At 64.0% G+C, this 57671-nt stretch carries 46 protein-coding genes, 6 pseudogenes and 1 other annotated feature (1 of these 53 running past the window's edge); of the genes and pseudogenes, 25 read left to right on the top strand and 27 right to left on the bottom strand.

Annotation, left to right across the window (positions count from 1 at the left end; translation table 11 throughout):
- The 3 genes in view from tssF to tssA are tightly spaced (at most 2 nt apart) and all read left to right on the top strand, a layout consistent with a single transcriptional unit that may run on beyond the window.
- On the top strand, nt 1-1809 hold the 3' portion of the coding sequence (gene tssF / locus C265_RS23380) for a type VI secretion system baseplate subunit TssF (protein WP_010811249.1). 72 nt of this gene lie to the left of the window's left edge; 1809 of the gene's 1881 nt are visible here — the last part of the coding sequence; the start codon falls outside the window, past its left edge; the stop codon is at nt 1807-1809.
- Between the two features lie 2 nt (nt 1810-1811).
- Nucleotides 1812-2852 carry a type VI secretion system baseplate subunit TssG gene (gene tssG, locus C265_RS23375; protein WP_037025147.1) on the top strand — a complete coding sequence of 347 codons (1041 nt, stop codon included), beginning with the start codon at nt 1812-1814 and terminating at the stop codon, nt 2850-2852.
- Between the two features lie 2 nt (nt 2853-2854).
- Nucleotides 2855-3907 (top strand): type VI secretion system protein TssA, encoded by a 1053-nt coding sequence (tssA, locus tag C265_RS23370; protein ID WP_010811247.1) that lies wholly within the window; start codon nt 2855-2857, stop codon nt 3905-3907.
- 18 nt (nt 3908-3925) lie between these two features.
- Here tssA and C265_RS23365 read toward each other — a convergent pair whose 3' ends face one another.
- The 5 genes from C265_RS23365 to C265_RS23345 are packed head-to-tail and all read right to left on the bottom strand — an operon-like array spanning nt 3926 to nt 10033.
- On the bottom strand, nt 3926-4150 hold the full coding sequence (locus tag C265_RS23365) for a formate dehydrogenase subunit delta (protein ID WP_010811246.1): 225 nt from the start codon (nt 4148-4150) through the stop codon (nt 3926-3928).
- Nucleotides 4147-5013, bottom strand: a complete 867-nt coding sequence (gene fdhD / locus C265_RS23360) for a formate dehydrogenase accessory sulfurtransferase FdhD (protein ID WP_010811245.1) — start codon at nt 5011-5013, stop codon at nt 4147-4149. Before fdhD ends, C265_RS23365 begins: the two co-directional genes overlap by 4 nt.
- 15 nt (nt 5014-5028) lie before the next feature.
- Nucleotides 5029-7908 carry a formate dehydrogenase subunit alpha gene (gene fdhF, locus C265_RS23355; protein WP_010811244.1) on the bottom strand — a complete coding sequence of 960 codons (2880 nt, stop codon included), beginning with the start codon at nt 7906-7908 and terminating at the stop codon, nt 5029-5031.
- Between the two features lie 35 nt (nt 7909-7943).
- Complete coding sequence (locus C265_RS23350; protein ID WP_010811243.1) at nt 7944-9506, bottom strand: NADH-quinone oxidoreductase subunit NuoF; 1563 nt, start codon at nt 9504-9506, stop codon at nt 7944-7946.
- Entirely contained in the window at nt 9503-10033 is a 531-nt protein-coding gene (locus C265_RS23345; RefSeq protein WP_010811242.1) for a formate dehydrogenase subunit gamma, read from the bottom strand. Before C265_RS23345 ends, C265_RS23350 begins: the two co-directional genes overlap by 4 nt.
- Nucleotides 10034-10183: 150 nt before the next feature.
- Here C265_RS23345 and C265_RS23340 point away from each other — a divergent pair, with 150 nt between their 5' ends.
- On the top strand, nt 10184-11278 hold the full coding sequence (locus tag C265_RS23340) for a substrate-binding domain-containing protein (protein ID WP_010811241.1): 1095 nt from the start codon (nt 10184-10186) through the stop codon (nt 11276-11278).
- Here the strand turns inward: C265_RS23340 and fdxA are convergent.
- Nucleotides 11275-11604 carry a ferredoxin FdxA gene (gene fdxA / locus C265_RS23335; RefSeq protein ID WP_010811240.1) on the bottom strand — a complete coding sequence of 110 codons (330 nt, stop codon included), beginning with the start codon at nt 11602-11604 and terminating at the stop codon, nt 11275-11277. The genes C265_RS23340 and fdxA overlap by 4 nt on opposite strands.
- 134 nt (nt 11605-11738) lie before the next feature.
- On the bottom strand, nt 11739-12206 hold the full coding sequence (locus C265_RS23330; protein ID WP_010811239.1) for a hemerythrin domain-containing protein: 468 nt from the start codon (nt 12204-12206) through the stop codon (nt 11739-11741).
- 288 nt (nt 12207-12494) lie between these two features.
- Between C265_RS23330 and C265_RS23325 the strand changes: the two genes are divergently transcribed.
- The 4 genes from C265_RS23325 (at nt 12495) to C265_RS23310 (ending at nt 15917) form a co-directional block, all read left to right on the top strand.
- Nucleotides 12495-13190 (top strand): recombinase family protein, encoded by a 696-nt coding sequence (locus tag C265_RS23325; RefSeq protein WP_010811238.1) that lies wholly within the window; start codon nt 12495-12497, stop codon nt 13188-13190.
- Nucleotides 13191-13221: 31 nt separating this feature from the next.
- Nucleotides 13222-13833: a UdgX family uracil-DNA binding protein gene (locus C265_RS23320; protein ID WP_010811237.1), complete on the top strand. Its 612-nt coding sequence runs from the start codon at nt 13222-13224 to the stop codon at nt 13831-13833.
- Between the two features lie 214 nt (nt 13834-14047).
- Nucleotides 14048-14602 (top strand): cupin, encoded by a 555-nt coding sequence (locus C265_RS23315; RefSeq protein WP_011614618.1) that lies wholly within the window; start codon nt 14048-14050, stop codon nt 14600-14602.
- A 394-nt stretch (nt 14603-14996) separates the two neighbouring features.
- Nucleotides 14997-15917: a dioxygenase gene (locus tag C265_RS23310; RefSeq protein ID WP_010811235.1), complete on the top strand. Its 921-nt coding sequence runs from the start codon at nt 14997-14999 to the stop codon at nt 15915-15917.
- A 263-nt stretch (nt 15918-16180) separates the two neighbouring features.
- Here the strand turns inward: C265_RS23310 and C265_RS23305 are convergent, their stop codons facing one another.
- Nucleotides 16181-17122 (bottom strand): zinc-binding dehydrogenase, encoded by a 942-nt coding sequence (locus C265_RS23305; protein ID WP_010811234.1) that lies wholly within the window; start codon nt 17120-17122, stop codon nt 16181-16183.
- Nucleotides 17123-17347: 225 nt separating this feature from the next.
- Here C265_RS23305 and C265_RS23300 point away from each other — a divergent pair, with 225 nt between their 5' ends.
- Nucleotides 17348-18361, top strand: coding sequence for a LacI family DNA-binding transcriptional regulator (locus C265_RS23300; RefSeq protein WP_010811233.1), 1014 nt, complete (start codon nt 17348-17350; stop codon nt 18359-18361).
- Nucleotides 18362-18443: 82 nt separating this feature from the next.
- Nucleotides 18444-19385 carry a LysR family transcriptional regulator gene (locus tag C265_RS23295; RefSeq protein ID WP_037025144.1) on the top strand — a complete coding sequence of 314 codons (942 nt, stop codon included), beginning with the start codon at nt 18444-18446 and terminating at the stop codon, nt 19383-19385.
- Nucleotides 19386-19440: 55 nt separating this feature from the next.
- On the opposite strand, the gene C265_RS32595 is transcribed toward C265_RS23295, so the two are convergent.
- The 12 genes and pseudogenes from C265_RS32595 to C265_RS23235 form a co-directional block, all read right to left on the bottom strand.
- Nucleotides 19441-19881: a T6SS immunity protein Tli4 family protein gene (locus C265_RS32595; protein ID WP_010811231.1), complete on the bottom strand. Its 441-nt coding sequence runs from the start codon at nt 19879-19881 to the stop codon at nt 19441-19443.
- Nucleotides 19882-19948: 67 nt separating this feature from the next.
- Entirely contained in the window at nt 19949-21163 is a 1215-nt protein-coding gene (locus C265_RS23285; protein WP_010811230.1) for a T6SS immunity protein Tli4 family protein, read from the bottom strand.
- Nucleotides 21160-22986, bottom strand: a complete 1827-nt coding sequence (locus C265_RS23280) for a triacylglycerol lipase (protein WP_010811229.1) — start codon at nt 22984-22986, stop codon at nt 21160-21162. Before C265_RS23280 ends, C265_RS23285 begins: the two co-directional genes overlap by 4 nt.
- The gene (locus C265_RS23275; RefSeq protein WP_010811228.1) at nt 22976-25585 is read right to left on the bottom strand and encodes a type VI secretion system Vgr family protein; all 2610 of its coding nucleotides are present in this window, start codon (nt 25583-25585) and stop codon (nt 22976-22978) included. The genes C265_RS23280 and C265_RS23275 overlap by 11 nt, the downstream gene beginning before the upstream one ends.
- Before the next feature lie 245 nt (nt 25586-25830).
- The gene (locus tag C265_RS23270) at nt 25831-26922 is read right to left on the bottom strand and encodes a porin (protein ID WP_010811227.1); all 1092 of its coding nucleotides are present in this window, start codon (nt 26920-26922) and stop codon (nt 25831-25833) included.
- 55 nt (nt 26923-26977) lie between these two features.
- Entirely contained in the window at nt 26978-27370 is a 393-nt protein-coding gene (locus C265_RS23265) for a 5-carboxymethyl-2-hydroxymuconate Delta-isomerase (RefSeq protein ID WP_010811226.1), read from the bottom strand.
- Nucleotides 27371-27406: 36 nt separating this feature from the next.
- Complete coding sequence (locus C265_RS23260) at nt 27407-29083, bottom strand: amidohydrolase (protein WP_246840244.1); 1677 nt, start codon at nt 29081-29083, stop codon at nt 27407-27409.
- A 92-nt stretch (nt 29084-29175) separates the two neighbouring features.
- Nucleotides 29176-30156 carry a tripartite tricarboxylate transporter substrate binding protein gene (locus C265_RS23255; RefSeq protein ID WP_010811224.1) on the bottom strand — a complete coding sequence of 327 codons (981 nt, stop codon included), beginning with the start codon at nt 30154-30156 and terminating at the stop codon, nt 29176-29178.
- A 46-nt stretch (nt 30157-30202) separates the two neighbouring features.
- Nucleotides 30203-31297, bottom strand: a complete 1095-nt coding sequence (locus tag C265_RS23250; RefSeq protein ID WP_010811223.1) for a porin — start codon at nt 31295-31297, stop codon at nt 30203-30205.
- A gap of 475 nt (nt 31298-31772) precedes the next feature.
- Nucleotides 31773-32117, bottom strand: a pseudogene (locus C265_RS23245) (alginate export family protein); the annotation flags it as partial.
- A gap of 14 nt (nt 32118-32131) precedes the next feature.
- Nucleotides 32132-32758, bottom strand: a complete 627-nt coding sequence (gene ycaC / locus C265_RS23240; RefSeq protein ID WP_010811221.1) for an isochorismate family cysteine hydrolase YcaC — start codon at nt 32756-32758, stop codon at nt 32132-32134.
- 316 nt (nt 32759-33074) lie between these two features.
- Complete coding sequence (locus C265_RS23235; RefSeq protein ID WP_010811220.1) at nt 33075-34130, bottom strand: medium chain dehydrogenase/reductase family protein; 1056 nt, start codon at nt 34128-34130, stop codon at nt 33075-33077.
- A gap of 141 nt (nt 34131-34271) precedes the next feature.
- On the opposite strand from C265_RS23235, the pseudogene C265_RS33000 reads away from it, so the two are divergent.
- The 3 genes and pseudogenes from C265_RS33000 to C265_RS23225 form a co-directional block, all read left to right on the top strand.
- A pseudogene (locus tag C265_RS33000) lies at nt 34272-34445 on the top strand (integrase); the annotation flags it as partial.
- 381 nt (nt 34446-34826) lie between these two features.
- A complete protein-coding gene (locus tag C265_RS23230) occupies nt 34827-36125 on the top strand; it encodes a carboxylesterase/lipase family protein (protein WP_010811219.1) in 1299 nt (432 codons plus the stop codon).
- A gap of 41 nt (nt 36126-36166) precedes the next feature.
- A complete protein-coding gene (locus tag C265_RS23225; protein ID WP_010811218.1) occupies nt 36167-36748 on the top strand; it encodes an NAD(P)H-dependent oxidoreductase in 582 nt (193 codons plus the stop codon).
- A gap of 315 nt (nt 36749-37063) precedes the next feature.
- On the opposite strand, the gene C265_RS23220 is transcribed toward C265_RS23225, so the two are convergent.
- Nucleotides 37064-37849: an HpcH/HpaI aldolase/citrate lyase family protein gene (locus C265_RS23220; protein ID WP_037025141.1), complete on the bottom strand. Its 786-nt coding sequence runs from the start codon at nt 37847-37849 to the stop codon at nt 37064-37066.
- 651 nt (nt 37850-38500) lie between these two features.
- The gene (locus C265_RS23215; protein WP_052181670.1) at nt 38501-40009 is read right to left on the bottom strand and encodes an efflux transporter outer membrane subunit; all 1509 of its coding nucleotides are present in this window, start codon (nt 40007-40009) and stop codon (nt 38501-38503) included.
- 101 nt (nt 40010-40110) lie between these two features.
- Between C265_RS23215 and C265_RS23210 the strand changes: the two genes are divergently transcribed.
- The 3 genes from C265_RS23210 (at nt 40111) to C265_RS23200 (ending at nt 45153) form a co-directional block, all read left to right on the top strand.
- Nucleotides 40111-40728: a TetR/AcrR family transcriptional regulator gene (locus C265_RS23210; RefSeq protein WP_010811215.1), complete on the top strand. Its 618-nt coding sequence runs from the start codon at nt 40111-40113 to the stop codon at nt 40726-40728.
- A 103-nt stretch (nt 40729-40831) separates the two neighbouring features.
- The gene (locus C265_RS23205) at nt 40832-42019 is read left to right on the top strand and encodes an efflux RND transporter periplasmic adaptor subunit (protein WP_081645155.1); all 1188 of its coding nucleotides are present in this window, start codon (nt 40832-40834) and stop codon (nt 42017-42019) included.
- Nucleotides 42016-45153 carry an efflux RND transporter permease subunit gene (locus C265_RS23200; RefSeq protein ID WP_010811213.1) on the top strand — a complete coding sequence of 1046 codons (3138 nt, stop codon included), beginning with the start codon at nt 42016-42018 and terminating at the stop codon, nt 45151-45153. The genes C265_RS23205 and C265_RS23200 overlap by 4 nt, the downstream gene beginning before the upstream one ends.
- A gap of 179 nt (nt 45154-45332) precedes the next feature.
- On the opposite strand, the gene C265_RS23195 is transcribed toward C265_RS23200, so the two are convergent.
- Together C265_RS23195 and C265_RS31810 are read right to left on the bottom strand one after the other, a co-directional pair.
- Nucleotides 45333-45962 carry a TetR/AcrR family transcriptional regulator gene (locus C265_RS23195; protein ID WP_081645154.1) on the bottom strand — a complete coding sequence of 210 codons (630 nt, stop codon included), beginning with the start codon at nt 45960-45962 and terminating at the stop codon, nt 45333-45335.
- Between the two features lie 232 nt (nt 45963-46194).
- Nucleotides 46195-46632 carry a tautomerase family protein gene (locus tag C265_RS31810; RefSeq protein ID WP_010811211.1) on the bottom strand — a complete coding sequence of 146 codons (438 nt, stop codon included), beginning with the start codon at nt 46630-46632 and terminating at the stop codon, nt 46195-46197.
- Nucleotides 46633-47092: 460 nt separating this feature from the next.
- On the opposite strand from C265_RS31810, the gene C265_RS23190 reads away from it, so the two are divergent.
- From C265_RS23190 to C265_RS32680, 7 genes are all read left to right on the top strand, one after another.
- Nucleotides 47093-48502 carry an amidase gene (locus C265_RS23190; protein ID WP_010811210.1) on the top strand — a complete coding sequence of 470 codons (1410 nt, stop codon included), beginning with the start codon at nt 47093-47095 and terminating at the stop codon, nt 48500-48502.
- Nucleotides 48503-48762: 260 nt separating this feature from the next.
- The gene (locus C265_RS33240) at nt 48763-48888 is read left to right on the top strand and encodes a tautomerase family protein (protein ID WP_371258375.1); all 126 of its coding nucleotides are present in this window, start codon (nt 48763-48765) and stop codon (nt 48886-48888) included.
- A gap of 116 nt (nt 48889-49004) precedes the next feature.
- Entirely contained in the window at nt 49005-50432 is a 1428-nt protein-coding gene (locus C265_RS23185) for an amidase (protein ID WP_010811209.1), read from the top strand.
- A gap of 98 nt (nt 50433-50530) precedes the next feature.
- Nucleotides 50531-51505, top strand: a complete 975-nt coding sequence (locus tag C265_RS23180; RefSeq protein WP_010811208.1) for a quinone oxidoreductase — start codon at nt 50531-50533, stop codon at nt 51503-51505.
- Between the two features lie 409 nt (nt 51506-51914).
- On the top strand, nt 51915-52565 hold the full coding sequence (locus C265_RS23175; protein WP_052181669.1) for a glutathione S-transferase: 651 nt from the start codon (nt 51915-51917) through the stop codon (nt 52563-52565).
- Nucleotides 52566-52678: 113 nt separating this feature from the next.
- Nucleotides 52679-53227 carry a nucleoside recognition domain-containing protein gene (locus C265_RS32685; protein ID WP_210401230.1) on the top strand — a complete coding sequence of 183 codons (549 nt, stop codon included), beginning with the start codon at nt 52679-52681 and terminating at the stop codon, nt 53225-53227.
- Complete coding sequence (locus C265_RS32680) at nt 53224-53616, top strand: hypothetical protein (protein WP_210401229.1); 393 nt, start codon at nt 53224-53226, stop codon at nt 53614-53616. Before C265_RS32685 ends, C265_RS32680 begins: the two co-directional genes overlap by 4 nt.
- Before the next feature lie 369 nt (nt 53617-53985).
- On the opposite strand, the pseudogene C265_RS32085 reads toward C265_RS32680, so the two are convergent.
- Together C265_RS32085 and C265_RS31795 are read right to left on the bottom strand one after the other, a co-directional pair.
- Nucleotides 53986-54264: pseudogene (locus tag C265_RS32085) on the bottom strand (transposase); the annotation flags it as partial.
- A 265-nt stretch (nt 54265-54529) separates the two neighbouring features.
- Nucleotides 54530-55472, bottom strand: a pseudogene (locus C265_RS31795) (AraC family transcriptional regulator N-terminal domain-containing protein).
- 171 nt (nt 55473-55643) lie between these two features.
- Between C265_RS31795 and C265_RS23165 the strand changes: the two are divergent.
- Together C265_RS23165 and C265_RS23160 are read left to right on the top strand one after the other, a co-directional pair.
- Entirely contained in the window at nt 55644-56291 is a 648-nt protein-coding gene (locus C265_RS23165) for an SDR family NAD(P)-dependent oxidoreductase (RefSeq protein WP_010811205.1), read from the top strand.
- An 81-nt stretch (nt 56292-56372) separates the two neighbouring features.
- Nucleotides 56373-56603 (top strand): annotated as a pseudogene (locus C265_RS23160) (IS5/IS1182 family transposase); the annotation flags it as partial.
- 40 nt (nt 56604-56643) lie between these two features.
- Here the strand turns inward: C265_RS23160 and C265_RS23155 are convergent.
- Nucleotides 56644-57671 (bottom strand): annotated as a pseudogene (locus tag C265_RS23155) (IS3 family transposase); the annotation flags it as partial.
- Nucleotides 57475-57591, bottom strand: a sequence feature (AL1L pseudoknot). Its footprint overlaps the pseudogene before it by 117 nt.

Below are 57671 nucleotides of genomic sequence, written 5' to 3'. Positions count from 1 at the left end.
AAACAGCACCCGAAGGTCGCGAAACGGCTGGGCATGCAGGGCATCGAGGTGGCCGACCCCTACGTCGAGCGCCTGATCGAGGCGTTCTGCTTCCTGTCAGCGCGTACCGAGATCAAGCTGGACGCAGAGTTCCCACGCTTCACCCAGCGGCTGCTGGAGGTGATCTACCCCAACTATGTGGCGCCGACGCCATCGATTGCGGTCGCGCAGTTCCGACCCAGCCAGAGCGAGGGCGATTTTGCGCATGGCGTGGAGGTTCCGCGCGGCACGGAGGTCAACGCGGCGGCGGCGCCTGGAGAGAAGACGGCCTGCCAGTTCAGGACCACGCAGCCGTTGACACTGTGGCCGGTTGAGATCACCGAAGCGCGGCTCACTGGCATTCCGCCCGATGTCAGGGGGCCGGAGCGCTATGTGCCCGCCCATGTGACAGTACAGGGTGCACTGCGGTTGCGCCTGCGCTGTACGCGAGGCGCGACCTTCGACCAGCTGCCCGGCCTGGACCACCTGCCGGTCTATCTGCGCGGCGATGACCTGATCGCCTCACAACTGTTCGAACTGTTGCACAGCGCCGGTGTGGCGACGCTGATCGGACAACCCGGGGCCATGAGCGAGCGCCCCTGCGCAGTGGCGCAGGATGCTGTCAGTTACGTGGGAATGGGACCGGGCGAAGGCGCGCTGCCTTTGCAGTGGAACAGCTTCCACGGGCACAACCTGTTGCATGAGTACTTCGCTTGCCCACAGCGCTTCTATTTCTTCGGCCTCAACAAGCTCGCTCAGGGCCTGAGCCGGATCCGCGGCAAGGAAGCCGAGATCGTCGTGCTGCTGTCAAAGCCGCCCCGGGATCTGACCAGCAAGGTCGACCGCGAACAGTTCGCGCTGTTTTGCACACCGGTGGTCAATCTGTTTCCAAAGCGCACCGATCGCATCGAGGTCACGCCGGGCCGCGCCGAGTTTCACCTGGTCGCCGACCGGCAGCATCCGCTTGACTACGAAATCCACACCGTCAGGCAGCTCTGCGCACAAAGGTCCGAGCACAGCGCAGGCATCGACTTCCAGCCGCTCTTTACCACCCTGAATAGTGATGAAGGCAACCACGGCCGCTACTTTTCCCTGCGGCGCGAGCGTCGGCTGATCTCTGAGCAGGCTCGCAAGTACGGCACACGCACGGCATACGTCGGCACCGAGCTGTTCGTGTCGCTGGTGGACCAGAACGAAGCTCCCTACCCGGACGCCTTGCGCTACCTGTCAGTGGAATCGCTGGTTACAAATCGCGATCTGCCCAATCTGGTACCGCGCAATGGCCGGCACGACCTGACCCCGGCAGCTTCCATCCCCGTGGACGGGATCGGCCTGATCCGCGCGCCGTCGGCACCACGGCCGCCCTATGCGGACGGAGAAATGGCCTGGCGCCTGATACGGCTGCTGGGCTTCAACTACTTGTCGCTGACCGACCTGGAGCATCGCTCAGGCGGCCAGGGCCTGCGTGACATGCTGCGGCTTTTCGTGGCGAACGACGACCTCGCGCACCAGGGGCAAATCCAGAGCCTGATCGGCGCGAACGTGAAGCCAGTCATGCGCCGGCTGCCAGGCAACGGGCCCTTGATCTACGGCCGCGGCATCCAGTGCCAGCTCACGGTGGACGAAGGCGGCTTCTCCGGCATCAGCCCATATCTGTTCGGCGTGGTGCTGGAGCATTTCCTGGCGCGCCACGTCTCGGTCAATGTCTTCACGCAAACCGAACTGCACTCCATGCAACGCGGCCTGGTGCATCGTTGGCCCGTGCGCATGGGCGGCCGCAGCGCCGTGTAGCCATGTTCAAAGGCAACGACGACAATGTGCCGCCCTCGCCGGCGGCGACGGCCGCGCCCGGAAACTATGCCGGCCAGGCGCCGTGGAAGCTGAGCTTCCTGGGGCTCCTGCGGCATCTGTCCGCCCGGCACCCTGACTTGCCCCCGATCGGGCAGGCAAGCCTGCCACGCGACGAGCCTTTCCGGGCTGGCCAGCAGGCCGCGCTCACCTTCGCGCCCCGGGAGATCGCGCAGGTGCAGCCGCTGGCCGGCCGGCTCAAGGTGCAATTGTTTGGCTTGGGTATGCTGGGGCCGAACGGGGCGCTGCCGATTCACCTGACGGAAGTTGTACGCGAGCGTAGCGAAGCACACCGGGACAACACCACCGCCGACTTCCTGGATCTTTTCCACCATCGCGCCTTCACGCAGTTCTACCGCGCGTGGGCAAGCGCCCAAGCCACCGCGGGCCTCGATCGGCGCGACTGCGAGGTGTTCTCCCGCTATGTCGGCTGGCTGGCGGGCAATGAAGCCGACGAAATCGCGCACAGCACCCTGCCGCCGCACGCCCGGCTCGCTGCGAGTGCGCACCAGGTGCGCGAAGCGCGCGATCCCGACGGCATCGCGGCCACGCTTTCTCACTTCTTTGGTGTGCCCGTCAGGCTTGAAGAGTATGTATTGCACTGGATCGCCGTCGATCCGGCCGAGCGCAGCCGCCTGGGACACCCGGGCGCCCCAGGCGTCATGGGGCAAGGCGCCATGCTTGGCGAAATGGTGCCGGACCGCCAACACAAGTTCCGCCTGGTGATCGGCCCGCTCGGGTTGCAGCAATACTTGAACTTCACGCCGAACGGCAGGGATCTTCCGACGCTCATCGAATGGGTGCGCGCCTTCGTCGGCTTCGAGTTCGTCTGGGAAGCCGAGCTGCAGGTGATCCCGGACTCGGCGCCGCCTGCCATCCTGGGCTCGCAGGAACGCCTGGGCTGGTCCACATGGCTGGGCGAACCGGATCGAAGCCGCGCCATCACCGGCATGGTGTTCGAGCCCGAACACTATGCAACACACTGACCATGAATGCCAAAGCCAAAGCCAAGGCCGTACCGGTGCCAAGACCTGACTTTCCCTTCCCGGAACTGCTGGAACCTGTCGCACCCGACAGGCCATGCGGTGACGACCTGGAGTACGACCCTGAGTTCGTCGTGCTGCTGGCCAAGGCGGCGCCGAAGCCCGACGCGCAGTACGGCAACTTCGTCAGCGAGCCCGAGGCCATCAACTGGGCGGATCTGGAGCGCGACTGCCGGCGCCTGCTGCTGCGCACGCGCGACATCCGCATCCTGGCGCTGCTGCTGCGCTGCCGTACCCGGCTAGGCCGGGCAAGCGGCCTGCGCGACGGACTCGCGGCCATGGCGCGGCTGCTGGCAAAATGGCCCGATGCCATCCATCCGCAGTTATGCGTCGATGGCGAAACCGATCCCGCGATGCGCGCCAATGCGCTCGCCGCGCTGACCGACCCGGAGGGGCTGATGCGGGACGTGCGGGAGTTGACGATCACAGGCAACGCGGCGCTCCGGCTGCAGATCCGGGATGTCGAGCGCTCGCTCGGCGTGCCGCGGCCCGCGGACGCCCTGGCGCCGGAATCGGTGCGGCAGCAAATGCAGGATCTGCGCCAGCAGAACAGCCCCGCCCTCACGGCACTCGACGAGGCCGCAGGCCAGGCAGCGGCCATTGACGGTTGGGCAAAAGCCAACCTCCGGCAGGACAGCCCCGACTTGAGCCCTCTGCTCAAGCTGCTTGGCATGATGACGAGCACTGTCGCGACCGCCCCGGCACCGCCGGTCGCTGCATCCACGGCCGCGCCAGTCGCTTCTCCTTCATGCGGCGATGCTGCCGGCGGTCTTTCCCCTGCCGCAACCGCCGTGCACTCAGGCGCCTGCAAACCGCGGGATCGCGATGCCGCCCTGGCCACCATCCGCACCGCGCGTCAATGGTTCGAGTTCCACGAACCCAGCAGCCCGGTGGCACTGCTGCTCAGGCAAGCCGAGCGGCTGACCGGCAAGCGCTTCGATGAAGTGTTCCAGGCGATCCCTGCGGATCTGGTGGAGCGCTGGGCGCAGGACACATAGCGGCAACCGGCCTGCAAGCTACTCCAGCATCGCCCGATGCCGCCCCAGCGCCTCGCGCACGATGTCCAGCAGCCCGCTCCCTGCCTCGGCATCCACATGCCCCAGCAAGGCCTTGCGCATGCGCGGCTCCCAAAACCGCTTGATATGCCCTGCAATATCAGAGACGGCCTCTTCCCGATCCGGCATGGCCTCGAAGAAGCTGCCGATCTGGTTGGCCATGGTGATGAGGTTGTCGATCTTCATGCCAGGCTCGCTTCGTGCTGCAGACGTTGGGGATGGGCATAGACCACGTGCGCGCCGGCGCGCACGAAGCCGGCCAGGGTGATGCTGGCTTGTTCGGCAAGCCGCACGGCCAGCGCCGTCGGTGCGGACACTGCGGCGAGCACGCCGGCGCCGATGGCGGCGGTCTTCAGCACCATTTCATAGCTGGCGCGGCTGGTCACCAGCACCGCGCCGCTGGAGATGTCCTCGCCGCTGCTGGCGAGCGCGCCCGCCAGCTTGTCCAGCGCGTTGTGGCGGCCCACGTCTTCACGCACCAGTGATACATGGCCATCGGCACGCAGCCATGCGGCAGCGTGCGTCGCACCCGTGTGTTGCTGCAGTTCCTGCCGCAGTTGCAGTTGCACGAACGCGGCCTGGATCACGTCGGTATGGAAGCTGGCATCGCTGCGCACCGGTGCCGGCAGGCGCATCACCTGTTCCAGCGATTCGGTGCCGCACAGCCCGCAGCCGGTGCGCCCGGCCAGCGAGCGGCGGCGGTCCTTGAGCCGCATGAAGGCTTCCGATGCGATCTCCAGCTGCACGGCGATGCCGTGCTCGCGCGTGTCGATCTCGATGTCATAGACGTCGCTGGCACGGGTAACGATGCCTTCGCTCAGGCTGAAGCCGAGTGCGAAGTCCTCCAGGTCGGCCGGCGTCGCCAGCATCACCGCGTGCGAGATGCCGTTGTACACCAGCGCGACCGGCACTTCCTCGGCCACTTCATCGGGGCTCAGCATCAGCTCGCCGCGGCGCCAGCGGCTGACGGCGAAGGTGCTGTGAGTGGGCGGCTCGGCGTCTCCGGCCGCGGCCGGATGCACCTCCGGTGACTGCATGCAGCGCATCATGGTGCGGCCCTCCGCTCAGCGTACGGCCTGCGCCGGGTCGGCGCTGGCGGCTTCCAGCAGTTGCAGCTGCTGGGCGTTGAACTCCTGGTACTCCCGCTGCCACGCCGACGGCTGCGCCACCGGCAGCACCTGCACCGCGGTCACCTTGTACTCCGGGCAGTTGGTGGCCCAGTCGGAGTTGTCGGTGGTGATCACGTTGGCGCCGGATTCCGGGAAGTGGAAGGTGGTGTAGACCACGCCCGGCTGCATGCGCTCGCTGACGATCGCGCGCAGCACCGTGTCGCCGGCACGGCTCTGCACCCCGACCCAGTCGCCGTCCTTGATGCCGCGCTCCTCGGCATCGTGCGGATGGATCTCGAGCCGGTCCTCGGCATGCCAGTAGACGTTGTCGGTACGGCGCGTCTGCGCGCCGACGTTGTATTGCGACAGGATGCGGCCGGTGGTCAGGATCAGCGGGAAGGCGCGCGTGATCTTCTCGGTGGTGGGCACGTACTTGGTGATGATGAACTTGCCCTTGCCGCGCACGAAGGTGTCGATATGCATGGTCGGCGTGCCTTCCGGCGCGTCGGCGTTGCACGGCCACTGGATGCTGCCGAGCTGGTCCAAGCGCTTGTAGCTGACACCGGCGAAGGTCGGCGTCAGGCGCGCGATCTCGTCCATGATCTCCGACGGATGCCTGTAGTCCATCGGGTAGCCCAGCGCATTGGCCAGCAGGATGGTGGCTTCCCAGTCGGCATAGCGCGCCTTGGGCGGCATCACCTTGCGCACGCGCGAGATGCGGCGCTCGGCGTTGGTGAAGGTGCCGTCCTTTTCCAGGAAGGACGAGCCCGGCAGGAACACGTGCGCGTACTTGGCGGTCTCGTTCAGGAAGATGTCCTGCACCACGATGCATTCCATCGATGACAGCGCCTCGGACACGTGCTGCGTGTTCGGGTCGGACTGGACAATGTCCTCGCCCTGGCAGTAGAGGCCCTTGAAGCTGCCGGCCAGCGCGGCTTCAAACATATTGGGGATGCGCAGGCCCGGCTCGGGGCTGATCTCGACATTCCACGCGGCTTCGAACAGACCGCGCGTGGTCGAGTCCGACACGTGGCGATAGCCCGGCAGCTCATGCGGGAACGAACCGATGTCGCACGAGCCCTGCACATTGTTCTGCCCGCGCAGCGGGTTCACACCCACGCCTTCGCGGCCGATATTGCCGGTGGCCATGGCGAGGTTGGCAATGCCCATCACGGTGGTTGAGCCTTGCGCATGCTCGGTCACGCCCAGGCCGTAGTAGATCGCAGCGTTGCCGCCGGTGGCATACAGGCGTGCGGCACCGCGCAGCTGTTCCGCCGGAATGCCGGTCACGCTTTCCATCGCCTCCGGCGAGTTCTCCGGCAGCGAGACGAAATCGCGCCATTGCTGGAAGGCGCGGTCCTCGCAGCGCTCGGCGATGAAAGCTTCGTTGAGCAGGCCTTCGGTGACGATCACGTGGGCCAGCGAGGTCACCAGCGCCACGTTGGTGCCCGGGCGCAGTTGCAGGTGATAGTCGGCACGGATATGCGGGGAGTCGACCAGGTCGATGCGGCGCGGATCGACCACGATCAGCCTGGCGCCGGCGCGCAGGCGCTTCTTCATGCGCGACGCAAAGACCGGGTGGCCGTCGGTCGGGTTGGCACCGATCACCATGATCACGTCGGCCTTCTCCACCGACTTGAAGGTCTGCGTGCCGGCCGATTCGCCCAGGGTCTGCTTCAGGCCGTAGCCGGTCGGCGAATGGCACACGCGCGCGCAGGTGTCGACGTTGTTGTTGCCGAAGGCTGCGCGCACCAGCTTCTGCACCAGGTAGCCCTCTTCATTGGTGCAGCGCGACGACACGATGCCGCCGATGGAGTCCTTGCCGTGCTCGGCCTGGATACGCTTGAACTGCGACGCGGCATAGTCGATCGCCTCTTCCCACGACACCTCGCGCCACGGATCGGTGATCTTGGCGCGGATCATCGGCTTGAGGATGCGGTCCTTGTGCGTGGCGTAGCCCCAGGCAAAGCGGCCCTTGACGCAGGCGTGGCCTTCATTGGCCTTGCCGTCCTTGTACGGCACCATGCGCACCACTTCATTGCCCTTCATCTCGGCCTTGAACGAACAGCCCACGCCGCAATAGGCACAGGTGGTCACGGTGCTGTGCGAGGGCTGGCCGAACTTGATCACCGAGGTCTCGGTCAGCGTCGCGGTCGGGCACGCCTGCACGCAGGCGCCGCACGAGACGCAGTCCGATTCCATGAACGACTGGCTGGTTCCGGGCGAGACGCGGGAATCGAAGCCGCGGCCGCTGATGGTCAGGGCGAAGGTGCCCTGCGTTTCCTCGCAGGCGCGCACGCAGCGGTTGCAGACGATGCACTTGGAGGGGTCGTAGGTGAAGTAAGGATTGGATTCGTCCTTCTTCATCTGCGTGTGGGTCGCGATCGGCGCAGCTTCCGGGCCGCCGTCGTTGTAGCGCACTTCACGCAGGCCGACCACGCCGGCCATGTCCTGCAGCTCGCAGTTGCCGTTGGTCGGGCAGGTCAGGCAATCGAGCGGGTGGTCGGAGATATACAGCTCCATCACGCCGCGGCGCAGGTCGGCCAGCTTGTCGCTCTGGGTCTTGACCTTCATGCCGGCTTCGACCGGCGTGGTGCACGATGCCGGATAGCCGCGGCGCCCTTCGATCTCGACCAGGCACAGCCGGCACGAGCCGAAGGCTTCGAGGCTGTCGGTGGCGCACAGCTTGGGGACGGCGATCTGCGCTTCCATCGCGGCGCGCATCACCGAGGTGCCGGCGGGCACGGTGACGCTGACGCCATCGACCTCCAGGGTGACCAGTTCGGTGGATGGGCTGGCGGGCGTGCCGAAATCGATCTCGTTGCGGGCGTTCATGGCGGTTTGTCTCCCGTGTCTCTGCTGGACCTGGCTCAGGCGGCCTTGGCTGGGTTGGAGGCGAGGCCGAAGTCCTCGGGGAATTCATTCAGCGCGGACAGCACCGGGTACGGGGTCATGCCGCCCATCGCGCACAGCGAGCCGTTGAGCATGGTGTCGCACAGGTCGCGCACCAGGGCCACGTGCTTGACCGGCTGCTCGCCGGCGATGATGCGGTCCATCGCTTCGACGCCGCGGGTCGAGCCGATCCGGCACGGGGTGCACTTGCCGCACGATTCGATCGCGCAGAACTCCATCGCGTAGCGGGCCTGCTTTGCCATGTCGACGGTTTCATCGAACACCACGATGCCGCCGTGGCCGACCACGCCGCCGAACGCGGCATAGGCTTCATAGTCCAGCGGCACGTCGAAGCGCGACTCGGGCAGGTAGGCGCCCAGCGGCCCGCCCACCTGCACCGCGCGGATGGCGCGGCCGCTGCGCGTGCCGCCGCCGTAGTCGACCAGCAGCTCGCGCAGCGTCACGCCGAACGCCATTTCCACCAGTCCGCCCTGCTTGATGTTGCCGGCAAGCTGGAACGGCAGCGTGCCGCGCGAACGGCCCATGCCGTAGTCGCGGTAGTACTGCGCGCCGCGCGCCAGGATCACCGGCACGGTGGCCAGCGAGATCACGTTGTTGATCACCGTGGGCTTGCCGAACAGCCCCTGCAGCGCCGGCAGCGGCGGCTTGGCGCGCACCACGCCGCGCCGTCCTTCCAGGCTTTCCAGCAGCGCGGTTTCCTCGCCGCAGACATAGGCGCCGGCGCCCTTGCGCACTTCGAGGTGGAAGCGCTTGCCGCTGCCGCGGATGTCGTCGCCGAGCCAGCCGGCGGCGTTGGCGATGCCGATCGCGCTTTCCAGCACGGCAATCGCGTGCGGGTATTCGGAACGGCAGTAGATGTAGCCCTGCTCCGCACCCACCGCAAGCGCGGCAATGGTCATGCCTTCGATCAGCATGAACGGGTCGTCTTCCATCACCATGCGATCGGAGAACGTGCCCGAGTCGCCCTCGTCGGCATTGCAGACGATGTACTTGACTGCGGACTGCGCGCCCAGCACGGTCTTCCACTTGATGCCGGTCGGGAACGCCGCGCCGCCGCGGCCGCGCAGGCCGGAGTCGGTGACCTCCTGCACGATCTCGGCGGGCTGCATCGCCAGCGCGCGCTCCAGGCCGGCAAAGCCCTCATGCGCGCGGTAGTCGTCCAGCGACAGCGGATCGGTGATGCCGACGCGGGCGAAGGTCAGGCGCTCCTGCTGCTTCAGGAAGGGGATCTCTTCGGTGACGCCCTGCGACAGCGCGTGCTCGCCGCCTTGCAGCAAGCCGGCGTCGAACAGCCCCGGCACGTCTGCGGCGCTGACCGGGCCATAGGCCACGCGGCCGGCTCCGGTCTGCACCTCGACCAGCGGCTCCAGCCAGAACATGCCGCGCGAGCCATTGCGCACAATGCGCACGTGCTCGTTGCGCGCCGCGGCTTCACGCGCGATGGCGCGGGCGACGTCGTCGGCGCCCAGTGCCAGCGCGGTGGAATCGCGCGGCACGAAGATGGTGGTGATCGTGATCATGCCTGTGCCTCCGCGGCTTCCGTGGTCTTTTCCGCGGACGATTCGCGCAGCGAGCGCACCAGCGCGTCGAAGCGCCTGGCATCGACATAGCCGTGCAGCTGCTCGCCGACCATCACGGCGGGGCCGCAGGCGCACTGGCCCAGGCAATAAACCGGCTCCAGCGTCACCTGCCCGTCCGCGGTGGTTTCATGAAAGCCACAGCCAAGTGCGCGCCGCGCATGCTCGGCCAGCGCTTCGGCGCCGACCGACTGGCAGGCTTCGGCGCGGCAGACCTGCACCACGTGGCGCCCGGCCGGCTGCTGGCGGAAATGGTGGTAGAAGGTGATCACGCCGTGCACCTCGGCGCGCGACAGGTTCAGCGCGCGGGCAATGACGGGCACGGCGGCGTCGGGGATATAGCCCTGTGTGTCCTGGATCTCATGCAGGATCGGCAGCAAGGCGCCCGGCATGTCCTGGCGCGCGGCCACGATGGCGGCGATGCGCGTGGCGTCGGCGGATGCCGGTGCGTGGGGGGAAATATCTGGCATAGCGTCTCCTGTGAGGCGTTGCGCAGATCGGCAGCGCGGCCTCTTATATGCTATTTTTTTCCTATTTACGGGCTGTGACGTCGCCGTTTTTTCCCGTTTGAAGGACTATATGAGAGTGACAGCGGCCCTTCAATAAGCTATTTTCTACATATGATTCGCATCTCGATCCACCCGCACCTGCAGATCCGGGACGACGCCAGCCCCGGTGGCGAGGCCCTGGACGTGTCCCGCCTGGTGGCCCTGCTCGGCCATATCGAGGAATCCGGCAGCATCAGCCACTCGGCGCAGGCGGTATCGCTGTCCTACCGCTACGCCTGGGGCATCCTGCGCGATGCCGAGGCGCTGTTCGGCGGCCCGCTGATCGACAAGACCCGCGGGCGCGGCAGCGCGCTGACGCCGCTGGCGCAGCAGTTGGTGTGGGCCAGCAAGCGGATCGGCGCGCGGCTGTCGCCGACGCTGGACAGCCTGGCGTCCGAGCTGGAGATCGAGTTGAAGAAGCTGATGGACCAGCCCGAAGCCACGGCGCGGCTGCATGCCAGCCACGGCTTCGCGGTGGCGGCGCTGCGCGACTTCCTCGACGAGCAGCAGGTGCGGCACGACCTGAAGTACTGCGGCAGCGTCGAGGCCGTGGCGGCGCTGGCCGAAGGCGCCTGCGATATCGCCGGCTTCCATGTGCCGGTGGGCGAGTTCGAGCACGGCATGTGGCGGCATTTCACCACCTGGCTCAAGCCGGACACCCACTGCCTGGTGCACCTGGCGGTGCGCAGCCAGGGACTGTTCGTGCGGCCGGACAACCCGCTTGGCATCCACACGCTGGAAGACCTGACCCGGCGCGAGGTGCGCTTCGTCAACCGCCAGGTGGGCTCGGGCACGCGCCTGCTGCTGGACCTGATGCTGGCCGCGCGCGGCATCGACACGGCCCGCATCGAGGGCTACAGCAACGGTGAATTCACCCACGCCGCGGTGGCCGCGTATATCGGCAGCGGCATGGCCGACGTGGGCTTTGGCGTGGAAACCGCGGCGCGGCGCTTCGGGCTGGCGTTCGTGCCGGTGATCAAGGAGCGCTACTTCTTTGCGATCGAGCGCGCCAAGCTGCGCAGCGCGGCACTGGCCGGCGCGGTGGACGCGCTTACCAGCGAAGCCTTCCGCCAGCGCGTCAATGCACTGCCCGGCTACGACGGCACGCTGACCGGCACCGTGCTGACGCTGGAAGAAGCGTTCCCGGATTACGCTGAGGCGCGCTAGCGCTCCAGCAACGAGAGGCGGTCAGGATGACCGGCCCATTGCTCATGGCCGGGGATCGGCCCCTTGGCCTTGAGCAACGGCAGCCAGTCAGCGCGCCGCGACAGTTCGGCATTGAGGGCAATGAAATGGCGCTGGTCCTCGGGCAGGTCATGCTCCGAGTAGATCGCGCCGACCGGGCACAGCGGCACGCACATCGAGCAATCGATGCACTGGTCGGGGTCGATGGCGAGGAAGTTGGGCCCTTCGTGGAAGCACGACATCGGGCAGACTTCGACGCAATCGGTATGGCGGCACTGGATGCAGGCATCCGTCACGACAAAGGTCATGGGGCAGTTGCGGTACGGCGGGTGATGACCGCGTGATGGTAACGCCCCGCCCGCGGGCGCGGGACGCGCCGCATTGTGCGACTCCTTCAAATCCGCTGAAGAGCCGCGCCCGGCCTGGCCCGGGCGCAGGCGCGTCAAGCGGTCTCGCGCATCAGTTCTTCCTTGCGCGCCGCCATGGCCTGTGCCACGTCGCGCAGGTTGACCTTTTCCTTGATCGCGTTCTTGAACAGCTCGCCCTCCTCTTCCTCGATATGGTGGGCAACGTATTCTGACAGCACCGTGTAGTTGGCCTCGAGCTTGTCGCCGGCCGGATCCTCCTCGATCGCAGCGATCAGGTCCTTCGCCACCTGGTGCTCGACCTCGGCCTCGTCCAGCAGGTCGTCGATCTCGTCGCTGACGCCGCGCAGCGCCGGATAGAAGATCTCCTCCTCGATGGTGGCGTGCACCGTGAGCTGGTGGCACACGTCCAGCGCGATCGCCTGCTTCTCGTCGCGATCTTCAGTGTCCTTGAACGCCTTGAACTGCTTCTTGACAGCGCGATGGTCGTCCATCAATGCGCCGAGGGCCTGGGCCTGGTCTGCGGGAATCTTCGACTTGTCCACGGCTTTCTCCTGGTGGGATTTGCCGGCGCTCCGGCTTTGCGCTGGGGAGAACGCAGATTCCGTGCCCGCCCCAGCGCAGGCAGCGCACCTGCCAGTCGTTGCAATTCCTGCGCGAAGCCTTGTAATTGTGCCCGCAGCGCCGCGTCGGTCGGACCAGGCTTGCCGCGGCTTCATTTGCCTGCATACCGTGCCTTGGGAGCCCCCTCACCTTTGCCCTGTGCAGGGCAAGCGCGGCATGAAATTTGCGGCGTGGCGCAGTAAGCCGAAACAGGAGTATCCCTGTCCGAAATGCAACCGATACCGGACGGCGCGTCCGCGCCGTTCATCACCACCATGCCGACCTCATTCCTCTACTCCAATTGTGCCGATGGCCAGCCGGCCATGATGGACGAATTACAAGCCGCGCGCGAGGCCGGCTATGGCGTAGATGCGCGCCATGCCTTCTGGGAAGAAGAGCCCGCGTCAGTGCCCGCGCTGCAGCGCCCGCGCCTGCGCGCGCTGCAGCACCAGGTGCAGCCGGCCGACTCGGTCGTGTCACTGCGGCTGTGCAGCCTGGGCTGGAGCGTGCCCGAGGTGCTGGCCACCATCCGGCGCTTCCGCCTGCTGGGGGTGGCGTTGTATTGCGTGCAGCTGTCCCGTGACGACCTGGCCAACACCACGCCGCCGGAGGCGGTCGAGGTGCTGCGTGCGGTCGCCGCGCTGGAAGGCGCCGCCCGCAGCGTGCGCGTGCGCGAGAGCCTGGCCGCGGCCAAGGCCATGGGACGTCAGGTGGGCCGCCCGCCCAAGCACACGCCTGAACAGCGCCATGCGATCCTGAACGCGCTGGCCGCGGGCAATTCAGTGAGCGAGACCGCGCGGCGCTTCAGCACTTCACGCCAGACCGTGCTGCGCATCCGCGCCGCCGAGCCAGGCGCCCAGCCCCATGCGGCATCCGCGGCCATGGCCGACGCTGAAGAATCGGCGACCGAAGCTGCCACCGGATGAGACCGACAGCAGCACAGCGCGCCGTGCCCCCATGCCCGAGCACAGGAAGCTGCCCGTCAGCCGCGATGAACTGAACCAATGCCGGCGTTGCCCGTTGTGGCGCAATGCCACCCAGGGCGTGCCCGGCGCCGGCGCCACCCATGCGCGCATCATGCTGGTTGGCGAGCAACCGGGGGCGCAGGAAGACCTGCAGGGCTCCCCCTTCGTCGGCCCGGCCGGGCACCTCCTGGACGAAGCACTGGCCAGCGCGGGGCTGGACCGCGACAAGCTCTTCATGACCAATGCGGTCAAGCACTTCAAGTTCGAATGGCGCGGCAAGCGCCGGCTGCACAAGTCGCCGGCACAGCAGGAGATCGAGGCCTGCAACCTGTGGCTGGAGCGCGAACTGGAGAAGGTCGGGCCCAGGGTCGTGGTCGCGCTTGGCGCCACCGCGGCTCGTGCGGTGCTGGGCCGCAAGAGCGTGTCCCTGGCTGGAATGATGGAGACGCCAGTCGAGCACGAGGGACGGCTTGTCATCGCCACCTACCACCCGTCTTTCGCCTTGCGCCAGCGCACCGACGACGCGCGAGCCGCCACCTTCGACCGCATCGTGCGCAGCCTGCGCGCCGCCGCGCGGCTGGCGCGCGGCGGCGCGGAAGGCTGAAGCATCAGGCCACTCCCTGAAGGGAGAAGATTCCATCGGCCGGCAGGATACCGTCACGACAAAGTACCGAAGTCTTGCAAGTTCTCGATACCGAAATGTTATCGAGTCGCGAGAAAAATGGTAATGGATTAATCGCTGGGCGCTTCTTAAAGTTGCACGGACAGAAGGCGATCGCCCTCTCGTTCTCCCAACTTCATTGCACCAAGGAATCAGCATGGATCCCACTCCTCAGGAAATGGAAGCCACCCGCATCGCGCGCTGGGGCAAGGTCAAACCTTACGGTGAGACCTTCATCGAAAGCCGCCTGCCCGGCATGAAGAAGAACATCTACAAGATCATGAACCGCGGCGTGCTCGAGAACAAAGGCGTCGAGCCGGCGATTCCGGGTAACCACCGCTTCGGCGTGACCTTTATCGAAATCCCGGTCGGGCAAGGCGCCAGCCTGCACGCGCACAAGACCGAGGAAGTGTTCTGCCCGTTGAATGGCCAGATGGAAGTCATCTGGGGCGAGAAGGGCCAGTACTCGCTGATGCTGAACCAGTGGGATGTGATCTCCTGCCCGATCGGCGTGATGAGAGGGTTCCGCAACCCTAACGACCACGCCCTGGTCGTGTACTCGGTGGTCGGCGGCACCGACGAGGAGTGCGGCCGCATTGCCTGGCACCCGGACGTAGTGAAGGCAGCCGAGGCCACCGGTCTCGTCTACGGCAAGGACGGCTACATCACGGAAACGGAAGCGGACAAGGCGGAACACCGCGCCGCAGACTGAAGACGGCCGCCGGGTCGCTCAGGGTGCTTGCGCCCGGTAGCCTTCGGCGCTGGCCTGGGCTGCCGCAGATTCCGACCTTGGCCGAGTCCGGCTTTCCGGGCTATCGTTCCGAGACCATACAGGCGCTGTTTGCTCCGGCAGGCGCACCCGAGCCGCCACCTGTACGTCCGTCGCATCCTGCCGAGCAGCGAAGTGCGGCAACAGTCGCGCGATCTCGGCTTCGAGGCCGTGGCTGTGCCAGCCCACAGAACTCGCTGCGCGGGTCGCGGAAAATGTCCCGCGCCGGGCCGAAGTCGCGAACAAGGCACGTATCCAGAGCGACTGAGACCGGGCGCCAATGTCCGTCTCCTCGCCAGGCAACATCCACTCTTTCAATCATCAGGAGCCGACCATCATGACATCTGCCTCCGCAGAAAGCGCGCTCGCGCCCTCCGCATCGAACGCGCAATCGATTCCAGCCACCCCCGAGGCACTGCTGAAGGCCGTGCTCAAAGCGAATTCCGGGACACACGACCCGCGCACCAGGACCATTCTTGATGCGCTTATCCGGCATGCGCACGCCTTCGCGTCAGAGGTCCAACTGACCTATGAGGAACTCCACCATGGCCTGGACTTCATGGTCCGCATCGGCCAGGCCACCGGACCGAAAAAACACGAGGGCATCTTGCTGGCGGATATTCTCGGGCTTGCCACGCTGGTGCTTCTGATGGATGCCAAGGCCGTGCTTGCAGCCGGCGGCACCGAGCCCGCGCTGATCGGCCCGTTCTGGCGTGCGAACCAGCCGGTTCGCGCCAACGGCGCGCACATCGCAACCCCGGACACCACGGGCGATCCGCTGTTCGTGCAGGGACGCGTCGTGTCGATCGACGGCACGCCGATCGCCGGCGCGCGCGTCGAGACATGGCAGGCGGCGCCAAGCGGCCTGTACGAGAACCAGGACGAACACCAGGAGGACATGAACCTGCGTGGCGCGTTCGAGACCGATGCCGACGGGCGCTTCTGGTTCGAGAGCGTGCGGCCCTCAGGCTATGGCGTCCCGATCGACGGCCCCTGCGGCGACCTCCTGGCCCTGCAGAACCGCGACCACATGCGCCCGGCCCATCTTCACTTCATCGCCATCGCACCAGGGCACAAGGTACTGACCACGCAGATCTTCGATGCCCTGGATCCCTTTGCCTTCAGCGACGCGGCGTTTGGCGCCGTCGGCTCGCTGCTGCGCGATTTTGAGCCGGTCGATGGCGGCGGCTTCCGTCTCGATGTCGAACTGAAACTCGAACCGGGGGAGACGCGCCTGCCCAAGCCGCCCTTGCCCTGAACCTCTTTCGACTCACGGAGATGTTGAACCTGCCCGCCCGGCGCCCTGCAACTTGGCGCCGAAGCCGCGGACCCTGACGTGCTCGCTCCGTAGTTCATTCAGGTCACGCGACCGCCAGCATTGGATGTCCACGCAATCGTGGCAGTGCTGGCGGTCGCCAGTCCGGCGCCATGCGCGGACGCGGCGATCCGGCCGGGCTTGTTTTTCCGGCGTCATGACCAAACGGCATCGCTCGATGCCGCTTGGCAAGAACCCCTGCCGACTCAGGGCACCAGCACGAAACGCTGGCGCGCGCCCCTGGCCTGCGCGGCCCACACTTGCCCGACATCCTCCAGCGGCGCGGTGACGATATCGATTTCCATGCGCCCTGCCGCGGTATGCCGGCATAGCTCGGCATAGGCCTGCGCCTGGACCGCGACGGGCGCGTGGTAGTAGGCAAAGCCCATGATGTCGAAACACGCCTTGCGTGCCGCGGCGCCGGCAAAGGCAATGGTGGGCGCCACCGTGGTGCCGATATGGACCAGCCGCCCGCCGTGGCCAAGCGCCAGCAGCGCGGCCTCTGCCGGCGCGCCGCACAGGTAATCCAGCACGATGTCGACGTTGCCGTCGGCCGCGTTGCGATAGGCATCCAGCAAGTCGCCGGGCTGGTCGAGCGGCACCACCGCATCCGCGCCAAGCCGGCGTGCGCGCTGCAGCGCCTGCACATTGCGCCCTGCCGCGATCACGCGGCCGGCACCCAGCAGCTTTGCCGCGGCCACCGCCAGCAATCCCGAGATACCGGTCGCGCCGAGCACGAGCACGGTCTCGCCCGGCTGCATGCGCGCCCGCCACGACAGCGGCAGCCATGCCGCCAGGCCGGCGTTGCCGAGCGCGGCGGCGCGCTCGTCATCGATGCCGTCCGGCACCGGGAAGGTCAGCGCCGGATCCACCAGCGCGCGCTGCGCCATCGAGCCGAACGGCGCGACCGGTGCGTTGACGTTGAAGTAGACCCGTTGTCCATCCGCAAGCCGCCCCACGCCCTCGCGCCCGACGACAAAGCTGCCCGCCGCCGGCTTGATGTAATGCCGGCCCTCGGCAATGGCCATATCCAGCCGTGACAGCGCCGCGGCGCCTACGTCAACTACCACCTGCCCGCCCGCCGGGGTGGGATCGTCAAACTCCTGGTACACCGGCGCCCTGCCGGCGAGCGAAACCGCTCCTTTCATGTGCTTCTCCTTGTCCTTGATGTCCTTCTGGTCCGGGTCGATCTGCGACTTGGCATCGCCTGGTCAGCAGATTACAATGCAATCGATTGCACAACAAACGCGAAGCTGGCCGGCATCGAGGCCGATTCTAGGAATGGCCGCAGCCCGGCGTCCAATCCACTTTTTGGCGGCATCCCGATAACCAGAAGGTATGGCAAGCAGCCTGCCGCACATGGCACGACAGCGATGAGCAAACCCACCATCAAGCAGATCGCCGAGGCATTGGACGTCCATCCTTCGACCGTGTCGCGCGTGCTCAACCCCGAGACCCGCCACCGCATCGGCGACGAACTGGTGGCGCGCGTGCTCAAGGCGGCACAGGACCTGCACTACTCGCCCAACCGCATCGCGGCGGCACTGCGCACGCGGCGCTCAGGCACCATCGGCGTGGTGGTGCCTGACATCGGCAGCCCGGTGTTCCCGCCGATCGTACTGGGCATCGAGAACGCCCTGTCCCGGCATCGCTATATTCCGATCGTGGCCAATGCCGGCGGCGACAAGGCGCGCCAGACCTTTATCGTCGACCAGCTGCTGGCGCGCCAGGTGGACGGCCTGATCCTGGCCACCGCCGAGCGCAACGACCCCGTGGTGGCGCACTGCCTGGCGCAGGGCGTGCCCATTGTGATGGTCAACCGCAGCGACGATGCGGGGCGCGTGTCGAGCGTGGTCGGCGACAGCCGCCAGGCGATGGCGCTGGCAGTCGGCCACCTGCATGCGCTGGGCCACCGCCGCATCGGGCATGTTGCCGGGCCATCCAGCCTGTCGACCGGGCATGAACGCGAGGCGGGCTTCCTGCAGGCAGTGGCTGACCTGGGCCTGTCCGCGTCCCAATGCCCGGTGGAGCGTGCGCCGGCTTATACGGAAGACGCCGGCCAGGCCGCGTGCGCGCAGCTGCTGTCGCGGCGGCAGCGCATCACCGCGGTCGTGGCCGCCAATGATTTCCTTGCGCTCGGCTGCTATGCGGCCGTGCGCGCGGCGGGCGGCAGCTGTCCGTCGGACCTGTCCGTGGTCGGTCACAACGACATGCTGCTGATGCACGCGGTGTCGCCGGCACTGACCACCATCCGCGTGCCGTTCTACGAGATGGGCACGCGCGCGGCGGCGCTGATGCTGGGCGCGCTCGACGGCAGCATCGCCACCACGGCGCGGACCCTGCTGACTCCCGAGCTTGTGGTGCGGGCATCAACCCGGCCCCTGTAAGGCGGCCGCCATATGGCTCCGCTTCTTTGTGCCTTATCGTGCAATCGATTGCACGATAAGGCACCTACCCTGAGGCATGACGATGGATCTCCGACAGCTTCGCTATTTCAAGGTGCTGGCCACGCTGCAGCACTTCGGCCGCGCCTCGGCTGCGCTGCACATCGCGCAGCCCGCGCTGAGCCGGCAGATCCGGCTGCTCGAGGAAGAGCTGGGCGTGCGACTGCTGGAACGCCATGTGCGCGGCGCCACGCCCACGCCGGAAGGCCTGGTGTTGCTGGACCGCGCGTCCTTCCTGCTGCGCTATGCCGACCAGGTCAAGGTCGACATCGCCGACCTGGCGGCCTCGCCGCGCGGGCTGGTGGCGCTGGGACTGACCCCGGCGCTGGCGCCGCTGCTGTTCATCCCGCTGGCCGAGGCGCTGCGCCAGCGCTATCCGGAAATCCGGCTGCGACTGGTCGAGAACTTTGCGCCCGCGCTACAGGATGCGTTGCTGCAAGGCACGCTCGACGTCGGGCTGCTGAGCGGGCCTGTGTCGAGCCCCGGGGTCTCGGTAGTGCCGCTGGTTGCCGAAAGCCTGTGCGCGATCGGCCCCTGGGGCGCTGCGTCGCTGGGGGATGGGCCTGTGGACATTGAACAGCTGCAGGGCCTGCCTCTGATCCTGACCGGGGTGTCCAAGTCAGGCGTGCGCCTGGCGCTGGAAGCGCTGGCGGCGCGCCAGCGGGTGGAGCTGCAAGTCACGATGGAGGTCGAATCAATCGAGGTGGCCAGGCGTCTGGTGGTGCGCGGGTTCGGCTGGACCGTGCACTTTGCCGCGGCGATACGCGACGAGCTGCAGGCGCAGCGTCTGCAGGCCTTGCCGATTCGTGGGCTGGAGTTGCATCGGATGATCGGCTATGCGGCCGCGCGGCCGCCGTCGCGGGCGACGCTGGCTGTGATGGAAACGCTCAGGGATGTTGCCAGGGAATTGGCGGTTGATGGGAACTGGCCTAATAGTCGGTTGTTGGGGGAGGTCTTGGATAGTTAGCGGACGCGCTTGGCGGGCGCGGCTGTTGGGCAGTCCACCTCGTCATGCAGCCGCGCTACGGCGCTTGTATTTTGGGGGAACCCGTGGCCACCACGCCATTGTGGTCGGTCATATCGCCCGTTTGGGTGGGCGGCGCGTTGACTCGAAAACGCACGCCTTCCAGTAGCTTGTCCCAAAGGACAATGGCTTCCTCGTCGCTCAGCGATGCCATGTCCGCAGCGACGACCTCTGTTCGCATATTCGCGTGGATCCAAGCTGGGTGCAGCGTAGAACGTTCCCTACTAAAGTATTGGGCACCACTCCCGAGATTAGCTTCCGCCGGGACCTCCATCGCATAGCGCCCAAAGCAAACCTGCTTGGTCTTGGCAAAGAGGGTCTGCAAGCGCGGTGACATCGCTACGGATTCCAACTTTCCGTTCTCCGGCGCGGCATACGATTGGCCGCCCACCATCAGCAGGGCAGTCATGCTGATGATGGCCAAGGCGCGGTGGATCATTGCTCCTCCCATCTTGTAGTGTTTGTGCGATCTGTCATGTCACCGACCGTGATGATGCGGCGGGGGCTCATGTGCTGGCCTCGCCCATCCACGTCCAGACAACCAGCGCTTCGTCGGATGGTGAAAGCCCGAAGCGGATCATCGGCATCCCTTTTTGCCGCAGGATGCCGGACTTGCTGGCCACCCAATCCGCCTGAGGGTGTCCGGGCGGAAGCGAGGCGCGCCAGATGCCGGACAGCGGGGTGGTTTCGCCCGACCGAACCGTGACCGGATCGCCGGTCTGCGTCGGCGGTGCGTTCACGCGGAAACGCACACCATCCAGCAGCCTGTCCCAGAGGGCTACAGCTTCTTCGTCCGTCAGCGATGCCTGATCCGCAGCGCCGATGCGATTGGCCGCCACCTTGGTGTACATCTTGGCGCCGATCACTGCCGGATGCAGCGTCGTTCGCTCCCTGCCAACAGCTTCCCACTCGAAGTCATGTGTGCCATCCGCACGGCGGACCAGCGATTCTTCCCCTTGCCAGACGCCGACCGTGCGCTTGCCCTCGCGCAGGGTCGTCAATTTCGGGTAGCGGCTACCCAGGTACTTCCTTTGCTCGGCAATCGAAGTCAGCAGACCAGGTTCGCCGTCCACGCTGGCCAGCTTGTTGGAGTCCACGGAAAAGCTCACATCGGGCAGGCTGGGCAGCCGAATTCCTGCGCCAAAGATTTCCTGATAGCTGCCGGACGCGTCCGCGACGAAGCCGTGGTCGATGCAGACGCCGGGGGCCGTGGGGATTTCTGCGTTGTCGCGTGCCCGTATGCCACGCACTAAGGGGGCGAGCTTATCGCCACCAGTAAACCACTCGAACAGATTCGAACCAGATGCTACGAAGGTATGCTTCATTTCCACCCCGTAGTCGATCGAGAGCTGGTCTTCAAAATATCGAATTTCCCAGCTTCGCGAAGTCGCCGCCTGACCAAAATAGCTAATCTTGGCAGTTCGATCTTTACTAAGGATCTCGCGACGAAATGACTCCGCTCGTTCTTTCAAGCGCTCCGCTTGTCCGACGTGCGTAATAATCTTGCCGGGAAACTCCCGGAATCCCCACAGCATCTCGGCTTCGACCGGGACTTCCATCACATAGCGGCCAAAGCACACCGGTTTGGTCTTGGCGAAAAGGGTCTGCAGGCGCGGCGACAGCGCAACGGGTTCCGACATCTTGTTCTCCGGATACGCAAACGATTGGCAGCCCGCGAGCAGCAGGCCAGCCAAGACCTTGGTGAAGCCGCGGCGGGTCATTGGCCCCACCATGTCGCAGTGTTGGCAATCTTGATGATCGAATACAGCGCGCTCGCCAGCACCTGGTCATTCTGATAGCTGCCCTGATGCTCGTAGCCAGTTTGCCGGAATAGCGTACCGCGCACGGCTTCGGCGGACGCCTTGGCAGGCACCGTCTGGTCACCTGCGTCAATTGGTGGCTCCAGGCGCAGTGTCAGCGGCTGTCTGCTCTTGGTGCGCACCACGATGCGGCCCTCGGCATCCTCGCTCTCGATGGTCCACGTGAGTGGGTCGCCATGTGGCGCGAGATCGGCCGTCTCCGCCCGCCAGGTCACGCTGCCGTAGGACTTCTGCGAACTGTCCTCGCCGTAGCTGGCATAGGTCGTGGGGTGGTACAGGTCCTTGATGTTCTTGTGGAAAAGCTGCGCGGCGGCAATCCGCTTCTTCGCAAGTGCGTACGGCTCCGCCCCTCTAAGATCCTTATCTGCCGGATTAATCCATTCCGGATTCAACAGCCGCCACCATGCCTGAGGATTGCGCGTGTAGATGTCGTAGACCGGATCGCCCACCGCCATCGGCGGCGCCGGCTTGTCCACGCCCAGCTTCTGATGCAAGTCCAGATCGCTCAGATACGCCTTCAGTGGTGCATCCGATGCAATCGGCAGCGCCATGGCCTGCCGGTAGTCGCCGGTCTGCAGACGCAACCATCCTCGCGGATAGGAGGCGGTCGGCAGCAGCTCCAGCGGCCCCGAGGCATTGGCAAATACCGCCGTCACTTCCTTGCCTGTTCTGCCCATGACATTGCGGGCAATGTTCCCAACCAGATTGTCCTGCACGTCGGACCCTGTGCGCACGCGCTTGTAGGCCGCCCCGGCGCCGAGCGCGGGCTGGACGCTATGGTAGACGCCGAGAATCTTGTCCTGCGCGTTGCCGTAGTCCGGATGCAGCAGGGCGCGGGCCACCAGGCCACCCATCGAGTGCGTGACGACGATCACCTTTTTGCACTGCCGCCCGTTGGCCTTGTACATCCCGATGATTTCGTCGATGCGCCTGGCCAGCTTCTTTGCGGACGTGCCATTGCTTTCCAGCCAGTTGTAGCCCATCGCGTAGACCGGATACCAGCAGTTCGCCACGCGCAGGACATCGGCCTCGGTCAGCGCATCGCCGGCGCCGCCCCAATAGGCGGGGTTGACGCCCAGCACTTCCACCTTCTTGCCCTTCTTCCAGGTCGGCGAGAGTTCCCCGGCCACCAGCATGTCGTTCAGGTGAGCCTCCATCAGCTTGATCACCTCGCCGTAGGTCTCGAACATGACTTCGCTCCAGCCGCGCCAGCGGGCCTTCTGCGCGGCGGTGGCCTCGTGCTTGCCACGCTTGGCCTTCCACTGCTCGGCGGCAGGCGGCAACGGCGCGCTCATCAGCAAGCCGATATCGGGCAGCCCATTGGGGACGTTGGCGTGCCGCTTGTCGGAATTGACCGTTTCCTCGCCGGTCATGTCGAACTTTCCGGCGTCCTCGGTGATCTCGTAACGGTCCACTTCGGTTTCATCGGGATCGAAGTTCATTTGCCGGCGACCCGGAGAGTCGTTGCGGCGGGCAAGCGTGTCCCCAGTGTCATCCGGCCGCCAGGCAATGTTGTCGTCGCGCTTGAGATCTTCCTGCCGCTTCCGGCTCATGCGAAGGTGGCTCCCCATGATGCCCGGCAGGAAGATGACCGGAATCACCTTGTCAGGCGGCACCGGCAGACTGGCGCGGCGCGTGTCGGTCGAAGGTGTGAGTGCAACGACGGCTCCGGCGTGTCCGCCGATCTCTTCGCCGGTTTTCAGATGGATGCGATCAGTGGCCACTTGCGGACTCCAGAATCTGAATCATGATGTTTTCAGCGCCCTGGCTTTGCTGGAACTTGGTCAGCCCATCGGGGCCGGTGAGGCCCTCGATCACGTTGCCGTCGGATTGCCTCAGCCGGAATTTCCGGTTCCTGGCGGGCGAGCCGTCGGGCAGATGCAAGTACACCTCCTGATCGAAATCGCTCTGTGGTAGCGCCAGGGCGCTGGGGTTCATGCCATCCGGGCCATCGACACTGAAATCGGTCGCGTGAATCTGTCTTACCCCGCCCATGCCCTCGACGATCTGCGAGGGAGTCACGCGCATATAGGTCTGCCCGACCTTGAACAGAATGCCCTGGTCGGCCTCGAAAACGATGTCGCCAAGCGCGCGGAAATGAATGTTGCGTTTGGCGGTGCCCTTGATGTCGCCATCCTGCGCTTCGAGCGCAATGTGGTCCGTGGCGGCCACCAGCCGTATGCCGAGGCTGTGCGCGAACAGCGCAATCCGTCGCGCCGCGCTGGCAAAGATGCCGCCGCTGCTGACGATGGATGCATGCTTGCCAGTCGTGACAGCCAGATGCTCGCCGCTGTGCAATTGGGTGGATTTGGCGGTCGTCGCGGCCAATCCTGCTGCCGACGCAAGGACGAGATGAGGCGCGGTCAACTCGCCATTGACCTCGCCCGAACCGCGGATTTCTTCATCTTGGGCCTTGAGCGCCTTGGCGACGTCCTGCTGTTCCTCATCCTGCGCGTGATGGTGCTGCGCGAGCTGGCCCATGGTGTCGTGGGCATGCTGGGCCTGCTGCAGCCGGTCAACCGTCTCGCCCATGTCCTTATGGTGCGCCCTGGCATCGGGTCGGGGCTCGGTGCTGATCAGCAGGCCATCGCCGCCGCGCACGGCACCGTGCCCATCGGTGCGCAATTCGAAGCCGTTGCCCCGATGATCCTGGCGACCCCGGTTGTCCTCGATGCGGCTCAGGTAGCCCAGGCTCAGTTGCGAGCGCTGGTAGTCCGAGGACAGCTGGGACTGGATTTGCCCCTTGGTATCGTCGAACACCAGATGACCGCTGCTGGAGCCGTCATGCTCACGGCTGCGAATGCCGGTCAGCGCATGCTGATGCGGTAGCTGCCACGGCGGCATGTTGAGGCTGTTCGGCACCGCGCCCATCACGATGGGCTTGTCCGGATCACCGCCGTCCAGGAACATCACCAGCACTTCGCTGCCGATGCGCGGGATGCTGACCTGGCCGTACTGCGAACCCGCCCATGGCGTCGCCACGCGTACCCAGCAGGACATCCTGTTGAAGCGGTCCCACGGAAACTGCACGCGCACGCGCCCGAAGCGGTCGGGCCATACGGTATGGCCTTCGGGGCCAACTACCGTCGCGCTTTGCGGGCCAGTGACCACTGGCCACGGGATGCTCAGTGCCGGACGGAAGACCTCATGGGTGGGGTGACACTCGAATTCCACCCGGCAGTGCCACCGCTGGCCTTCACCAGAGGCTTCGGCCACGTCTTCCAGCCTGAGGCTGGTGTTGAGCACCACGTATTCGCGGTTGGCGGCGTGCTGGGGGTGTCCCTTGACGTGCATGGTGCAGCCGGGCACCACGGCACGCAGGTTGCCGGCGCCAAAGCAGCGCAGGCCGCGCGAACGGATCTCCTCCATGCGGATGCGGGCGATCATGTCGCCTTCGTCCCACGGGCGGTTGTCCGTGGCGGGCTGGGCGTGCTCGCTGGGGAAGTCGTACACCTCCTGATGCAGCGCGCCAGTGTTCAGGCCCGTGTCCCGCGGGTCCGAACTGCTGGCGCTCAGGTTGCCGCGTGGCTGGGTGAAGCTGTAGGCATTGGTCGTGTACTTGCCTGCGACCACGGCATCGACAACCGAGAAGGCATCGAGGTGTTCCTGATCGACCCGGGCGCCAGGCGGATGGATTTCCAGCGCCTGATACGCCTCGCTCGGCATGTTGAAGTAACCGCCGACGTGATCGACCAGAACCAGGCGGTGCTTACTCTCCGAGTGTTCGAAGAACCACGATATTCCCCAGTGCTGCATGAGGCGGGCGATGAAGGTGTAATCGCTCTCGTCGCACTGGGTGCGGTAGACCCGCCTGGGGTATTTCGCCACGTCGAGCCTGCGCTCAACCGGAAAGGAGTATGCAGACAGGACCTCTTCGATGATCTCGATGTCGGTGCGGTTCTCGAAGACGCGGCTGTTCCGGTTCTGGGAGGCGATCCACAGCCAGGGACGCAGGGTCAGTCCGTAGACAAAGTGCCGCCCTTCGGCGCGCAGGTAGCGGGCACGATCGACAATGCCGCTGATCTCGCGAGTGCCTGCGCCAATGCGTCCCGCCAACCCCGTACCCATGCCGTCGAGTTCGACATGCACGGTCAGCTCGCGCCCGTTCATCTCGCGCAAGTCGAAGTTGCCTTCCGGGCCGTGGAAGTTGTAGGCCTTGTCCGGCGTCTTCAGTTCGATGTCGTATTCGAACAGGCCGCAGACGCCTTCCTTGCCCTCCAGGCGCACGAAGGTGAAGGGGGATTGCCCGAGAATATCCGGCAAGGCGGGGCCGGAGACCGTGACGGTGCGGGCGGGAAAAGGCAGGTTGTCGCGAATACCCATGCGAGCGGCCTCCTGAGAGAGGATTACCGCAAGGCACCCGTGTTGCGCGCGAAGCACCTTCTGCGGAGCGCAGGCGATGCTATCCGCAAAACGTGCGTTACACGTGTCAAAGATTGCAACGTTTATCGAAAAGCCAGCAAATTAGGACGATTCCTAGCCATCATGCAGCGCATTCCGCTGCCGCCGGCAGACCTGTCTGCCTGGGTACGACACCCGACCGCATGGCGCCAAGGCAGGACAGCCCGCTAAAAGACGTGCTTGACCCCCACCATCGTCCCGAACTGCGACCCACCCGCCCTGGGATTGGACCCCGCCGCCCCGGCACTGACTGACTGGGCAAGCTGCCCACCGTTATCGATGAATCCAGCCGTGGCATAGACCGAAGTCCGCTTGGAAAAGGCATAGGCACCGCGCAGCGCATACAGCATGGCCTTGTTGGCGCTGTCATGGAACTTGAGGTAATAGACCTGCCCGGCCAGCGTGAAGGCCGGCGTGATGTCGTAGGCCATGCCGCCATACCAGAGCTCGCTGCGCGGCGTCGCGCTGCCTTCGTTGTCGCGGCGGATCACGCCCACGCCCAGCTTGGCGCGCGACAGCAGTACATAGCCGCTCAGCGACAGGCGGTCGTCGGTCAGCGACTTGTTGCCAAGCCCGCCGAATGCGCCGGGCCCGCCGCGCAGCGAGTCATAGGCAGCGGTGACGCCCCAGCCCTTGTGCTCATACCGGATCAGCGCCGACCATTCCCGGCAGGCAGACTTGCTGGCAGGGTTCTCACCCGCGCAATTGGTGCCGGCCGGGCTGGGGCCGGCGTTGATCGCATCGCGCCCGAAGCTGTAGGTGGCACCGACGGTCAGCCCGCCGAAGGTGCCCTTGTAAGCCACCGCATTGTCGGCACGCGTATTCGGCAGGTAGCTGTCGAGCGACGCCGCGCCGTACACGTTGGGGCCGAGGATGTCCGAGTCCAGGTTGGCCCAGAACAGCATGGTGTACTGCCGCCCCAGCGACAGCTGGCCCCACTTGCCACTCAGCCCCACCAGCGCCTGCCGCCCGAACAGCCGTCCGCCCTGGTTGGCACCGCCGGTATCGGGGGCGAAGCCGGACTCCAGCACGAACACGCTCTTGAGCCCGCCGCCCAGGTCCTCGGTGCCGCGCAGGCCCCAGCGCGACGGCACGGTGCCGGTGAGGGTCGGCATGCGCACCAGGCTGTCGCCGCCCGCGCCGACCTTGTTCACGTATTCCACGCCGGTATCGATCACGCCGTACATCGTCACGGACTGCGCCGCGGCCAGCGTCGGGCTAAGCGCAAGCAGCGCGGCCCCCATGGTTCCGATCTTCATTTGCTGTCTCCTCCGTGGGTCTTTCTTGTCGTTGTGGTGGTACGCGGCCGCCGCCCTATGCAGCCGTGGTGTTGTAGCGCTGATGGATGTTGTTGAGGCTCCGGTAGGCACCGGCAAACTCCCGCAGCTCCAGCGACAAGGCCAGGTAGCGGCGCCGGTATGGCTCGGCGAAATGCGCGGTCAAGGTATCGAACAAGGCGCTGACGGTACGGTCGAGCACGTCCTGCGAGCGCCCCCGCGCGACGGCCAGCGTCACGTGCACGAAGGCATCGTCGCTGCTGCCGTCGGCCATGCGGTAGGACTCCAGGCATAGCGCGCGCGCACGGATGCCGCTCACCGGAAACGCGCCGTCCTGCGCGATCAGGACCGCGCTCAGTCCGGCCAGCAAGGCATCGATGCGCACGACCGGCGCGAGGTTGTGGGTGTATTCGACGATCAGGTGCGGCATGGCGTATTCCCTCCTGTGCGCTTGCGGCGCCGATGGCTAGCGCGCCTTGCGCGCGGCAAAGCCGCCGTCGGCATGGACCACCTTGCCGTCGACCATCGTCAGCACCGAACGGATGCGGTGGATGTCTTCAACGGGGACGGTCAGGTAGGGCTTGTCGAGCACCGCCAGGTCGGCCAGCTTGCCGGCCTCCAGCGTGCCGCGCGAGGCCTCGTCGAATGAAATCCACGCGGCATTGGCGGTGTACAGCCGCAGCGCCTCCAGCCGCGACAGCCGGAAGTCCTCCTTGCGCCTGACTTCCTTGCCGATCGAATAGCCGCCGACGTGGAACTCCAGCGCGCGCCAGACGCCGGGGATGCCGATGCGCGTGGCATCCGTGCCGCCCGCCACCTTCAGCCCGTGCTGCAGGGCCAGGCGCACGGGCGGCGCGGCCTCGGCCACATGGTGGTCGTTGGCGTGGCCGATGGCGCCGGCCTCGAAGTACGGCCCCATCTGCACCGTGTAGGAAAGCCCAAGCGCCTTCATGCGCCGGAACGTCTCCGGCTTGCCGGTATTCAGGTGGGCCATGGCCCAGCGCAGCTTGCCCAGGTCATGGCGCTTGCCCACTTCCTCGAAGACATCGAGGATCGCGCTGGCGGCATCGTCGGTATAGGCATGGATCTCGACCGGATAGCCGCGGCTGGCGGCGAACGTTGCCACCTTGAGCAGTTCCTCGCGGTCCTTCGCCGACGGCTGGAAGCCAGGTCCCATCTTCACGCCGTCGTCCATGCCGAACACCAGCATCTCGCCCGGGCCGAGGAAGCGCAGCTTGCCGTCGCCCAGGCGCGGCGGCAGGTAGGCCAGCGTATTGCGGAACCATTCGGCCTCGTTGCCAGCGACCATGGTCGGGATGCGGTAGCCGACCCGCAGCGACAGGCTGTCCTCGCGCCACAACGCGTACAGCGGATCGTAGGCGGGGCCCGGTCCCGCGGTGGGATCGATCAGCGCGGTGACTCCCAGGCTGTTGAGGCGGCTGAAAAAGGACTGCAGGCTGGCCTTGGCGTCGACCTGGCTCTGCGCCAGGATGCGGCCGAACAGCGCCGACAGCGGCCGGATCGCGCCGAAGATCCGGCCGGTGGGGCGCCCTTCGCTGTCGCGCTCCACGCGGATGCCCGGCGGCAGCGCATCCGGCTGGTCGAGCTTGAGCGCTTCGATCGCCCTGGCGTTGACCAGTGCATAGTCGTACAGGTACTGCACATAGGCCGGATTGTCAGGCAGCAGCGCGGTTAGCTCGGCAGGGGTCGGCGCGCGCTTCTCGGTGAACTGGTCGGGGTGCCAGGAACCTGTCACGGCCACCCATTTGCCGGGGCCACGCGACAGCGCGGTCTTGCGCAGCAGCTCCAGCCCCGCGGCCAGGCTGGTGGTCTCGCCTTCATACCAGTAGGTCTCGAAGGCATAGCTCTGGCCGCCGCGAATGGCGTGGATATGGGTGTCGATCAGGCCGGGGATGACCGTGCGCCCGCCCAGGTCGATCACCTCCGTGCGCGGGCCGGCCAGGCGCCGGATGTCCCGGCTGGTCCCCACTGCGGCAATGCGGTCGCCGCGGATGGCCAGGGCCTGCGCCACTGTGTCCGTGGCGTTCATGGTGAGTACCGTGCCATTGACCAGGATCCGGTCGGCATACGCGCCGGCTTGCGCCTGCGCTCCCGAAGCCGCCACCAGGCAGCCGACGGCCATGGCATGCGCCAGGGCCCGTGCAATGCAACGCATATCGATGTTCCCTTCGTGCAGGAGAGGTGGCGCCCGGCCCCCCGGGCGCCGTGGCGGCGTTACTGGCCCGGCTGTGCGCCCGAGCGCTTGACGATGGGCTCGAGCTTGGCGATGTCGGCGGCAATCAGCTTGTCGAAGGCAGCCGGCGTCGAGGGCTTGGCCTCGGCGCCTTGCGCAATCAGCTTCTCCTTGGTCGCCGGCGCGCTGAGCGCTTGCTGCATCGCCGTGTTCAGGCGGGCGACGACATCCTTGGGCGTGCCCGCGGGCGCCAGCACGCCGAACCAGGCATCGAAGACATAGCCCGGCACGCCCGCTTCGGCGATGGTGGGCACGTCCGGCAGCGACGGCACCCGCGCCGCCGTGGCCACGCCCAGGATGCGCAGCTTGCCGTCCTTGACAAACTGCAGCGCAGTGATGGACGGCGCGAAGAACATGTCGACGCGCCCGCTCATCACATCGGTGATCGCCGCCGGCGCGCCCTTGTACGGGATATGCCGGGTCTGCACGCCCGCGGTCACGTTGAACAGCTCGCCGCTCAGGTGCGAAGAGCTGCCGCTGCCCGCCGAGCTGTAGGTGACGGAATCGGGCCTGGCGCGCGCAGCCGCCAGCAGGTCCTTGAGCGTGCGGTAGGGGCTGGAGGCGCTGACCACCAGCAGGTAGGGCATGGTCGCCACCGTGGAGATGCCCTTCAGGTCGCGGGTGGTGTCGTACGGCAGCTTGGGATAGAGCGTGGGATTGACCGCATGCCCGGCGGAGGTCAGCAGCAGCGTGTAGCCGTCCGCGGGCGCCTTGGCCACCACCGCGGTGCCGATGGTCCCACCCGCGCCGGGGCGGTTGTCCACCACGATCTGCATGTTCGAGCTGGTGCCGATCTCGGCGCTGACGATGCGTGCGAGCAGGTCGGTGGCGCTGCCGGCAGCAAACGGCACGATCATGCGGATCGGCTTGTCGGGATACGCTTCGGCTTGCGCCGCGCCGTGCAGCAGCGGCAGGCAGAGCGCCGTGGCAAGCGCCGCGCGCAGGATGTTCTGGAATTTCATTGGGGTACTCCTGGAATCGTGGGGGATGGCCTGGCGTGCGCCGTGCTCAGAAGACGTGGCGCATGCCCAGCGCAACGGTCTGCGGATCGGCGCCGGCGGAAATGCCCAGCTCATTGATCGCAAAGTCGTAGGTGGCATTCTTCTTGTTGAAGATGCGGCTGTAGAAGCCAAACACCGAGGTGCGCTTGGACAGCGGGTACTCATAGCCCAGGGTGGCCTGGACCGCGCCGGTATCCGCTCCGCTGCGGAAGAAGCCGACAGTCTCGGTGGCGTTGCCACGGCCGTTGCCGGCCACGCCGACGCCGGCGCGCAGGCTGCCCGTCCATAGCTTCTGCACCACAGACGCGTAGTAGGCATCGCGCTTCAGGTCGCCGGTGGCGGTGCGGTAGTGCAGCCGCTCATAGATGGCCGAGACCTTGGTGGTCGGGAACTGGTACGACAGCCCGATCTTCATACCTTCGTCGTCGCGTCCCGCGGTCTGGTAGTTGTTGTGGCGCTCATAGGCCAACACGACATTGAGCGGGCCGTTGTCATAGGCCCCCGCGAACGACCACAGGCTCGGGTTGCGCGGCACCGTAATGCGCTCTTCGTTGATACCCCAGGTCACGCCGCCGCTGAAGCCGTTCCACTTCGGGCTGCGGTAATGGGCACTGTTCTTCTGGCGGCGATCGAAGGAGCTGGTGTCCTGGACATTGTCGGAGGTCGGGGTCGAGCCATTGCCGATCAGCGCCATGTAGCCGGCCGTGGTCGGATAGAACGGATCGTAGGACGAGGTGGCTTCCAGGTAGGGCGTGGTCCAGTTGCCCATGAAAAAGCTGCCAGCTGAGCCGGCCAATCCAATGCGGGTGTTGCGGCTGGCCAGTTGTCCGCTGCCCGTATCCAATGAGATATTGCTCTCGATCTGCCAGATCGCCTTGAGGCTGCCATACAGCGATTCCTCGCCGCGCATGCCGAAGACCGAGCGGTTGTTGGTCAGCCGGCCGGTGCCGCCCAGCTTGGTGCCGTCGGAAGCCGTCGACGCATCGGAATACTCCATCGATGCATTCAGCCGGCCATAGAGCGTGACATTGCTCTGTGCGAAGGCGCTGGTGCAGCAGGCCGCAAGCGCCGCAAAGGCGGCACCCGCAAGGGGGTTCTTCATATTGTCTCCAGTGTCTTGCGCCTGTCCGAACCGATACGGGGATGCCTGCCCCGCCCTGTGCACGAAACCGCGGGCAACAACGACCCCTGCCCCATTTACGGCATCAGCATCTGGTGGATTCTTGGTGGCGCTCTTTTAGTGCGGCGGATTTACGCGACCATTCAGCGTGAGGTGATTCTAGAAATGGTGAATCACAGCGTCCATTCGCATTTTCTTTTCGTCACCATACCGATTTGTTATTGGAATACCGGGCCCGCGCCACGCCTTGCCAGTGCCGCAAAAGCCGACGCTGTCGGGCTTGAGCATAGGTACTTGGGGACGTGCCTGGTAGCGGGTGTGGCTGTACCACTGCGTTCCAGGCATAGGACGCCGGAAGCCGTGCGCTATGCCGCGCACTCCCGGGCACGGCCGCAGGCACCTATGACCACTCGTCGCGCTCAATAGCTTGTGGATGTGTCGCATGGCACCCGCCGCATCAGAACGTATAGCCGAGCGCCAGGTAGAGAAAGCGCGTGTTGTGTCCGCCAACGGCCTTCAGCGTGCGGCTCTCATCCACATACACGGCGCCGCCATTGACCAGCACATGCCGGCTCGCCTGCCATGCAACATCCACAGAGAGCTGGCTGCTGCTGTACTGGCCGGAGCGGCCCGCGGTGCCGGGAACCGGGATGCCCGCCGAGGTGTAGACCGCGTCGTGCGTGGTTGCCCGCCAGATGAAGTCACAGGCGAAGGTCAGCTTGATGCCGGCCGCGGGAACCAGCGTCAGCGACGGCTGGATATCCAGCACGTTGGAGGCGCCGATCAGGCCGGCTTGATTGAAGTAGGCCTCTTGCGTTACTGGCCTGCCTTTACGGTCGTGTAGCTCGTGATCAGATTTCGATAATCAGGGATGTGATTCGAAAATAGCGTTCCAAGTCCCTCGATATCATTCCTCCAGTCGCGGTGCAGTTCGCAGGCGATACCAAACCACGTCATCAACTGCGCCCCAGCCTCTGCCATCCTGTTCCACGCCGAGTGGCGCGTTACTTCATTGAACGTACCCGATGCATCCGTGGCGACGAACACATCATAGCCTTCGGCCATCGCGGAAAGCGCTGGAAAGGCAACGCAGACCTCAGTGACCACGCCGGCAATTATCAACTGCTTCCTTCCCGTGGCCTTCACTGCTTTGACAAAGTCCTCGTTGTCCCACGCATTGATTTGTCCTGGCCGAGGAATGAAAGGTGCATCGGGAAAAATCTGCTTCAACTCCGGGACCAGAGGGCCATTTGGTCCATCCTCGAAACTGGTGGTCAGAACGGTGGGGAGCTTGAAATACTTGGCAAGGTCTGCAACGGCCAGAACATTGTTCTTGAACTTGTCTGGCTCGATATCGCGAACGAGGGAGAGAAGACCGGCCTGATGATCGACCAAGAGAACGGCTGCATCATTCTTGTCCAACCGCTTGTAGGGCTTGCTCATGGCAATCTCCTTTGTAGCAGGATTGAGCCAAATTCGGCACTTTCTGTGGGTGACGGCGACTCACCGCCGACTCCTATTCTTGTCGATCGAACCAGAATTTGAAAGCCGGGGCGGCCGTGGATCTTTCCTCCGACTAACGGGGTATGATCATTTGTCCGTAGAGACGGCATGAACGGTCGTTGAATCGACACCCAGTCGATGGCGGAGATGGGTCGCAAACGGAAGTCTGTAGTTGCGGCAGGCCAGCGTTACATGCTCGCCCTTTCCGCCTCAGTCAGGCCAATCCTGACTTGCGAGTTTTCGAGCTTGGCGTCGGTCACCCCATCAATGCCTCGTTGGTCATGAGCACGATTTTGCCGGCCACGCCTTTCTCACCGAGCAACTCGTGCGCAAGTTTTGCCTCGCTAAGAGAGAATTTCCGAGCAATCAGCGGCTTGATTCTCTCTTGTTGAAGTAGGTCCAGCAGAACAGTCAAGTCCTGCCGGAACAATGCCGGTTTCATCCGCTTGAGCCATTGAATGCTGTAGGGGACCACCCGCTTCCGGCCCGGGAGGAGCCAGCCTCCAACAATGCACACACCGAAAATCGCAAGTCGCTGGAAGCGGTTACGACGCCCCGAGCGACCTGATGCCAGGCGTCCCCCACGTAGCGAGGCAGTAAGGCCATAGGCTACGACTTTCCCGCGGGGATGGAGAGCGTCGCGGGAACGCCAGATGTTGCTGCCGCCGATCCCGTCGAAGACGACGTCTACGCCGTCACCCGTCAGGCGGCGTATCTCTTCCACGAAATCAAGCCTTTGATAGTCAATGGGTATGCCGCCCAGGCCAGAAACCGCCATCGCATCTTGCGATGAACAGGTCCCGTACATTTGCAGCCCGGCGAGGCGCCCAAGCTGCAATAGTGCCGAGCCAACTCCGCCCGCCGCACCGTGAATCAAGACCTGCTGACCCGGCTCGACTTTGGCGCAGCGATGCAACATCTGGTACGCAGTAACGTAGTTCAGTACGAGGCTGACAGCCTCGGCCACGTCCACTCCCGGAGGCACGGGAACCAGTTCGCGCTGAGCCAGACAGACGAACTCGGCGTATGCGCCGCTGATCGGCAAGGCTGCAATGATCTGACCGGGTTCAACCCCGGAGACCCCACTGCCTAGTTTGTCCACCATGCCGACCAGATCCCAACCGGGCGTAAAAGGCAGCGGGGGCGTTTCGGGGTGAAAGCCCTCGCGCATCATTATGTCCGGTTGGCCCACACCTGCTGCCAGCACCCTCACCCGCACTTCGCCGACCTTGGGTTCGGGGCATTCCTCCTCCACTACGTGAAGCGCATCGGGCCCGCCGTAGTTGGTGACTATGATGCGCCTGTGTTTCATAGCGTTGGAGAGTATCCGTCTCGTACCACAACAACGTCGCAGATCGTCGACACTAGCGACAAAGCCTTGAGACTAGCGGCTCGTATGTACGCAGCCTCTGCATTAAAACTAGGTGCTATCTCGCCAGCGCGGTTGACCTAAGTCAACGGGGTTGGCCTTGACGATTCAGCCTACAGAATGCATTCCATCCGACGCACCAAAGAGCATCACTGATCTATCGACGGACCAAGAATCTGCGTGCCGTTCAATTGTTTGTCGGCCATACCACTTGAGAGCACAGCGCGCTATCTTGGAGTGAGGTGCGTGGCCGGATAGCGGTCGCTTGCCGGCCTAGTAACTGCCAGTTTCTGCCATTCAACAGGTGGCACCCAACGGCGGAAGCTCCTTCTAATGTGGCCACTCGCGCGACCGCCCTGAGTTCGTCCCCAAAGCGTACGCCGCCAATACCGTTGAGGCGGGCGACTTGCGTGGACAAGCAAGAATTCAGGGCAAGCCAGGCCAATTCTGTCCTAATGGGTTTTTCAAAACGGTGCGAAGCGCCGTTCCCGACCTTGAAACGGTCGGTGATCCGCAGCAATTGGAACGCGGTCGAAGCGGGGACATCCAGGACTCGCTTTCTCTTGATCCGGCGCAAAGCAGCCACGGCCCTTCATGACTATTCACTATCCAAGTGCCAACCTTTCGGGGGAGCCGGCCATGTACCCGATTGTCGAAACGCGTCTTGGCAAGGTGCGAGGCCTCCGCTGCGATGGCGTGTACGCGTTCAAGGGCATCCCATATGCTGGCCCACCGTTCGGCATGAACAGGCTGCGGCCGCCGCAATCCGCAGCACCCTGGCGTGGCGTGCGGGATGCGCTCTCGTTTGGGCCGAAATCGCCACAGATTGCGTACCCGCCCGGCATCGCGGAGGCACTCGGAGAACTCGTTGGCGGCGGCGAGGATTGCCTCGGCGACGGTCTCGCCAATCTCGGACTACTTGACCAGATCGCCGCGCTCGAGTGGGTGCAGCAGAACATTGATGCATTTGGCGGGGACCCAGGTCAGGTCACTATTTTTGGGCAGTCGGCCGGCGGGATGAGCGTCGCAACCCTCCTTACCGTGCCACGCGCGCAAGGGTTGTTTCGGCGGGCAATCGTGGAAAGCGGAAACACACCCCATGTCACTTCGGCCAACACGGCGAAACGCATTGGCCACAGGCTGGCGGCGCTCCTGAAGGTCGATCCCACCAGGGAGGCGATTGCCTCAACCACGCCCGCGCAGGTTCTGCAGGCACAGGCGCAATTGCGCGAGGAACTGACTGCCGATCCGGACCCGGCTTTCTGGGGGGAGGTTGCGCTTAGCAGCCTCCCGTGGGCGCCTACGGTCGATGGAGCAATTCTTCCTGCCCCCCCAATCGACGCCATTCGCGCGGGAGTGGCCGCGAACACAGCACTGTTGGTCGGTTCGAATACCGAGGAGACCCGGCTCTTCCTGGTCCCCAGCGGAGCCATAGATCGCATTACCGAGGCCTCCGTCCTGGCGCTGGTGGCCGCGTACGGCCTGTCGGCCGGAGGCCTGAGCGGCTACCGCGCAGCACATCCCACGGCCACCGCTGGTGAGCTGTTCTCGGAAATCCAGACGGATTGGTACTGGCGCATCCCTGCCGTTCGACTCGCAGACGCCCACGCGGCGAATGCCCGGATTTCGACGTACATGTATGAGTTCGCCTGGCGTTCGCCTCAGTTGGGAGGTCGTCTGGGCGCGGCGCATGGGGTGGAGATACCATTCATCTTCGATACTTTGGGCCCCGGAGCAGAGGCGCTGGTCGGCCCAACACCGCCACAGTCGCTCGCCGACGCGATGCACCGGGCCTGGGTTGCGTTCGCCGTCAACGGCGATTGCGGCTGGCCCACCTACGATCCGGTCCACAGGTCAACGATGCGCTTCGACACGCCGTCTGCCGTGGTAGACGACCCGTTGGCCGTGAGGCTTGCCCTCTGGCACGGCGTGCCTTAGTGCGTCGTACCGCTGGCCTTCCGAACAGCTCCGCCCGCAACATGTCCAAGCGCATCGTGATCATCCAGGGGCATCCAGACCCATCGGGCCAGCGCTTGCTGCATGCGCTGGCGGACGCCTACGCTCAAGGCGCGACCACGGCAGGACACGGCGTACGGCGCATCGAGGTGGCGAAGCTCGACTTCCCGCTGCTTCGCACGCAGGCTGAGTTCGAGACTGGCACACTGCCTCCTGCATTGGAGCAGCCAAGGGAGGACATGCGCTGGGCGGAGCATTGGGTTTTCCTGTTTCCGCTATGGCACGGAACCATGCCGGCGCTATTCAAGGGTTTTCTCGAACACATCTTTCGGCCCGGATTTGCCATGGATTACAAGGAGAAAGGGTTCCCCAGACGACTGCTCGCCGGCCGCTCGGCACGCATCATCGTGACCATGGGAATGCCGGCGCTGCTGTATCGCTGGTACTTTGGCGCATACGGAGTCCGCGGCTTCGAGCGCAGTATGCTGAGTTTCGCCGGGATCAAGCCGATCCGCGAGAACCTGTATGGGCTTACCTTTGCCAACGAGAGGACACGTACCCGGTGGCTGGAAAACATGCGTGCACATGGTGCGCACGGGAACTGACCGGAACTCGGCAGACACATGCGCGCTCCTGGGCGGTTGCCGTCGTTGTGGTGGCTCCCTGCCACCGTCCGTTCATCGGCCAAACCGGCCCTTCGCCTTCGGGAGTCTGAATGGCTCAGAAGGGTCGGTGGCCTAAACCGCTCGCGCGGTAACCCTCCGGCCATCAAGAGACGGTCGCCGACCGAAGCCTAAGGGCTGTTGTGCGGCCATCACGGTCACTGATAACCCACGGCTGAGATGCCGAGTATGGCGGCTTCGCGAAGCGATGGGCGAGGACTCGCCGCTTAGGGAGGATTTGTTGATTGTGACGAACTTCTACCGACTGATGCCGTCAACGACTGATGCTAGCCCCCTTTGGAGCAGGGACCAGTCCATACCGATGACGACCGCGCGGTAGCCGCGTGCGATCATGGCATTTGCCAGGTCGGTAGTCGGCGCGACGCCGCCGAGCAAAACCCGGCTCTTTAGAATTGGGGTCTCAAGTTGTGCGATTACCGCTTGCACCTCGGGGAGATCCGTCCGGCCCCGGTATCCCATGCTGGTGGCAAGGTCCCCGGGACCGATGAAAACAAGGTCAAGTCCGGGCGTTGCGACAATGTCTTCAATATTGCCAATGGCATCGACGTGTTCAATCGTGCCAATGGCAAGCACCTCGCCATCTGCGCAATCCAGATATTCGCGCATGGTTAGACCCCATCGCGGCGGGGCATAGAACGGGCCCCAGAAGCGATCTCCTTCGGGCGGGTAGCGGACAGCCCGCACTGCCGCCTCTGCAGCGGCCCGGGTCGTCGTCATCGGAAAGCAGACTCCCAAAGCGCCGAGGTCAAGAGGGACCTTGGCCTGCCACGCATTGGTTGATGCAACCCGGACCAGCGGCACGAGCGGGGTGCCGGAAGTCGCGCAAATCATCGCGTGAGCAGTGCCGGCATCGATTGCGCCGTGCTCCATGTCGATGAGGACCCAATCGAGACCGGCATGAGCCATGATCTGGATGGTCTGAACCGAAGGTATGGTCGCGATGGCGCCAAGCGTTGCTTGGCCATTTCGCCACATCGATTTCAGCCGGTTGATTCCTTTGGCGGCAGGGACGGTAGTTGTCATGATGGCTCCTGGGCACGGGCGCCATCGTAGTCTATGCATCTCGTGCCGGCCTTGCCAAGGAGACCTGTTGGGTCAAAAGCTGATATAGAGGAAAGCTGCAGTTTCCGCGAAAGGGTGGCGTCGGATATGGGCCCGCAGATTCTGCCGTTCAGCGCGTTGCCTCGAACGCCTCTTTGGGGTCGCCTTCTGTCCTATGTGGATCGGTGCAGGACGAGCACTCGGCTGTGTTCAGCGTCGGGCCGTAGTCGGCCAATTTGAGTCAGTCATCCCAACATTTTGGGTGACCGCGTCGGCCGATTCACGGCCCTTCGCGAATTACCAAGCTTCGGCCGGTGTCGGGCCATGATGTGACATTCGTCCACGCCAGCGCGTCGAACGTCCAAGCGTCGCTTCTCGCTTCCAGGCGGCCGTAGTGGGTGCGGCGAGTCAACCCGGTTCCTGAACCGGCACGCCCGTCAACTGTTGAGTCGCACGCCCGCTACAGACCACCCACAGTCGGCAGGAATGATGGCGCCGGTAACATAGGCTGCAGCCTCGAAGGCCGGAAACAAGCGTTTGCCTGATAAAGATAGTGAACCTCGGACGAGACAGTATGGCGCGAGTCATGTCATGCCGTGCCCTCAACACACGCGCAGGCCGGTCGCAGCCCGCCTACAGCACCGTACCCCCCGGCGCCGGCGGCACCGCAGCCGCCTGCCACCCCCCGCCCAAGGCCTTGAATGCCGCGATGGCCGCGCGGGCTGACTGCGCTTCGGCCTGCGCCTTCGCATCGGATGTCTTCAGCAGGTTCTCGTCGGCGAGCAGCACCTCGATCAGGCGGACAACGCCCTTCTCGTAGGCCGCGAACGACGAATTCCGCGCCTGCCGGAGCGCCTGTTCCCCACGTTCAAGGGCATTGGTCTGTTCCTCGCGCTTGACCAGCGCCGTGAAGGCATTCTCGACATCCTCCGACGCATGCAGCACGGCCAGTCGATAGCCCGCCAGCGCCTCGGCCTCCTGCCCCTTCGCTTGGTCGATCTGCGCCCCGATGCGCCCGAAGTCGAACAGTCGCCAGCGCAGCCCGGCCACGCCGGCAGCCTGGTTGGCACTGGCCGAGAACAGGTTGCCGCTGGCCACGGTCGTCGCGCTGCCCAGCAGCCCGCTGAGCGAGACCTTCGGGTAGTACTCGGCGATGGCCGCGCCGATGCGGGCATTCGACGCCGCCAGCCGGCGTTCCGCCACGATCAGGTCGGGGCGCCGCCGCAGCAAGTCGGCGGGCGTGCCGGTGGCTTCGATCCGCGGCGCGGCCGGGATCACCTTGATGTCGGCGAGTTCGGCGCGGTAGGTGCCCGGCTGGCTGCCGAGCAGCACGTCCATCGCGTTCAGCGCGGCGTCGAGTCCGGCTTCGAGTTCCGGAATGGTGGCCTCCACCTGCGCGAGGGCACCTTCCGCCTGCTGCACCTCCAGCGCGGCGGCCAGTCCCTTGGCGTAGAGCAGCCTGACGGTCGAGACCAGCTTCTGCTGCGTATCCACCTGCTGCCGCGCGATCGACAGCCGGGCCTGCAGGCCACGGATGGTCACGTAGGTGTCGGCGGCCTGTGCCGCCACCTCCACGCGGGTGGCAGCCAGCCCGGCCTCCGACGCCTGATACTCCGCCTGCGACGCCTCGCGCTCCCGCCGCAGGCCGCCGAAGATGTCGATCTCCCAACTTGCGGTGAGGTCGGCCTCGTACAGGCTGCCATGCCGGTCGAAGTTTGGCGTTGCATTCAGCACCCGGCCCAGCGGCGTCTCCAGGGACTGGTACTGCTTCGCGGCCTGGGCGCTGACGGCGCCCGAGGGCAGTAGCGCGGCCGTGGCGAAGCGCAGTCCGGCCCCGGCCTGCGTGACCCGGGCGGAGGCGACCGCCAGGTTGAGGTTCTGGTCGAGCGCCAGCCGCACGAAGCGCGTCAGTTGGGGGTCGCCAAACCCTTCCCACCAGACTTCGAGATCCGCCCGGGTGGCGGCCCGGCGCTGCTCCACGTCGCGTTGCCCGAGGAAGCGGTCGGCGGTGGGCACCTCGGGCTTGCGGTAGTCGGGGCCGACGGCACAGCCGGCGAGCGCCGCCAGAGCAGTCACGGCGGCAACGAGGCCGGACAGGTGAGTGAGCGATCGGGAACGGGAAGGGAGGCGTCGGGAATGCATGGGCTGCCGGAATAACATGGTCGAACTTTTTTCGTGACTTGTGACCATAATACAAACTGGTCACTCTTTGTCAATGACGATTCAACGTGTAAGCTCACGACATGACCGATACCCAACCCACCACTCCCCAGCCGCGCGGTCCCGTGGACCACGGCGTGCGCAACCAAATCGTGGAGGCGGCCACCGAGCACTTCAGCCTCTACGGATATGAAAAGACCACGGTGTCCGACCTGGCCAAGGCCATCGGATTCTCGAAGGCCTACGTCTACAAGTTCTTCGACTCTAAGCAGGCAATCGGCGAGGTCATCTGCTGCAACTGCCTCAACCAGATGCGGCAGGCCGTGGACGAGGCGGTGGCCGGCGCCGACTCGGCCTCCGAGCGGCTGCGACGCCTCTTCGGCACGCTGGCGGAGGCTGGCAGCCGGCTTTTCTTCCAGGACCGCAAGCTGTACGCCATTGCCGTGGTGGCCTGCGAGGAACAGTGGGCTTCGGCCCGCGCCTACGATGCCCATATGCAGCAACTGATCCTGCAGATCGTGCGCGAGGGGCGCGAGTCGGGTGAGTTCGAGCGCAAGACGCCGCTCGACGAAACGGCTCACGCCATCTACCTCGTGATGAAGCCCTACCTCGACCCGCTACAGCTCCAGCACAACCTTGACTTCGTCGAAGTGGCGCCGGCGCAGCTCAGCAGCCTGATCCTGCGCAGCCTGGCACCCTGATCCCTCCGAGTGTGCGCAGGTCCTCGGGCGCGAAAATGAGGGTGACCATTGACTAAGTTAGTCACTGTTACTACAGTGAAGGCCATCTGTATGGAGGGCCCTCATGCTTCAGCGCCGATTTTCCGCATCCACCGTCACCCACGCCGCCACCAGTGCTCCTGCCTTCGCGGCCATGTGCCTCCTACCGCTCGCACTTGCGGCATGTAGCGGCAAGCCACAGCCCGATCCCCGCGTGCAAGCGCCACTGGTGAGGGTGGAAAATGTGCAGGACGCGTCAGCCGCCCGGCGCGCCTTCACCGGCATCGTCGCCGCACGGGTGCAGAGCGACCTGGGCTTCCGCGTGTCGGGCAAGGTGCTGGAGCGCCTGGTCGACACTGGCCAATCCGTGAAGCGCGGCCAGCCGCTAATGCGGCTCGACCCCGTCGACCTGAAGCTGGCAGCACGCGCGCGGCAGGAAGCCGTGGCCGCCGCCAAGGCGCGCGCCACGCAACTGGCGGCTGACGAGGAGCGCTACCGCGACCTCGTGGCGGCCGGGGCGGTATCGGCATCTGCCTATGACCAGATCAAGGCCTCCGCCGATTCGGCGCGGGCGCAGCTCAGGGCGGAAGAGGCACAGGCCGACGTGGCGCGCAACGCGTCCGACTACGCCGTGCTACTGGCCGATGCCGACGGCGTCGTGGTCGAGACCCTCGCCGAACCCGGGCAGGTCGTGAATGCCGGCCAGGTGGTGGCGCGGCTGGCCCGCGCCGGACAACGCGAGGCCATCATCCACCTGCCCGAAACCCTGCGCCCGCCGGTAGGCTCCACAGCCCGCGCGACACTCTACGGCAAGGACGGCATGGCAGTCACCGCGACCCTGCGGCAACTTTCCGACGCCGCCGACCGCCAGACCCGCACCTATGAGGCGCGCTACGTGCTTGGCGGCGCACTGACCGATGCGCCGCTCGGCGCCACCGTCACGCTGCAGGTGGCCGATCCACAGGAAGCGTCGCAATCCGGCCTGCAGGTTCCCATCGGCGCGCTCCACGATCCGGGCAAGGGCCCCGGCGTCTGGGTGCTCACCGGCACCCCGGCGCACGTGACGTGGCGGCCGGTCACCGTGCGCGCCATCAGCGACGATGCCGCGAGGGTCGAGGGCCAGATCCAGCCCGGCGACCGCGTGGTGGCGCTGGGGGCGCACCTGCTGAACGAAGGGCAGCAGGTCAGGTTGGCGTCGGAGGTGAAGGTGGCCGAAGCCGCCACCGACGGTAAAGGCCGCAACCCCGTCAACGGCGTGCGGGAGCAGCAATGAGTGGCTTCAATCTCTCGGCACTCGCCGTGCGCGAGCGTGCCGTCACCCTCTTCCTGATCATCCTCATCTCGGTCGCCGGCTTCGTCGCCTTCTTCCAACTCGGCCGCGCGGAGGACCCGCCATTCACCGTCAAGTCGATGATCTTCATCACGGCATGGCCCGGCGCGACGGCGCAGGAAATGCAGGACCAGGTCGCTGAAAAGCTGGAAAAGCGCATGCAGGAACTGCGCTACTACGACCGCACGGAAACCTACACGCGGCCCGGACTGGCGTTCACCACCGTCACGCTGCTCGACAGCACGCCGCCAAAGGAAGTCCCCGAGGAGTTCTACCAGGCCCGCAAGAAGCTCGGCGACGAGGCGCGTTCCCTGCCGGCCGGCGTCATCGGCCCGCTCATCAACGACGAATACTCCGACGTGACCTTCGGCCTCTTCGCGCTGAAGGCCAGGGGCGAGCCGCAGCGGCTGCTGGTACGCGAGGCGGAGACCATCCGCCAGCGCCTCCTGCATGTGGCCGGCGTGAAGAAGGTCAACATCATCGGCGAGCAGGCGGAGCGCATCTACTTGTCGTTCTCGCACGACCGGCTGGCCACGCTCGGCGTGACGCCGCAGGACATCTTCGCCGCGCTCAACAGCCAGAATGTGCTCACCCCCGCGGGTTCCATCGACACTGACGGGCCGCAGGTCTTCGTGCGGCTCGACGGCGCGTTCGACAAGCTGCAACGCATCCGCGACACCCCCGTGGTGGCACACGGCCGCACGCTGAAGCTGTCTGACATCGCCACCGTCGAACGCGGCTACCAGGACCCGGCCACCTTCGTCGTGCGCAACAAGGGCGAGCCGGCGCTGCTGCTCGGCATCGTGATGCGCGACGGTTGGAACGGCCTCGACCTCGGCAAGTCGCTCGAAGCGGAAGTAGCGAAGGTCAACGCCGAGCTGCCGCTGGGCATGGAACTGAGCAAGGTCACCGACCAGGCCGTCAACATCAAGTCGGCCGTCGAGGAGTTTATGGTCAAGTTCTTCGCCGCGCTGATCGTGGTGCTGGTGGTGAGCTTCGTCAGCATGGGCTGGCGGGTGGGTATCGTGGTCGCGGCGGCCGTGCCGCTGACGCTGGCCGCCGTCTTCGTGGTCATGGCCGCGACCGGAAAGAGCTTCGACCGCATCACGCTGGGCTCCCTGATATTGGCCCTCGGACTGCTGGTGGACGACGCCATCATCGCCATCGAAATGATGGTGGTGAAGATGGAGGAAGGGTATGGACGGATCGCGGCGTCGGCCTATGCCTGGAGCCATACAGCCGCGCCGATGCTGTCTGGCACGCTCGTCACCGCCGTGGGCTTCATGCCGAACGGCTTTGCAAAGTCTTCCGCAGGCGAGTACACCGGCAACCAGTTCTGGATCGTGGGGATCGCGTTGATCGCGTCGTGGATCGTCGCGGTCGTTTTCACGCCCTATCTCGGCGTGAAGCTGCTGCCCGAGATGACGAAGGTGGAAGGCGGCCATGGCGCCATCTACGCCACGCCGAACTACCAGCGCTTTCGTGGGCTGCTGGGGCGGGTCATCGGGCGGAAATGGCTCGTGGCGGCAATCGTCGTCGGACTGTTCGCCACGAGCGTGGTCGGCATGGGCGCCGTGCGCAAGCAGTTCTTCCCGACCTCTGACCGTCCCGAGGTGCTGGTGGAGGTGCAGATGCCCTATGGCACGTCCATCGAACAGACCAGCGCCGCGGCGGAGAAGGTGGAAGCGTGGCTCGACAAACAGCCAGAAGCGAAGATCGTGACGTCCTATATCGGCCAGGGGGCTCCGCGCTTCTACCTGGCGATGTCGCCGGAACTACCCGACCCGTCCTTCGCCAAGATCGTGGTGCGCACCGACAACCAGGAAGAACGCGACGTGCTCAAGGGCCGGCTCCGCCAGGCCATCGCCGAAGGCCTTTCGCCGGGCGCGCGGGTGCGCGTGACGCAACTGGTGTTCGGGCCCTACTCGCCCTTCCCGGTCGCGTTCCGCGTCATGGGCCCGGACCCCGACAAGCTGCGCGCCATCGCGGAGCAGGTAGAGGGCGTGATGGACGCCAGCCCGCTGATGCGCACCGTCAACACCGACTGGGGCCCGCGGGTGCCGGGGCTGCACTTTACGCTCCAGCAGGACCGGCTGCAGGCGGTCGGCCTGACCTCCCACGACGTGGCGCAGCAGCTTGAATTTCTGCTGACCGGCGTGCCGGTGACCGAGGTGCGCGAGGACATCCGCTCGGTGCAGGTGGTGGCGCGCGCCGCGGGCGACATCCGCCTCGACCCGGAGCGCATCGCCGGCTTCACGCTGATCGGCGCCAACGGCGGGCGCGTTCCCCTCTCGCAGGTCGGCACGGTGGACGTGCGCATGGAAGATCCCATCCTGCGCCGACGCGACCGCACGCCGACCATCACCGTGCGGGGCGACATTGCCGACAACCAGCAGCCGCCCGACGTATCGAAGGCCATCCTGGCGCAACTGCAGCCGGTCATCCAGAAGCTGCCCTCCGGCTACCGCATCGAGATGGCCGGTTCCATCGAGGAATCGGGCAAGGCGAACAAGGCGCTGGCGCCGCTGTTCCCCATCATGCTGGCGATCACGCTGCTGATCATCATGTTTCAGGTGCGGTCGATGGCGGGCATGGTCATGGTCATCCTGACGAGTCCGCTCGGCCTGATCGGCGTGGTCCCGACGCTACTGCTCTTCCACCAGCCGTTCGGCATCAATGCGCTCGTGGGGCTGGTGGCGCTGTCCGGCATCTTGATGCGGAACACGCTGATCCTGATCGGGCAAATCCAGGGCAACCTGAAGGAGGGACTGTCGCCGTACGACGCGGTGGTGGAAGCTACCGTGCAACGGGCCCGGCCGGTGCTACTGACGGCCGTGGCGGCCATCCTCGCCTTCATCCCGCTCACGCACTCGGTGTTCTGGGGCACGCTGGCCTATACGCTGATCGGGGGGACGCTCGCCGGCACGCTGTTGACGCTGGTGTTCCTGCCGGCGATGTATGCGATCTGGTTCCGGATCCGGCCGCCGGCGCAGGTGGCGGTGCACGACCGAAATGCCGCGCTTCCGCGATCGCAAAAAAAGCTTCGAGTTGTTGACGATCAAAATTCATGTCGATGAAAGATCAACGCCACAAGGTCACGCTTAAGACGCTACTCTGTAAATCGAAACAATATTCTCCGCCATCACCTCGAGGGACGATTAACACGCGATTCGATCTGCAGAATCGCGCCAGGCGCACCACGGCTACGGAATAGAGCACCACAAACCCTCATCCCAATGAGTGATTTGCCTCCCATTCATGCCGGCAAAAGGCCCGTCGCTCGATAAGTCGCGATCATCGTGTCAAAAAGCTTGATATCAGAACGGCTACGGGCCATAAGCTGAGCACCCGCGACAGCAGCATAAATAGCGAGCGCTCGCCGTTTAGCCTCTTTTGAGTTGCCGACTACGCCTGCCGCTAATAAGACCTTTCCGAGCCAAGCAACATTGACGTCAGCGAAGATCTGGACCTCCGTCTTAACGACGTCCGGGAGATCGTCATACTCTGCCGCCATAAAGCTGGACAAACACATACGGTTGTCATTCTCAAGTGACCTGCGAAACGTTTCTGGGTATTTACGCAGGCAAATGAGAGGATCTTGCACATCGGTCAGCAGCGCTTCCAGCGTCGATGCCGAATCTTCCCAGTACCGCTTGGCGACCGCGGCGGCCAGGTCTGCCTTGCTCGGGAAATGATAATAAAGGCTTGCTGCCTTGATACCCACCTCCTCCGCCAGGTCACGGACATTCAATCCACCATAGCCGTGCGCCTGCGCGATTTTGGTCGCTGCAGCCAAGATCTTGTCGCTGGAATTTGTGCTTACCTGGCTCTTCACGGCTTTCGCCCTCGACGAAAAGTGTTGACTGTGCCGTATTGTAGCCCACATCTGACGATCTAACAAACGTTAGTCAGTTTTCTGTACGCAGGCCTTAGTCTCGAAAGACTCACGTCGAGTGCCAAGGCTGCAACCTGCTGAACAGGCTGTGGGGCGGACGGTCTGCTCGCTTCCCCAGGGCAGGATCGCGACCGAGAAGAGCATCACACAGCGGACTGCAATACCCATGGCGTCTACAGGGAAAGATCAGGACAGGAAATCAGCTCAACACCGTGCCCGGCAATCAGGTCAGCGAGCGCAAGCGTTCTTGAAGTTCAACGGAGAGCGCGGCAAACCAGGTGTCTTCCTCTCCGGGAGGTGGAAGAATGCGACCAAACTCCAGCACGCTCGGACCCGGAATGTCGGAAATATAGACCCAAACGCTTTCCTTGGAGGTTCCCGCAATTTCGGAAACCTCGTCAGCAATGCGCATTAGCAATTGGTCTTTTTGCTCTTGGGTTCGCCCTGATCGAATATCTGCACGGATCCAGATCTGGTCAACCGATGCCTCGGTCCCACCGATGAAATGGGATTGGGCCCCTAGTTCATTGAAGATAACCTGCACGAAGTAGCGCGGAGCGCGACCCACTTCATGATGTATCTCCGTTACAGACTTTGCGATTTGCGCGCGTTGTTCGGAGGAAAGTCGTCCGGTTTTAGTCCAGCAAACATAGGTTGGCATGTCGCCCTCCTTTCGTGGAACAGGCTAACTAACATATGGTAGCTACTAATCGGCTGGTCTGCTAGACATCCTAGGATTGTCCACACGCCCGGTTCGACGAGAAGCCGCACTCCGCTTCAAGCGACGGATTGCCGGCTTCAGCGCCATTCTCAAGTAACTGGTCAAGCACGTCGCTCACGTTGCCACAGATCTACGACGTACAACCCGGAGAACCCTGAGCATTAACTAAGGTGCGGCGCCCAGTATCGACACGTATGTGAATGCCTGAGCGGCCTTTGTCGTAGCCGCCCCAATTCCGTTGCACGACCTTTCAGCTAGCTCGCTCTTCACGTCTTTTGCCCTCCACGAAAAAGTTGTTGACGAGATGCACGACAACGTCTATCTTTTTATCTAACAAACGTTAGGTAGCCACAAAGCCTGACTTTTTGCATCGTCTGTCAACTTCCACAAAAGGCAAGCCATGAACTCGGAACTCGTTTATCAGGATGCGACCAAGCTGGCCGAGCTGATTCGCACCAAAGAAGTCTCTCCGGTAGAAGTCGTGCAAGCGCATCTCGACCGGATATCTGCCGTGAACTCCAAGATCAATGCGATCGTTACGGTGGCCGATGACGCGCTCAAGGCGGCGAAGGTGGCGGAGGCCGCGGTCCTGTCGGGTGAAACACTCGGCCCGCTCCACGGGGTACCCTTCACGGCGAAGGATTCGATCGACACCGCAGGCGTACTGACGCAACGCGGCTCACCGATATTCAAGGGCCGCCGCCCCCATACCGATGCGACCAGCGTTGCTCGCATGAAACAGGCCGGTGGCATCCTGCTCGCGAAGACGAACCTCCCGGAGTTTTCCTACTGGATCGAAAGCGACAACCTGCTCACCGGTGCGACGAACAACCCTTGGGATCTGACCCGCACGTCCGGCGGCTCGAGCGGTGGCGAATCGGCGGCCATTGCAGCGGGCATGTCGCCGATCGGTCTCGGTACTGATCTCGCCATCTCGGTGCGTGGCCCAGCCGCACAAACCGGCATCACCTCGATGAAAGCCACCCACGGCCGCGTGCCCATGACCGGCATCTGGCCTCGCGCGCCGCGCCGCTTCTGGCATGTCGGCCCCATGGCCCGTTCGGTGCGCGACATCGCGCTCGCCTTCTCTCAACTCGCCGGCCCCGATGGCCTGGACGCCTTTGCCTCCAGCACTGTCCCGTTCGACGCCGGCATTGGCCGTCAACCGTATCGTCAACTACGTGTGGGCTGGATGGTCGGCCCTGGCTTCGGGCCGGTCGATCCCGAAGTCACGGCGACGGTGCGGGCAGCAGCAGAAGCGCTGAAGGACATCGGCGTCTTCGTCGAGCCGGTGGGCATTCCCGCGCTCGAGCGTGATTTCGCGCTCGACGTGTTCAACAAGCTGCACGTCATGGAAATGAAGCCGGCCTTCGCCGAAGCCACCGCTGGCCGGCGTCAGGACGAACTCTTCAAAATGGCAAAGACCATGCTCTCCCTGCCCGACACCTCGATGAAGGACTACATCGAGGCCGAGCAGGCAGCCGAGCGCATCCGCGACGGCTATGCCGACTACTTCGCGCGATACGACGCGCTGATCACTCACGTCCTGCCGATTCCGGCCCACAAGCACGGTGTCGAGGAATTCGTCATCGACGGCCAAAAAGTAGATGCCACCTATCTTCAAGGTGCGACGGTACCGCTCAACGTCGCCGGCTTGCCGGGCGTCTCGATGCGTTTCGGCACGAGCAAGGAGGGTCTGCCGATCAACGTACAGATCGTCGGCAAGTGGCAAGCAGAGTCGACCATTCTCCACGTTGCCTCGCTGCTCGAGGCCGTGAGCCCGGTACGCGGTATTCGCCCGACACTCTGACTTCAGCAGCGTCCGGAAACCACGAGCTTCTGGACGCAATACTTTTCAACAGGAGCATGAAATGTCCGTCTTCAATGTGCACGTCCCCGCAGGCAGATATTCGCGAGAGCACAGAAAGAAGATCGCCGATTCGCTGGCTCAGTCCCTTGCGGATAGCTTCGGCCTGCCCGTAGAAGACTAGTTCGTCACTCTGATCGAGCGCGAGGACAGCTGGATGTTCATTCACCCGACGTACATGGACATCAAACGATCAGCAAACTATCGCCCAGCTACTGCATGAAAACGTCGGAATCGATCCGGACGAAGTGTTCATTTCACTCGTGCCCATTCCGCCGGAAAACTTCTCCTTCGGTCGAGGGTTCAGTCCCTTCGACAAAGGTGACTAACAAGAACCTCACTTGCCGCTGTTATATACCACTTCAGCGAAAGACAACTCCGACTTGACCTACAGGCCGACGCTACCGAATCAGCTTTATTCAACAATGGTCATCAGGAGAAACCCATGACCACCGATCTTACCTATGCCGACGCAACCAAGCTGGCCGAGCTGATTCGCACCAGGAAGGTTTCCCCGGTCGAAGTCATGCAAGCGCATCTGGACCGCATCGAAGCCCTCAATCCCAGTCTGAACGCAATCGTCACCGTCGCGGACGATGCGTTGAAAGCAGCGAAAGCAGCGGAAGCCGCCGTGATGGCACGGCAAAAACTTGCTCCGTTACACGGTGTTCCCTTCACCGCCAAGGATTCGATCGATACAGCCGGTGTGCGAACCCAGCGCGGCTCGCCGATCTTCAAGGGGCGCGTTCCCGACACTGACGCAACAACCGTTGCCCGCATGAAACAGGCCGGCGCAATCCTGCTGGCGAAAACCAATCTTCCGGAATTCTCCTATGCCATCGAGACCGACAACTTGCTGTCGGGACGCGCCAACAACCCGTGGAATCTGGACCGCACGCCGGGCGGGTCGAGCGGCGGCGAATCGGCTGCTATCGCTGCCGGCATGTCACCGATAGGCTTGGGCAGCGACGTTGCCATCTCGCTGCGTGGCCCGGCGGCCCATACCGGCATTGTGGCGCTCAAGGCTACCCACGGTCGCATTCCCATGACGGGTCTCTGGCCGCGCGTCTCGCGCCGCTTCTGGCATGTCGGTCCGATGGCCCGCACCGTGCGAGACATCGCACTCGCCTACTCGCTGCTGGCCGGGCCGGACGGCGCAGATGGTTACTCGACGAGCGCGCTGAAGCTGGACATTGGCGTGAGCGCGAACCCTGGTCAGCCGCTTCGAGTGGGCTGGCTGGTGGATTCGGGCCTCGGTCCGGTGGACAACGACGTCGCCGCGACCGTGCAAGCCGCCGCCGAAGCGTTGAAGGGCCTGGGCATCATCGTCGAGCCTGTACGTATCCCTGTACTCGAACAGGTCGATGCCATCGACGTGTTCTGGAAGCTGCAGGAAATGGAGGCCAAGCCCGACTTCCAAAAGGTGACCGCCGGGCATGAGTCTGACATCTTCAAATATGTCCAACTCGTCTATGACACACCGGACACCTCTATCAGCGATTTCGTGCAAGCAGAACAGCAGGCCGAGGAACTGCGCGATGGCTTCGTCGACTACTTCCAGCGTTACGACGCGCTACTCAGCCCGGTGACACCGGTGCCGGCACACGAGCACGACGCCGCAGAGTTCGTCATCAATGGCCAGACGGTGTCGTCCCTGCACATTCCGCGGGCGACCGTGCCGTTCAACGTGACAGGACTACCGGGGCTGTCAATGCGCTTCGGCACAAGTCGCGACGGACTGCCAATCTCAGTCCAGCTAGTCGCGCCGTGGCTGGCGGAGTCCACCACTCTATACCTGGCTTCGCTACTTGAGAACGTGAGTCCGGTTCGCGACCTTCACCCCGACTTGCCGGGCATGGGCGTACGGCCGTGATCCCCCCAGCGCCTGCGCTTCGGCCTTGCACAGTGCAAGGCCAACATTGCCGACCGTAAAATCGGAATCGGGAAATCAGAGATCAACAGGAGTGAAATGTGGATATCGCGATACGCCTCACCCAACCAGGCGGTCCGGAAGTCCTCCGGGTCGAACCGATCGAGAAGGCACACCCTGGCCCCGGCGAAGCCTGGATTGAACAGGAAGCAATTGGCGTCAACTATCTGGATGTTACCCAGCGCAACGGAACTGTCCCGATTCCGCTCCCGAATGGCCTGGGACTTGAAGCGTCCGGTCTTGTGACTGCTACCGGTGCCGGGGTTACCAATGTCGCTGTAGGTGACCGTGTTGCCTACATCCTGGGGCCGCTAGGTAGCTATGCGAGCGGCCGGCTTTATCCAGCCGACCGCCTCATCCGACTCCCGGACGAGCTAAGTACAGAAGATGCGGCAACGGTGCTATTCAAAGGCATCACCGCCCATTATCTGCTGCACAGCACCTATGCGGTCAGCAGCGGCAGTATCGTGCTGCTCTATGGAGCCGCCGGTGCGCTAGGCCAACTCATGGCACCGTGGGCAAAAGCATTAGGCGCCTTCGTCATCGGCGTAGTATCCAAAAACCTAAGCGTGGCACGTGCGCAGGCCGCCGGCTGTGATGCGGTTCTCGTATGGGGGGACTGCGATCTGCCATCTGAAGTCGCCAAACTCACGAGCGGGCAGAAAGCCGACGTGGTCTACGACGGTATCGGCAAGCCGACCTTCACTGCTTCGCTCGACTCTTTGCGAGCCCGTGGCATGATGGTTTCGTTCGGCGCATCCGGCGGGGTGCCCGACCCCGTCCCAATCGGCACGTTGAATGCCAAGGGGTCTCTGTTTCTCACACGGCCTGGACTCGCGGCGCACGCAACCGATCTGCAAGAATATCGCCGTCGGGCAAATGCTGTGTTTGCTGCAGTGGCCGCTGGCGTAATCAAGGCCGCCCCGTCGAAAGTCTTTCCGCTGGCCGACGCAGCGGCGGCGCATGCGGCGCTCGAAAGCGGCACGGCAGGAGGCGCGGTACTGCTCAAGCCATAAAGGAACTTCGGCTCTACCGGCACTTGCAATCGTTGACTGTCGCCCTGCCTCCGGTCAACGACTACCCGCCGCGGCCAAGCGGGGCGGCGTTCTCGGCTCCGGCTCGTCGAGTCATGCTGTCCCGTACGTTAATGTGGCCTTTTTCATCGATAAGGGCGTACGCAGGCTGACAACTTCATCCTTGCAGGATGGAATCACAGCTCCATCCTGGATCCAACGCTGCTGGATCTCCACCTTCGATACACAATCGCGGATCGCGTTGACACATACGACAGTCTCCACACTTTCTGCACATCGCATTCGCATTCGCATTCGCATTCTAACAATCGTTAGTTAGTTGTTGACGCCCGGAACGTCTATCTTTATCATAAATCTACCTATCGTTAGTTTGACAAAGAAAAAGGAAATGATGAAGATCTATGACTGGTTCGATGGCCCCTATCCGGCCCGCGTTCGCATCGCTATCGCAGAAAAGAACCTGCAGTCCCGGGTGCGCTTCGAATCCGTCAATCTGTGGAAAGGCGAGCACAAGTTGCCGGAGTTTCTCGCCATTAACTACTCGGGCACGCTGCCCGTGCTGGAACTCGAAGACGGTACGCGCATCGCCGAATGTACCGCCATCACCGAATATCTCGACAATCTCGACGGGGCACCCACGCTGATCGGCCGAACAGCCCTCGAAAAGGGCCTCATCCACATGATGAACAAGCGTACCGAGATCGAGTTCCTCGATGCCGTCAGCGTCTATTTTCACCACAGTACGCCGGGGCTTGGCCCGCACGTCGAGCTTTATCAGAATCCCGAGTGGGGCAACCGCATGCGTGACAAGGCGGTGCGCGGCATGCGCTATCTCGACGGCGTACTGCAAAAGCAACCGTATATTGCAGGTGATTTCTTCTCGATGGCCGATATCGCCGTGATCGGCGGGCTGGTCTTCACCAAGATCGTGAAACTCGAGGTTCCCGCCGAACTCGAGGCGCTGCACGCGTGGCACAAGAAGGTTCAGGAGCGTCCGAGCGTACAAAACTGGATGACGATGTCGGGACCTGCACCGGTCTAAATTCCAGTTCACCCGCCAATGACAGAAGCTCCCGGGACGCACCTCCGGGAGCTTCTGTCATTCGGTCACGTACTCACGGAAAACCGCCCGCCCCAATCGAATAGGGATAAAGAATGGAGAATTTGATCGAAATTGTGCTCCACGCAGGTCATGGAGCCGTCGACGTATCACTATATACCCTGCTGCCAATCATGGTCGTAATGATGATCCTGCTACGAACACTCGAAGTATGGGGTGTTCTGGACTGGTTCATCCAGATCTTGGCTCCTGTCGCCCGCCCCTTCGGCCTCACCGGCATGGGGATACTGGCCATGGTGCAGATCAGTTTCGTCAGCTTCGTAGCGCCATTGCCAACCTTGGCGCTCATGGAGGACCGTGGCACCTCCGATCGCCATCTGTCCGCTGCCCTGGCTGCGGTGCTGGCTATGGCGCCGGCCAACGCACTATTTCCGATGGCAGTCGTGGGACTCAAAGTCGGACCGACGCTCGCCCTGTCCGCATTGGGTGGAATCATGGCCGCCTCCAGCACTTACTGGCTGTTTGGCCGCACGCTGTCCACGGCAATGCACGAGACCACAGCTTTCGAGCAAGAAGCCACGAACAAACCGTCTTCGCTCCTGAAAATCATCAACGTGAGCGGAGCCGAGGCCATCCAGAAGTGATCAACATCATCCCGATGCTGCTGGCATCACTGGTCGTCGTCACGGCACTGCAACAGGCGGGAGCCATCCAGTGGCTCGAAACCATACTCACCCCGGTTCTCTCTCATCTCGATATCGACCCTGCGTTCACGTTGCCTAGTTTGACCAAGTATCTCGCAGGCAGCACGGCGTTGGTTGGAGTCGTGCATGATATGGCTGTCCGACATATTCTTCCGGCAGCCGTGACGACTGCAGGAGGCGCGGGGTTCCTGCTCCACCCCCTGGACCTTCCTGGCGTCGCCATCCTTTTGTCTGCCGGGACTCGTATCGGCAAGAACGCCATGCCCGCTATCGCCGGTGCCTGTGTAGGCATCGTGCTACGCACGGTGCTCGGTGCCTGCCTCGGATAAGCGCAATGATCGGGGTTATGCCCTCTATGTTATGCCCTCGTTGGCTGTTCCCCTGTGCTGCGTTCGGCACCCTCTGCTCGCTACGGAACCCGCTTTTCAGATGGGGCTGACTCGCCGAGAATCAGCACCATGTACGCCCGACCTTTGCCGCATGCACCAGCCAGTATTCCTGCCGACATTACCCTGGTCATCCCGACAAGATTTCCAACCTACGAAGCTCATATCGAGCCCCCGACAAACGAGAATAACTTCGTGTTTGTCGGGGGCTCGAATGCCCGTCAGGCGGAAACCGTACTCGATTCGTCTTGATCCGCATAGATCGGTTCGCTTTCATGAATCCGTACCGCCCTTCGGTGGAACGGCTCCCGTCTCCCTCGCGAACCAGGCTGCCGCGCGAGAGAGTATGTCGCGCTCCATCTCCAGTTGACGGACCTTACGACGCAGCCGCGTGAGCTCCTGCCGCTCGGCCGTGGTCAGCCCGTCCTAGCGTACACCAGCATCGCGATCGGCTTGTGCAACCCAGTTGACGATGGTCTGCGCCGTTGGCTCGAACTCACGCGCAAGCTCCTGCGGTGTGCGTCCGGCCCTGACCAGTTCCACCATCTGCGCCCGAAATTCTGCCGGGTACGGCGTACGAGTCTTGCTCATTTCGGCACCTCCTCTTGAAAAAGAATAGGTGTCCGTTCTTGCGGGTCAATCTCAGTCGTGGGATTTGGGGCGGCGACAATGGGGACTCGCTGCGGGATAAATGGAAGGGTGCCACCACTTATCGACGGCTGGCGACCACTGCACTGTTCCTGGATTGCTCTATGCCATCTGGTCACTCCGCGTCGATCAGGGCGAAACACCGTATGTCGGAGCGGACCAGCATTAGAGCCAGAATCGGAGGGCTGGTACCCGAAGTTTCTGGGATTTACTCTCGGTCTGGCAGAAAGTCCTGCCAAACCGATTCAGCCTTGACCCGCAGTATGTTCCGCATCCGGCGCGCTTCTTCCATCGGTGGCTGTCCGAAAAGACGCTTGAATTCCCGACTGAACTGCGATGGACTTTCATAGCCAACGCGGGCGGACGCATCGACTGCCGACAACCCGCTACGGATCATCAACAAGCGAGCCTGATGCAAGCGTGTCGATTTCAAATACTGGATCGGAGTGCTTTGTGTGATAGTCCTGAAATATTTGTGAAACGATGGCAAGCTCATGTTTGCTTCGCGTGCCAGATCTGCAACTTCGAGATGTTCGTGGAATGATGTCTGGATCTTGCGGATGGCTCGCGCAATCTGACCAAAGCGATCCCTCGGCGTCAGTGCTGCACGCAACGCGGGACCTTGTTCGCCGACCAACACTCGATAGTAAATCTCTCGTAACAGGCCAGCACCGAGTGCATGCGCCTCAAGTGGGCGTTCGAGTGCGCGCAAGAGCCGTAACACCGTGTCGGCTAATTCGTCGCCCATCTCCGTCGATACCATGCTGACCGGCATCGCATCGGGCACGGGTAGCGCGCTCTAGTGCGAGCAATAGATCGGCAAGCATCGTCAAATCCAAGCGAATCGAAAGAGCGAGAAGCGGTTCTTTTTTCGTCGCTTCCGTCTGACTGATGAACGGCAGCGGCACGGACAGAACCAGATAATGCTGAGCGTCGTACAGATACGTATGTCTGCCGAGAAATCCTCGCTTCCTCCCCTGGCAGACGATCATGATGCACGGTTCGTAAAGCACTGGCGTATGTGGGAGCGATGCGTTGGCACGCAGCAATCGAACGTCGGCCAGTTCTGTGCGGTTATATCCCTCGTCAGGCGCGAGTCGGAGTACGTGCGCCACCATCTTTTGTTGAAATCTCGCGCGTGATGCAGTCATCGAAATCCCCTTTTTATCAATATACACCCGAACAGTCGAGAAGGCATCAGAAGGTTTTTATAGAAATAGGCAATCTTTGTTTTCTTATAGGTATTCGCAGACTAGTACGGAACTCGTAGCATGCTTGCTGTCGATTGATCGCAAGTCGGCGATTCAATATCAGGAATACGCATGAACGTGGATACCACTTTGGGCCTTGACGGAAAGGTTGCTGTCGTAACAGGTGCTGCCGGCGATATAGGGCGTGCGACCGTCGCGCTATTGCGCGCACATGGGATGCGCGTTGTGGCCGAAGACCTTAATCCCGCGGTGACGGACCTCGCCGAATCGGGTTATGTCGTGCCGCTAATCGGCGACGTCAGCGAAGAGGAAACGGCGCGGGCAGCCGTCGAGTGCTCGTTGCGGGACTTCGGGCAACTGGATGTACTGGTGAACAACGCTGGGCGCACGTTGAACAAGACTGTACTGGATACGTCCGTCGACGAATGGGATGCGATCCTCGCAACGAATGCTCGGGGCAACTTCCTGCATTCACGCGAAGCGCTGCGCGTAATGGCGAAGCAGCGCAGCGGCACGATCGTCAGCGTCGCGTCGATCGTCAGCAGCGTTGGTATGCCTGACCTCGCAGCCTATGCTGCGTCCAAAGGCGCGATCGCCCAGTTGACGAAGGTGCTCGCCGTTGAATATGGAAAGCTCGGTATACGTGTCAACGCAGTTGCACCGGGCGTCGTCGAGACGAATATCTTGGCCGGGATCGTAGAGGACAGCCGCGCAACGCTTGCGAGCTACGGACATCTTCATCCCCTAGCAGGCTGCTGAAGTACCTCGACCCCGAGTCGGCGCATCGACAGGTCGAAACGTTGATCTGAGAACTCAACACGATTCACTCTCCAACATCGCATGCGCGGCGCAGACACCTTCACCGAAAGCTTGTTCACCATGCGGCGGCTGGACGATTTCGTGCCCAAGTCCCATCCACTGCGCCCGATCCGCACCATGGTCAATCAGGTCTTGGCGAAGATGGATCGGCTGTTCGAGGGGATGTATGAGGCCGACATCAAGGGCGGTCGCCCGAGCATCGCGCCGGAGAAGCTGCTGCGAGCGATGTTGCTACAGGTGCTCTACAGCATTCTGAACCGCCCCGGTTTTCGTGGAGGCCCCTTGGCTTGAGTCAGGCCGACATGGCCTGCTGCTCAAGTTGGCAATAGTAGTTGGCCTCGTGCTCGGCCGGCGGCACGTATCCCAGCGGTGCCATCAATCGATGATGGTTGAACCAGGACACCCATTCGAGCGTTGCCAGTTCCACGGACTCCTTGGTCTTCCAAGGTGCGCGGCGATGGACCAACTCAGCCTTGTATAGCCCGTTGATCGTCTCGGCCAGGGCATTGTCGTAGGAGTCGCCCTTGCTGCCCACCGAGGGCTCGATGCCGGCCTCGGCCAAGCGTTCAGTGTAGCGAATGCTGACGTACTGCGGGCCGCGGTCCGAATGGCACACGAGGGCATCCTCACGCCCGAGCTGCCTGGCGTACAGGGCCTGCTCCAGGGCATCGAGCACGAAGTCCGTTCGCATCGAACTGCTCACCCGCCAGCCCACGATGCGCCGGGCGAACACGTCAATCACGAAGGCTACGTACAACCAGCCCTGCCAGGTCGAAACATACGTAAAGTCCGAGACCCAGAGTTGATTCGGCCGCTGCGCGCTGAACTGCCTGTTGACGAGGTCCAGTGGACACAGCGCCTTGGCATCGCTGACCGTGGTGCGCACTACTTTGCCACGCACCACGCCTCGCAGGCCATGGCGGCGCATCAGGCGCTCCACGGTGCAGCGGGCCACCGGGACTTCCTCGCGCTGGAGCTGACGCCAGACCTTGTCGGCGCCGTAGACCTGCATGTTGGCTTGCCAAACGCGTTCGATGTGGGGCACCAGCGCCGCATCACGCTTCGCCCGTGCGCTCAACAATGCCGGATCGCGCTTGCTGGCCGCGTAGCGGCGATAGCCCGACGGGGCGACCTGCAGCACCCTGCAGATCGGCTCGACCCCGAGGGTGCCTCGGTACTCGTCGATGAAGTCCCTCAAGACTTGAATCGGCGGTCGAGCTCCGCCTGGGCGAAAAACGCACTGGCCAGCTTCAGGATCTCGTTGGCCTTGCGCAGTTCGCGAACCTCGCGCTCCAAATCCTTGATGCGTTGGGCTTCTGC

Source organism: Cupriavidus sp. GA3-3 (assembly GCF_000389805.1).
Lineage (GTDB): Bacteria > Pseudomonadota > Gammaproteobacteria > Burkholderiales > Burkholderiaceae > Cupriavidus > Cupriavidus necator_D.
Note: the sequence above shows the minus strand (reverse complement) of the source record. Positions and strands in the feature narration are given on the sequence as shown.

What these genes read in the sequence shown, in the direction of transcription:
- C265_RS23275 (WP_010811228.1), bottom strand. Translation starts at nt 25,585, where the DNA reads ATGGGTATTCGCGACAACCTGCCTTTTCCCGCCCGCACCGTCACGGTC.
- C265_RS23210 (WP_010811215.1), top strand. Translation starts at nt 40,111, where the DNA reads ATGACCGATACCCAACCCACCACTCCCCAGCCGCGCGGTCCCGTGGAC.
- C265_RS32685 (WP_210401230.1), top strand. Translation starts at nt 52,679, where the DNA reads ATGGAGAATTTGATCGAAATTGTGCTCCACGCAGGTCATGGAGCCGTC.
- fdxA (WP_010811240.1), bottom strand. Translation starts at nt 11,604, where the DNA reads ATGACCTTTGTCGTGACGGATGCCTGCATCCAGTGCCGCCATACCGAT.
- C265_RS23185 (WP_010811209.1), top strand. Translation starts at nt 49,005, where the DNA reads ATGACCACCGATCTTACCTATGCCGACGCAACCAAGCTGGCCGAGCTG.
- C265_RS23250 (WP_010811223.1), bottom strand. Translation starts at nt 31,297, where the DNA reads ATGAAGAACCCCCTTGCGGGTGCCGCCTTTGCGGCGCTTGCGGCCTGC.
- C265_RS23195 (WP_081645154.1), bottom strand. Translation starts at nt 45,962, where the DNA reads ATGTGGGCTACAATACGGCACAGTCAACACTTTTCGTCGAGGGCGAAA.
- C265_RS23220 (WP_037025141.1), bottom strand. Translation starts at nt 37,849, where the DNA reads ATGACAACTACCGTCCCTGCCGCCAAAGGAATCAACCGGCTGAAATCG.
- C265_RS23295 (WP_037025144.1), top strand. Translation starts at nt 18,444, where the DNA reads ATGGATCTCCGACAGCTTCGCTATTTCAAGGTGCTGGCCACGCTGCAG.
- C265_RS23300 (WP_010811233.1), top strand. Translation starts at nt 17,348, where the DNA reads ATGAGCAAACCCACCATCAAGCAGATCGCCGAGGCATTGGACGTCCAT.
- C265_RS23305 (WP_010811234.1), bottom strand. Translation starts at nt 17,122, where the DNA reads ATGAAAGGAGCGGTTTCGCTCGCCGGCAGGGCGCCGGTGTACCAGGAG.
- C265_RS23320 (WP_010811237.1), top strand. Translation starts at nt 13,222, where the DNA reads ATGCCCGAGCACAGGAAGCTGCCCGTCAGCCGCGATGAACTGAACCAA.
- C265_RS23230 (WP_010811219.1), top strand. Translation starts at nt 34,827, where the DNA reads ATGTACCCGATTGTCGAAACGCGTCTTGGCAAGGTGCGAGGCCTCCGC.
- fdhD (WP_010811245.1), bottom strand. Translation starts at nt 5,013, where the DNA reads ATGATGCGCTGCATGCAGTCACCGGAGGTGCATCCGGCCGCGGCCGGA.
- C265_RS23225 (WP_010811218.1), top strand. Translation starts at nt 36,167, where the DNA reads ATGTCCAAGCGCATCGTGATCATCCAGGGGCATCCAGACCCATCGGGC.
- C265_RS23325 (WP_010811238.1), top strand. Translation starts at nt 12,495, where the DNA reads ATGCAACCGATACCGGACGGCGCGTCCGCGCCGTTCATCACCACCATG.
- ycaC (WP_010811221.1), bottom strand. Translation starts at nt 32,758, where the DNA reads ATGAGCAAGCCCTACAAGCGGTTGGACAAGAATGATGCAGCCGTTCTC.
- C265_RS23285 (WP_010811230.1), bottom strand. Translation starts at nt 21,163, where the DNA reads ATGACCCGCCGCGGCTTCACCAAGGTCTTGGCTGGCCTGCTGCTCGCG.
- C265_RS23190 (WP_010811210.1), top strand. Translation starts at nt 47,093, where the DNA reads ATGAACTCGGAACTCGTTTATCAGGATGCGACCAAGCTGGCCGAGCTG.
- C265_RS23165 (WP_010811205.1), top strand. Translation starts at nt 55,644, where the DNA reads ATGAACGTGGATACCACTTTGGGCCTTGACGGAAAGGTTGCTGTCGTA.
- tssG (WP_037025147.1), top strand. Translation starts at nt 1,812, where the DNA reads ATGTTCAAAGGCAACGACGACAATGTGCCGCCCTCGCCGGCGGCGACG.
- C265_RS23315 (WP_011614618.1), top strand. Translation starts at nt 14,048, where the DNA reads ATGGATCCCACTCCTCAGGAAATGGAAGCCACCCGCATCGCGCGCTGG.
- C265_RS23270 (WP_010811227.1), bottom strand. Translation starts at nt 26,922, where the DNA reads ATGAAGATCGGAACCATGGGGGCCGCGCTGCTTGCGCTTAGCCCGACG.
- C265_RS23310 (WP_010811235.1), top strand. Translation starts at nt 14,997, where the DNA reads ATGACATCTGCCTCCGCAGAAAGCGCGCTCGCGCCCTCCGCATCGAAC.
- C265_RS23235 (WP_010811220.1), bottom strand. Translation starts at nt 34,130, where the DNA reads ATGAAACACAGGCGCATCATAGTCACCAACTACGGCGGGCCCGATGCG.
- C265_RS23340 (WP_010811241.1), top strand. Translation starts at nt 10,184, where the DNA reads ATGATTCGCATCTCGATCCACCCGCACCTGCAGATCCGGGACGACGCC.
- C265_RS23365 (WP_010811246.1), bottom strand. Translation starts at nt 4,150, where the DNA reads ATGAAGATCGACAACCTCATCACCATGGCCAACCAGATCGGCAGCTTC.
- C265_RS32595 (WP_010811231.1), bottom strand. Translation starts at nt 19,881, where the DNA reads ATGATCCACCGCGCCTTGGCCATCATCAGCATGACTGCCCTGCTGATG.
- fdhF (WP_010811244.1), bottom strand. Translation starts at nt 7,908, where the DNA reads ATGAACGCCCGCAACGAGATCGATTTCGGCACGCCCGCCAGCCCATCC.
- C265_RS23255 (WP_010811224.1), bottom strand. Translation starts at nt 30,156, where the DNA reads ATGAAATTCCAGAACATCCTGCGCGCGGCGCTTGCCACGGCGCTCTGC.
- C265_RS23350 (WP_010811243.1), bottom strand. Translation starts at nt 9,506, where the DNA reads ATGATCACGATCACCACCATCTTCGTGCCGCGCGATTCCACCGCGCTG.
- C265_RS23345 (WP_010811242.1), bottom strand. Translation starts at nt 10,033, where the DNA reads ATGCCAGATATTTCCCCCCACGCACCGGCATCCGCCGACGCCACGCGC.
- C265_RS23205 (WP_081645155.1), top strand. Translation starts at nt 40,832, where the DNA reads ATGCTTCAGCGCCGATTTTCCGCATCCACCGTCACCCACGCCGCCACC.
- C265_RS23260 (WP_246840244.1), bottom strand. Translation starts at nt 29,083, where the DNA reads ATGGCCGTCGGCTGCCTGGTGGCGGCTTCGGGAGCGCAGGCGCAAGCC.
- tssA (WP_010811247.1), top strand. Translation starts at nt 2,855, where the DNA reads ATGAATGCCAAAGCCAAAGCCAAGGCCGTACCGGTGCCAAGACCTGAC.
- C265_RS23175 (WP_052181669.1), top strand. Translation starts at nt 51,915, where the DNA reads ATGAAGATCTATGACTGGTTCGATGGCCCCTATCCGGCCCGCGTTCGC.
- C265_RS23215 (WP_052181670.1), bottom strand. Translation starts at nt 40,009, where the DNA reads ATGCATTCCCGACGCCTCCCTTCCCGTTCCCGATCGCTCACTCACCTG.
- C265_RS23265 (WP_010811226.1), bottom strand. Translation starts at nt 27,370, where the DNA reads ATGCCGCACCTGATCGTCGAATACACCCACAACCTCGCGCCGGTCGTG.
- C265_RS23200 (WP_010811213.1), top strand. Translation starts at nt 42,016, where the DNA reads ATGAGTGGCTTCAATCTCTCGGCACTCGCCGTGCGCGAGCGTGCCGTC.
- C265_RS31810 (WP_010811211.1), bottom strand. Translation starts at nt 46,632, where the DNA reads ATGCCAACCTATGTTTGCTGGACTAAAACCGGACGACTTTCCTCCGAA.